General features: G+C 44.1%; 45 protein-coding genes and 1 tRNA gene (1 of these 46 running past the window's edge). 9 read left to right on the forward strand and 37 right to left on the reverse strand.

The features are described 5' to 3' along the window. Positions 1-46 precede the first annotated feature (46 nt). A complete protein-coding gene (locus AC1DP6_RS10325; protein WP_477054724.1) occupies positions 47-1,621 on the reverse strand; it encodes a glycerol-3-phosphate dehydrogenase/oxidase in 1,575 nt (524 codons plus the stop codon). A gap of 202 nt (positions 1,622-1,823) precedes the next feature. Between AC1DP6_RS10325 and AC1DP6_RS10330 the strand changes: the two genes are divergently transcribed. Continuing rightward, positions 1,824-4,337 carry a mechanosensitive ion channel family protein gene (locus AC1DP6_RS10330; protein ID WP_477054725.1) on the forward strand — a complete coding sequence of 838 codons (2,514 nt, stop codon included), beginning with the start codon at positions 1,824-1,826 and terminating at the stop codon, positions 4,335-4,337. Positions 4,338-4,462: 125 nt separating this feature from the next. Continuing rightward, positions 4,463-4,536 (forward strand) — tRNA-Met (locus AC1DP6_RS10335). Between the two features lie 104 nt (positions 4,537-4,640). On the opposite strand, the gene AC1DP6_RS10340 is transcribed toward AC1DP6_RS10335, so the two are convergent. Beyond that, positions 4,641-5,537, reverse strand: coding sequence for a terpene synthase family protein (locus AC1DP6_RS10340; protein WP_477054726.1), 897 nt, complete (start codon positions 5,535-5,537; stop codon positions 4,641-4,643). Between the two features lie 744 nt (positions 5,538-6,281). Next, on the reverse strand, positions 6,282-6,431 hold the full coding sequence (locus tag AC1DP6_RS10345; protein ID WP_477054891.1) for a helix-turn-helix domain-containing protein: 150 nt from the start codon (positions 6,429-6,431) through the stop codon (positions 6,282-6,284). Between the two features lie 241 nt (positions 6,432-6,672). Here AC1DP6_RS10345 and AC1DP6_RS10350 point away from each other — a divergent pair, with 241 nt between their 5' ends. After that, positions 6,673-7,416, forward strand: a complete 744-nt coding sequence (locus AC1DP6_RS10350) for a hypothetical protein (protein ID WP_477054727.1) — start codon at positions 6,673-6,675, stop codon at positions 7,414-7,416. A gap of 307 nt (positions 7,417-7,723) precedes the next feature. Here the strand turns inward: AC1DP6_RS10350 and AC1DP6_RS10355 are convergent, their stop codons facing one another. Next, a complete protein-coding gene (locus AC1DP6_RS10355) occupies positions 7,724-7,945 on the reverse strand; it encodes a helix-turn-helix transcriptional regulator (protein WP_477054728.1) in 222 nt (73 codons plus the stop codon). A gap of 314 nt (positions 7,946-8,259) precedes the next feature. On the opposite strand from AC1DP6_RS10355, the gene AC1DP6_RS10360 reads away from it, so the two are divergent. Continuing rightward, positions 8,260-8,574 carry a hypothetical protein gene (locus AC1DP6_RS10360; protein WP_477054729.1) on the forward strand — a complete coding sequence of 105 codons (315 nt, stop codon included), beginning with the start codon at positions 8,260-8,262 and terminating at the stop codon, positions 8,572-8,574. 257 nt (positions 8,575-8,831) lie between these two features. On the opposite strand, the gene AC1DP6_RS10365 is transcribed toward AC1DP6_RS10360, so the two are convergent. The 9 genes from AC1DP6_RS10365 to AC1DP6_RS10405 form a co-directional block, all read right to left on the reverse strand. Then, a complete protein-coding gene (locus tag AC1DP6_RS10365; RefSeq protein WP_477054730.1) occupies positions 8,832-9,701 on the reverse strand; it encodes a hypothetical protein in 870 nt (289 codons plus the stop codon). A 43-nt stretch (positions 9,702-9,744) separates the two neighbouring features. Beyond that, the gene (locus AC1DP6_RS10370; RefSeq protein ID WP_477054731.1) at positions 9,745-11,220 is read right to left on the reverse strand and encodes a hypothetical protein; all 1,476 of its coding nucleotides are present in this window, start codon (positions 11,218-11,220) and stop codon (positions 9,745-9,747) included. Positions 11,221-11,260: 40 nt separating this feature from the next. Further along, a complete protein-coding gene (locus AC1DP6_RS10375; protein ID WP_477054732.1) occupies positions 11,261-12,130 on the reverse strand; it encodes a hypothetical protein in 870 nt (289 codons plus the stop codon). Positions 12,131-12,144: 14 nt separating this feature from the next. Further along, positions 12,145-13,887 carry a type VI secretion system Vgr family protein gene (locus AC1DP6_RS10380; protein ID WP_477054733.1) on the reverse strand — a complete coding sequence of 581 codons (1,743 nt, stop codon included), beginning with the start codon at positions 13,885-13,887 and terminating at the stop codon, positions 12,145-12,147. Between the two features lie 378 nt (positions 13,888-14,265). Beyond that, positions 14,266-15,603 carry a hypothetical protein gene (locus AC1DP6_RS10385; protein WP_477054734.1) on the reverse strand — a complete coding sequence of 446 codons (1,338 nt, stop codon included), beginning with the start codon at positions 15,601-15,603 and terminating at the stop codon, positions 14,266-14,268. Positions 15,604-15,610: 7 nt separating this feature from the next. Beyond that, complete coding sequence (locus AC1DP6_RS10390) at positions 15,611-16,819, reverse strand: DUF4998 domain-containing protein (RefSeq protein WP_477054735.1); 1,209 nt, start codon at positions 16,817-16,819, stop codon at positions 15,611-15,613. 28 nt (positions 16,820-16,847) lie between these two features. Further along, complete coding sequence (locus AC1DP6_RS10395) at positions 16,848-18,017, reverse strand: DUF5000 domain-containing lipoprotein (protein ID WP_477054736.1); 1,170 nt, start codon at positions 18,015-18,017, stop codon at positions 16,848-16,850. A gap of 48 nt (positions 18,018-18,065) precedes the next feature. Then, positions 18,066-19,967 carry a RagB/SusD family nutrient uptake outer membrane protein gene (locus AC1DP6_RS10400; protein WP_477054737.1) on the reverse strand — a complete coding sequence of 634 codons (1,902 nt, stop codon included), beginning with the start codon at positions 19,965-19,967 and terminating at the stop codon, positions 18,066-18,068. A 61-nt stretch (positions 19,968-20,028) separates the two neighbouring features. Then, positions 20,029-23,172 (reverse strand): SusC/RagA family TonB-linked outer membrane protein, encoded by a 3,144-nt coding sequence (locus AC1DP6_RS10405; RefSeq protein WP_477054738.1) that lies wholly within the window; start codon positions 23,170-23,172, stop codon positions 20,029-20,031. A 272-nt stretch (positions 23,173-23,444) separates the two neighbouring features. On the opposite strand from AC1DP6_RS10405, the gene AC1DP6_RS10410 reads away from it, so the two are divergent. Next, positions 23,445-24,179 carry a GntR family transcriptional regulator gene (locus tag AC1DP6_RS10410; RefSeq protein WP_477054739.1) on the forward strand — a complete coding sequence of 245 codons (735 nt, stop codon included), beginning with the start codon at positions 23,445-23,447 and terminating at the stop codon, positions 24,177-24,179. Positions 24,180-24,279: 100 nt separating this feature from the next. Here AC1DP6_RS10410 and AC1DP6_RS10415 read toward each other — a convergent pair whose 3' ends face one another. From AC1DP6_RS10415 to AC1DP6_RS10430, 4 genes are all read right to left on the reverse strand, one after another. After that, complete coding sequence (locus AC1DP6_RS10415; protein WP_477054740.1) at positions 24,280-24,618, reverse strand: hypothetical protein; 339 nt, start codon at positions 24,616-24,618, stop codon at positions 24,280-24,282. 237 nt (positions 24,619-24,855) lie between these two features. Next, positions 24,856-25,671: an alpha/beta fold hydrolase gene (locus tag AC1DP6_RS10420; RefSeq protein WP_477054741.1), complete on the reverse strand. Its 816-nt coding sequence runs from the start codon at positions 25,669-25,671 to the stop codon at positions 24,856-24,858. A 69-nt stretch (positions 25,672-25,740) separates the two neighbouring features. Then, complete coding sequence (locus tag AC1DP6_RS10425) at positions 25,741-26,352, reverse strand: Crp/Fnr family transcriptional regulator (protein ID WP_477054742.1); 612 nt, start codon at positions 26,350-26,352, stop codon at positions 25,741-25,743. 64 nt (positions 26,353-26,416) lie between these two features. After that, entirely contained in the window at positions 26,417-27,067 is a 651-nt protein-coding gene (locus AC1DP6_RS10430) for a hypothetical protein (RefSeq protein WP_477054743.1), read from the reverse strand. Positions 27,068-27,702: 635 nt separating this feature from the next. Here AC1DP6_RS10430 and AC1DP6_RS10435 point away from each other — a divergent pair. Further along, positions 27,703-28,668, forward strand: a complete 966-nt coding sequence (locus AC1DP6_RS10435) for a TraB/GumN family protein (RefSeq protein WP_477054744.1) — start codon at positions 27,703-27,705, stop codon at positions 28,666-28,668. A 20-nt stretch (positions 28,669-28,688) separates the two neighbouring features. Here the strand turns inward: AC1DP6_RS10435 and AC1DP6_RS10440 are convergent, their stop codons facing one another. From AC1DP6_RS10440 to AC1DP6_RS10495, 12 genes are all read right to left on the reverse strand, one after another. Continuing rightward, entirely contained in the window at positions 28,689-30,005 is a 1,317-nt protein-coding gene (locus tag AC1DP6_RS10440) for a sensor histidine kinase (RefSeq protein WP_477054745.1), read from the reverse strand. 2 nt (positions 30,006-30,007) lie between these two features. Further along, the gene (locus AC1DP6_RS10445; protein WP_477054746.1) at positions 30,008-30,682 is read right to left on the reverse strand and encodes a response regulator transcription factor; all 675 of its coding nucleotides are present in this window, start codon (positions 30,680-30,682) and stop codon (positions 30,008-30,010) included. A 4-nt stretch (positions 30,683-30,686) separates the two neighbouring features. After that, on the reverse strand, positions 30,687-31,547 hold the full coding sequence (locus AC1DP6_RS10450) for a hypothetical protein (RefSeq protein ID WP_477054747.1): 861 nt from the start codon (positions 31,545-31,547) through the stop codon (positions 30,687-30,689). 19 nt (positions 31,548-31,566) lie between these two features. Continuing rightward, a complete protein-coding gene (locus tag AC1DP6_RS10455) occupies positions 31,567-31,857 on the reverse strand; it encodes a hypothetical protein (RefSeq protein ID WP_477054748.1) in 291 nt (96 codons plus the stop codon). A 59-nt stretch (positions 31,858-31,916) separates the two neighbouring features. After that, the gene (locus AC1DP6_RS10460) at positions 31,917-32,402 is read right to left on the reverse strand and encodes a hypothetical protein (protein WP_477054749.1); all 486 of its coding nucleotides are present in this window, start codon (positions 32,400-32,402) and stop codon (positions 31,917-31,919) included. A 240-nt stretch (positions 32,403-32,642) separates the two neighbouring features. Beyond that, positions 32,643-34,076 (reverse strand): TlpA family protein disulfide reductase, encoded by a 1,434-nt coding sequence (locus AC1DP6_RS10465; RefSeq protein WP_477054750.1) that lies wholly within the window; start codon positions 34,074-34,076, stop codon positions 32,643-32,645. 32 nt (positions 34,077-34,108) lie between these two features. Further along, entirely contained in the window at positions 34,109-35,560 is a 1,452-nt protein-coding gene (locus AC1DP6_RS10470) for a RagB/SusD family nutrient uptake outer membrane protein (RefSeq protein WP_477054751.1), read from the reverse strand. Between the two features lie 17 nt (positions 35,561-35,577). Next, positions 35,578-39,108: a SusC/RagA family TonB-linked outer membrane protein gene (locus AC1DP6_RS10475; RefSeq protein WP_477054752.1), complete on the reverse strand. Its 3,531-nt coding sequence runs from the start codon at positions 39,106-39,108 to the stop codon at positions 35,578-35,580. Positions 39,109-39,469: 361 nt separating this feature from the next. After that, positions 39,470-40,660 carry a FecR family protein gene (locus AC1DP6_RS10480; protein WP_477054753.1) on the reverse strand — a complete coding sequence of 397 codons (1,191 nt, stop codon included), beginning with the start codon at positions 40,658-40,660 and terminating at the stop codon, positions 39,470-39,472. Between the two features lie 79 nt (positions 40,661-40,739). Beyond that, entirely contained in the window at positions 40,740-41,345 is a 606-nt protein-coding gene (locus AC1DP6_RS10485; RefSeq protein WP_477021438.1) for an RNA polymerase sigma factor, read from the reverse strand. A gap of 252 nt (positions 41,346-41,597) precedes the next feature. Continuing rightward, positions 41,598-42,110 (reverse strand): CHRD domain-containing protein, encoded by a 513-nt coding sequence (locus AC1DP6_RS10490; protein WP_477021437.1) that lies wholly within the window; start codon positions 42,108-42,110, stop codon positions 41,598-41,600. Positions 42,111-42,221: 111 nt separating this feature from the next. Continuing rightward, positions 42,222-43,031, reverse strand: a complete 810-nt coding sequence (locus AC1DP6_RS10495) for an AraC family transcriptional regulator (RefSeq protein WP_477021436.1) — start codon at positions 43,029-43,031, stop codon at positions 42,222-42,224. Between the two features lie 65 nt (positions 43,032-43,096). Here AC1DP6_RS10495 and AC1DP6_RS10500 point away from each other — a divergent pair, with 65 nt between their 5' ends. Then, positions 43,097-43,459, forward strand: coding sequence for a nuclear transport factor 2 family protein (locus tag AC1DP6_RS10500; protein ID WP_477021435.1), 363 nt, complete (start codon positions 43,097-43,099; stop codon positions 43,457-43,459). A gap of 76 nt (positions 43,460-43,535) precedes the next feature. Here the strand turns inward: AC1DP6_RS10500 and AC1DP6_RS10505 are convergent, their stop codons facing one another. The 4 genes from AC1DP6_RS10505 to AC1DP6_RS10520 form a co-directional block, all read right to left on the reverse strand. Next, a complete protein-coding gene (locus AC1DP6_RS10505; protein ID WP_477054754.1) occupies positions 43,536-45,887 on the reverse strand; it encodes a TonB-dependent siderophore receptor in 2,352 nt (783 codons plus the stop codon). A gap of 267 nt (positions 45,888-46,154) precedes the next feature. Beyond that, complete coding sequence (locus AC1DP6_RS10510) at positions 46,155-46,715, reverse strand: RNA polymerase sigma factor (RefSeq protein ID WP_477021433.1); 561 nt, start codon at positions 46,713-46,715, stop codon at positions 46,155-46,157. 385 nt (positions 46,716-47,100) lie between these two features. Next, on the reverse strand, positions 47,101-47,445 hold the full coding sequence (locus AC1DP6_RS10515) for a DHCW motif cupin fold protein (protein WP_477021432.1): 345 nt from the start codon (positions 47,443-47,445) through the stop codon (positions 47,101-47,103). Positions 47,446-47,456: 11 nt separating this feature from the next. Then, positions 47,457-47,933, reverse strand: a complete 477-nt coding sequence (locus AC1DP6_RS10520) for a hypothetical protein (RefSeq protein WP_477021431.1) — start codon at positions 47,931-47,933, stop codon at positions 47,457-47,459. A 246-nt stretch (positions 47,934-48,179) separates the two neighbouring features. Between AC1DP6_RS10520 and AC1DP6_RS10525 the strand changes: the two genes are divergently transcribed. Further along, positions 48,180-49,454: an erythromycin esterase family protein gene (locus AC1DP6_RS10525; protein WP_477054755.1), complete on the forward strand. Its 1,275-nt coding sequence runs from the start codon at positions 48,180-48,182 to the stop codon at positions 49,452-49,454. A gap of 106 nt (positions 49,455-49,560) precedes the next feature. Here the strand turns inward: AC1DP6_RS10525 and AC1DP6_RS10530 are convergent, their stop codons facing one another. Next, positions 49,561-49,716, reverse strand: a complete 156-nt coding sequence (locus AC1DP6_RS10530; protein ID WP_477054756.1) for a hypothetical protein — start codon at positions 49,714-49,716, stop codon at positions 49,561-49,563. Between the two features lie 550 nt (positions 49,717-50,266). Between AC1DP6_RS10530 and AC1DP6_RS10535 the strand changes: the two genes are divergently transcribed. After that, the gene (locus tag AC1DP6_RS10535; RefSeq protein WP_477054757.1) at positions 50,267-50,500 is read left to right on the forward strand and encodes a helix-turn-helix domain-containing protein; all 234 of its coding nucleotides are present in this window, start codon (positions 50,267-50,269) and stop codon (positions 50,498-50,500) included. Between the two features lie 51 nt (positions 50,501-50,551). Here AC1DP6_RS10535 and AC1DP6_RS10540 read toward each other — a convergent pair whose 3' ends face one another. The 3 genes in view from AC1DP6_RS10540 to AC1DP6_RS10550 are tightly spaced (at most 33 nt apart) and all read right to left on the reverse strand, a layout consistent with a single transcriptional unit that may run on beyond the window. Further along, complete coding sequence (locus tag AC1DP6_RS10540) at positions 50,552-54,625, reverse strand: carbohydrate-binding protein (protein ID WP_477054758.1); 4,074 nt, start codon at positions 54,623-54,625, stop codon at positions 50,552-50,554. Between the two features lie 33 nt (positions 54,626-54,658). Continuing rightward, entirely contained in the window at positions 54,659-56,104 is a 1,446-nt protein-coding gene (locus AC1DP6_RS10545) for a RagB/SusD family nutrient uptake outer membrane protein (protein ID WP_477054759.1), read from the reverse strand. Between the two features lie 21 nt (positions 56,105-56,125). Continuing rightward, positions 56,126-57,671, reverse strand: the end of a protein-coding gene (locus AC1DP6_RS10550; RefSeq protein ID WP_477054760.1) for a TonB-dependent receptor. Its footprint extends 1,730 nt past the window's final position; only the last 1,546 of its 3,276 coding nucleotides appear in the window; its start codon lies beyond the right edge, outside the window; the stop codon is at positions 56,126-56,128.

Below are 57,671 nucleotides of genomic sequence, written 5' to 3' on the forward strand. Positions count from 1 at the left end.
TCATACGCTTCTATAGCTTTATGCTTTATGCTTTATGCCTTCAGCTTTACGCTTCCGCTAATAGATAGCCTCTTGCCTCCGCTTCGAAGCTGCTTATCTGTGTGGCCACCCAGTGTTCATCTTTATGTAATTCTGCTGCCATAATCCTGGCTACGGCAGGGGCTATACGTAGTGCCTCCTTTGCATCGAGGAAAAGAAGCCGGGTACGGCGGGCCAGAAAATCTTCAATATTACGGGCCATTTCTTCTTTCACAGCCCATACTACCTGTGCTTTAATGATGTGATAGTCCCGGCTCAGTTCTTCCTGCAGATCCGGCTGACGGGCTACCATCTGATGAATATGTAATACATCACTGCCGTAAAAATACCAGGGATCATCCCAGTTCACATTATCTGTAGCGCCATGGATTTTGAGATGAGGTGTAGCGGTGGCCGTTTCTTTCCAGCGCAATACTTCTTCCAGCTTATGCACTACATCTTCCGCCATGCGACGGTAGGTAGTCCATTTGCCACCGATAATAGTGATGAGTCCTGATTTAGCGACAATAATTTTATGGCTGCGGGAAATTTCCTTGGTTTTATGTCCTTCTGCTTTAGCAGCCGCCAGTGGGCGAAGACCGGCCCATACACTGCGTACATCGGAGCGCTGAGGTGGCCGGGAAAGATACTGCCCGGCAGTACTGAGGATAAAGGCAATTTCATTTTCCAGCGCTCTTGGCTCCAGGCTGATATGATTAACTGGTGTATCCGTAGTGCCTACCACTACTTTATTATGCCAGGGCACTACGAACAATACTCTGCCATCGCTGGTAGCAGGAATCATCAGGGCGTTATGACCGGGAAGAAACTCACTGTCGAGCACCAGGTGCACGCCCTGACTGGCCGCAATAGACTTAGGTGCCTGCGGGTTATCCATCTCCAGAATATCATCCGCAAAAACACCTGTAGCATTAATCACCGCCCTTGTATTAATATAGATCTCATCTCCACCATCCAGTGTATCCTTTACCGTTAGACCGCTGATATTTCCTTCAGAATCCTTACTCAGGCTGGTCACCCGCATGTAATTCAATACAGTACCTCCTTTATCGGCAATGGTTTGCGCCAGGTTGATCGCCAGGCGGCTATCGTCAAACTGGCCATCGTGATACAGTACGCCGCCAGCAAGTTTATCCTGCTTGAGGGTAGATAAGCGCTTCAACGTTTCTGACCTGGAAATATGTACCGACTTACCCAGACTGAGTCGTCCTGCCAGCCAATCGTACATTTTGAGGCCGATGGTATATTTTAAATTCTCCCAGAAATTAAAAGTAGGAATTACAAATGCCAGGTTACGTACCAGGTGGGGAGCATTAGCCGCCAGCAATCCACGTTCCACGCTGGCTTCCCTTACCAGGGACACATCTCCCTGTGCCAGGTAACGCACCCCTCCATGCACCAATTTGGTGCTTTTACTGGATGTCGATTTTGCGAAATCCACCTGCTCCAGCAGCAAGGTCCTGTAGCCTCTTGTTACCGCTTCCAGAGCGGCTCCCAACCCCGTGGCTCCACCACCAATCACGACTATGTCCCAGGGTTCGAGATCCTTTCTAAGTGCAGTAACGAGCATTTCTCTGTTCATAAGCGAGTTTTCATTGGTCTGGCAATTACTTACAAAATACAGCGGAATTATATACCGAGCAAAAGTTAAACAGCCGATTCCAGAAAACTTAACGGTCTAGCCGGTTAAAAGTTTTAAATTCAGGAACATTTAGGCTTGAAAAAATGTTCCTCCAAAAGGATTACCCATTTCTGCCGGCGCAGGAAATTATATGCAGTTGCTTATGTTCATGAAGGTTAAACCATTTTTGCTACAAATCATATTGCTGGTGGCTATTATCAGCAGCAGCTTCTCCACAGCTGCGCAGAAAAAAGTTCCGGACACCATTCACATGGTGCCCATAGACAGCGCCACTATCCGGAAAAACATTGCTGCCCTGGCTAAAGATACCAACCGGATAAAAAAATCCGATACGGCTGTAGCCATCCTGATTAATCGTATTGAAAACTATACCCTGATGCTGAATGACCTGATGAGTTCACTCAGACGTGGGTTTGATACCGCCAGCATCAGCGCTGGTCTTCCGCTGACAGATACCTCTATTGCCCTCGTTAAATACAACATTGCCAGTCTGGGGCGCACCCCCAACATCAACGATATTTATACCAACAAAGTAATGCTGGAACAGTTGCAGCGCAGACTCACCTCCTGGCAAAACAGCCTTTTCTCTTACAATGATAAACTGGTCAATATCAACGACACTATTCATTCCCTCCGGAATGATACCGCCATGCGAAATATACCTGCAGAAGATGAACTGTACGGCTTTTACCTGGGGCAGATGACCAACCTCATACTTAAGTTCCGCGCAGTAGACAGTGCAGATAAGTACAACCTGATTAAAATAGGACTATTGCAAAATAGAGTCGCCAACCGGTACATAGATGTTTCCAATTTATACGAGGACATGGACTACCGGCTGCAACAATATTCTGCCAACATGTTTACCCGCGATTACCGCTACCTCTGGAAGCCGCACCGGGACAGTATTAATCCACTTGAATTTTTCCCGGTACTAAAAGACTCCCTGCGCAAAAGCACTAAAGTACTGGGGATATTTTTCTCTATCCAATGGCCGGTATTTTTTGTGTGGCTACTACTGGCGGTATTGCTTTCCTGGTGGATTTATAACAACATCAGAAGAATCCGGCAAAACCATACAGAACAGGAAGGAGAAACGATATTGCAGCATGCCAAATACGTATATCGCTTTCCGGTAGCCAGCATCGTTGTATTTATTACTACGTTGTCGTCAGTACTATCCGTGCGCTATCCTATTCTGTTTACAGAAATCACCTGGGGATTGGCCGTGATTGCGCTGACCATTATTTTCCGTTCTCATTTCCCTAAAACATTATTCAAAAACTGGCTGCTGCTGATAGGCTTATTATTCATTTATAGCCTCAATAACCTACTAATAGAAGTCACCTATGCAGAGCAATGGGGCCTGCTGATTGGCGCCATCCTGTCTATCGTACTTGCCAACAGGTTATTAAAAGAATCGTCACTCACCACGTTTGCACAACCTAAATATACCCGGCCGGTGCTGCAACTATTTTTGATTACCAGCGCGTTTTCCCTGTTGCTCGTTATTTTCGCCAGAGTGGGCACCGCCAAAATAGTGGGTTCCAGCGCGGTGGTCAACACCGTGATGGCGCTTAGTCTGTTTGCTCTCGTGAAAATATTGATGGAAGCAGTATACCTGCAGGTAGAAGCGAATAAAGATTCCAGCACCTTCATCTCCTTCATGGACTACCAGGATGTACAGCGAAAACTGAAAACATTCCTCAGCATACTTGCCGGCGTAGGCTGGCTGGTCATCGTTACCCGCAACGTTTATCTATACGATGCGATCTATGACGCCATCACCGGCTTTCTTTCTTCGCGGCATACCATCGGCAACTCCGACTTTACTTTCAGCAGTATTATCATCTTCATACTGGTGATATGGGTGGCCACCGTTGCTTCCCAGCTCATCGCCTATATGTTTGGTAATACCGGCCAAAGCGCTAACCCCTCCAAGAAAACAAAGTTTGGTTCCGCCCTGCTGCTGCTTCGTCTTGCTGTACTCGCCGGCGGCGTACTGCTGGCCTTTGCTGCCTCCGGCATTCCCATGGACAAGCTCACCATCGTGATCGGTGCATTGGGAGTAGGTATCGGCTTCGGCTTGCAGAATGTTGTCAACAACCTGGTATCCGGTATCATCCTCGCTTTTGAGAAGCCCCTCGAAGTAGGCGATGTGATAGAACTCGGCACCCGCTCCGGCGTAGTGAAGGAAATCGGCATCCGCTCCAGCAAAATCAGCGCCTACGACGGATCAGAAATCATTGTCCCCAATGGCGACCTCATCTCCCAGCAACTGATTAACTGGACAAGAACCAACCGGATCCGCCGCGTGACCTTCACCCTCGGCGTAGGATACGGCAGCGATGTAAAACAGGTAACCGACATTATACAATCCGCTTTTACAGACCGGAAAGGCATACTTACCGCCCCCTCCCCAGTGGTACAGCTATATGAATTTGGCGCCAGCTCCATCAATTTCCGGGTATATTTCTGGGTCGCCGACCTGGATGTTGCCGGCACCCAGCAAAGCGATGTCCTCACATTTATCTATGACGCACTCAACAAAGCAGGTATCGAATTACCTTATCCACAGCAGGATCTGCACGTTAGATCTATTGATGACGCCTTGCTGAAAAAGTGGGATAAACCCGCGCCTGACGGTACTGTTTAAAAAAAATTATAAAAAAACGTTGGATACATTTTGAATTTTCATTTTTAAGCCGTTATCTTTGCACTCCCGTTTTGGAGCAGCAGGCGCTACTGATAGTAGTTACAGCGGTCAAAGTGGAGATAAAAGGCGAGGTAGCTCAGGTGGTTAGAGCGTTGGATTCATAACCCAAAGGTCTCGGGTTCAACTCCCGATCTCGCTACAAATAACAAGCCGCAAACACTTACTAAAAAGGGTTTGCGGCTTTTTCATTTGAGCACGGTGGTGCAATATGAATGCTTATTTCTTAGCCTTTTAAGAAACATCTCAGCGAGGACTCTTCTCTTCAGGCCAGGCAAACCCTACTCCTCCATGCAGGTATCTCTCCGTTTCTTGTAAATAAAATGTATTTACTCCCTGAAGCCCGACTCCAGCATAGTAAAAAAACTTATCTACATGTTCCTGGTATTCACCAAACTCGCGATAGTCCCTATGTAAGGCAATCACTTCTTCCAAATCCGCATTATGAATACGGAGAGCCTCTGTACAAGCTTCTTCCAGCGATAGATGATATTCCCGTTGCAGCACAAAGATCAGGTTAAACACTTCTGTTCCCTTTGCCATTTCCTTTGGCAGAGAATGAATATCGTTTTGCCATGCAACAACTCTGACAATCAGAGATATGATCTTTAGTATGATGGGATGCTCAATGATATGGTTCGGCAGAACAAGGCCTGATTCAATCTCACCAAAGATCAGATACGGACGCATAAGAACGGAAAACTCACGAATGACTTGGAAAAGGCTAAGAGAAGGAGGCAGATTGGTTACTTTAAAAGAATATTCTAATTCAATCCCATATCTGAAGGATTGATAAAAATAGTAGATGAAACGCTCCATCCATATTTCAGGCATGAAAGCACGGAATTCGTTTCTGAGGATCGCCAGATGTTGATAAAGTGCATTTTCATCTGGTCCTGGTTCATCACCTTTAAGAATAGCTGTACAACGGATCCGCTGTTGTTGGATTTCCTGAAGTGAGGAATCTTCCAATTGATCGTCGAGAACAACATATTGGAGCATGAACCTATTGCAGGGAATAGCTTGCTCATACGTCAGGTCGGGCCACATACAGGCTGTACAGGCATGCAATCGCATCTTCTTGTATTTCACCTTTTGTTCGTCCGTCAGAAAGGTGTAATCATTATCGATCCAGGAATCCATATCCCTCCCCATTTGCGCTATATGCGAATTCACAAGATTGGGCCATGGATAATAATTTAAAGGAAGATAGTTACTGGATTTGAATTCTTCAGGTCGCATATTATAGTTTATGTTTAGCGATAAATGTTCTGTCTTATACCTGGGCGCTACTTTTGAAAATGATTAATCAAAAGCTTGTGGAAGAAGCAGATTTCCATCCGTTTAATGTCATGCTGAAATAGTGCGCCATGTTTCAAAATCTGGCAAAAAATGTTGAATACCTTTTACTACTTTATAATAAATGGCGTCTGTTGCCTATAATGACTGTACATCATTGAAGCATATCATCATGCTGTATTTTTCCTTAATATTTATTTAGGACGTTGCTTCAAAAATAGAGAGGCATGCTGCAGTAAACATACAGTTGGTTCATTTATAATACATTAAAAATCACTGTCGATTATTCCCCTGCATTTCAGACAAAACGAAGTCACGGGTTCCCAGTGCCTCCTGTTGCCCCTACGAAATTAGAAAAGGCTTTCAGCAATGCTGGAAGCCTTTTCTATATTACTTTCATTGCTACTTTACTTATGAAAGAACCTAAAGGAAGATATGTTACTAGGGATGCCATTTCTTTTCTTTCCAAGGAGTTCAATTATCGTAATGAAGATTGGATGCAGGATTGGGAATACATCGTTGGTGACTACAAAGATCTCAACCGGTTTAAAAACAATCTGACTAGCGTCAATGATTCTGAAGTTTGAATCATGCTTGCTTCTCCTCTTTTTTGGAATCGATCAGTAATTCGCAAATACTTACGTCCAACGCTATAGCAATCTCTCTTAACAGCTTTAGCGTTGGTTGAAAATCATTATTACATATCCTCCTAATAGCGCTAGGCGCTTTTCCCACCATCGCCACCAAATCTAGGCATTACGACAAATTATATGTCGCAATTAGCTTGATTACGACACATATTTGGTATTTCCCGACCATACATTTCGGGATTTTATTGGTGAAAATACAGGTAGAGAAATCGAACTATCTTTGAATGTTATACAATACGCAATACACTCCCATTAGCTAATGCTCCAATCTCTCCCGGAAACACGTTCCCCGAATTATGTTATATTTATAGTAATCAAAATAATCTTCTATGGCAAAACAAATGTCTATCCTTCCCTTTACGGGAAAACTCGGTCCTCTCATTGGGTATAAGCGCAATGGCAACTACTTCCTGCGCTCCATGCCTGAAAGCGTGCAGCAAACGGCTGCTACCCGCCGCGCATCCCGGCGCTTTGGCATCGCCAGCAGGAAAGGCGCTTTTATCCGTCATGCTTTCTACCCCCACCTGGATATCCATTGTGATGGCGGCCACATCAATAGGCTAAACAAGCTACTCATTGCTGCCGGCGATAATTATGCGGCACTAACAGGCTTCCGCTTCAATCAGCCTACCGGAGTAGATCGTTTCTTTCCAGTGGCTCCCCGGCTTCTCCCTAACGGAGTATTAAATATTCCCGCACAAACCATCGCCGGGTATGAAGGTATTGCTGCGCTGGAAATAAAAGTGATCGCAACGCGCATTGATTTTAAATCACGTCAGGTGGTGGGTAGCGAAACGGTTACGCTAATGATAGCCCCCGATACCACTTTCCAGGAAACAAATGTTTCGCTGGAGGTACCCGGTCAGGGCTCACTGGTAGTAGTTTTCCAGGTAAGAGCCATGTACAAAGACGGCCCATCGGGCAGCAGAAAATATATGGTGGCAGATATTATTGCCGTGGCAGCGCCACAGGTACCCAAATATGCTAATAAGCGTACTTACCCAAAGCGGACGATATTGCTTCCCAAACTTACCTATACATACACATATCCAGCTGTCATTCAACTGGAATAAAGCGATCTTGCCGCCGGAGATATTTTGATAAATAAACCTTTTATGCCTGCTTCCTTTGAATAGTATATCTCTTTTCCGCAGCTACAGCCTGGTACTGAAGCAGCCCTGCTATGGCCGGTTCTGCCCTACATTCATCTGTTGATTCAATTTCATCCCGGTTATACATCCGAACCTCATCCCCGCATCAAGTCCACCTCTACTGCATGGCTACTATAGGTACTAAGCGAGTGCTAAGCATAGCTTACCCATCTTCTGAGCGGAGTTGAGCCTACCTGCTTGTCCTCGCCTCTTTAATGCATAGCCATGATTATTTCCTCTCCTTCCTCGGATCAATCAACAACTCACACATACTAACGTCAAGGGCAATGGCAATATCACGCAGCACTTTTAATGTGGGTTGAAAATTATTATTACACATACGCGTAACGGCACTGGGGGTTTTGCCTATCATCTCAGCGAGGTCTTTTTGCTTAATATCCTTATCAGCTAGTACTGCCTTTATTCTATTAATTTTTAATTTCCCTTCCATAAAAATGATAATTATCCTCTCAAATCTAACCCAAATAAGAGAAGAAAAAACTACAACTTGTTATCAATCAATACGTACTAGTTACATAAATTGATTTTTACGTACTATTTATTACTAATTAAGTAATTATTAATACTTTTTACTTATCTTCATTTAGTAAAAATAATTTTCAAAAAATGCCAGGACAATTCACACATGATACTTCCTAAAAGCAATTGTAATTTGAGCGTGTTTGCTCTACTCTTGACACCGAAAACTATAGCCTTTCAAGCCCCCCTTCTTCTTTCGTTTCTTCTTAACCCTACAATTATTAAATGATGCAAAAAGATATTGTAATTCCAGTTTCGACAAACAATTCAAATGCAGCGTTAGCGCTTCATACCCTATTCAGCCAATTACCAGTAATATTCAGGGAGCATGTATGTGAAGAATGTAATTGGAGCACCCCAACATTCTATAGAAAAATAAGAATAAAAGATGTTGTAAATCCCAAAAACCCGAAGCAGGTAATATCCGCTATCAGCAAGGCAGAGAAAGAAAAGATTATAGAAATAGCAGGGAAACTGTTTGAACAAATGGGATTACATATTAGCAGATATGATCTCAAAAAAACTATCAATAATAATTAACCGTTTTAAAACTATTCTTCATGACTGACAAGGAATTTCTTACAAAAGCCTGCGCAGACATAGAGACAAGAAACCTTTTTCTGAAAAAGGAAATTTCCAAAACTGAAAAGGAAATAAAAAAGCTGCGAAAAGAAGTAGCTCACCTGAAAAAAACAGGCGGGTTAAAATGCTCTTTATAATTGGCTCGATTTAAATATAGGTATTTCAATTTGGCCATAACCATATCTAAACAACAAGTTATGGCCAAATTGAATCCGCTATCCCGGGAATTCTTCCTTCAATTTTTTCAAAATCTCCTCAAACAATTTAATGTTATTGAATGCAATTGGCTGCTCAGGCAATTTATTCACAGGCAGCTGCATTAACGCGTGAGTAAAGCTTTCCGGGTTTTTTATTCCTGCTTTCTCCCTGACCGATAACCAGGCAAGTATTTCGTAGGTAAAAACAAATTCTTTTACGAAGCTGAATTCCAGGGGAGTTTCTTCACTAAAATCAGCCTGACTCAAATGGTAATCACACATTTCGGATACTATTTTATCCACTTCAGCCAAATCGGTCGTGTTCCATTTATCTAATGCCTGTTGATAAACGCCAAGTGTGCTGGGATACTTATAACTGCTATAGTCTGCTGTTATATTGAATGCCTTATTGGCGATTTCTGTAATAAACCAGGCGGCCTTCGCGTAGTTCAATCCTCCTTTAAGAAATTTAGTACTAAGACCTTTGTTGATAATATCGATTATTTCATGGCTTTTATCATACCATTTTGCCTGCAGACAATTGGCAAGAAACATGGCCAGATCAGTAAACAACAATTTGGGTGGGTTACCTGGATACCCCAGGGCAAAGATATCTGCAATGACACTTACATAATAACTGCTGGCAAAGAAAACAGGTTCGGTGGAAAGATCATTTTCTGACAATGCCCGGTAAACAAATTTATTGCCGTACCAGTTGTTCAATGTTTTTAAATCAACCATGACGGCTTTTTGCACTTTCGATTCTTTCAGTATCGTTTCAATCTGATTAGATGGTTCTTTAAAATGGAAATCTTCTGCATTTGGTTTACTGAACCATTCTTTTAATTCGCTGACAACCTCTTGTACCTTTTGTTCTGTTAATGCCATATAATGATATTTTGAAATTATTTTTTCTCAAAAATGATACTAATTATTCTTCCGGTTCTGGTGTCGGTGCATCCCATGGGGAAACTTCCGGCTCTCCTACTACGCCGGTAGTTCTGTCTACTGGCACGCGATGCACTTCGTAATCAACATTAGGTGCATTTTCTATCCATCTCTGTGCCTGCCTTGCCTGCTGTGGCAGTTCAGGTGGATTAGGAGGAACCCCATAGCCACGTTCACCGTTGGCAGCCCTTCTAAGCCTGTCTTCCACATATACTTCACCACCTTGTTGCTGTGCTTCACTTAATCGGGAAGTATTCGCTTTTACTTCAATGGCTTTAACATGCCCATTCGTTGGATTTCTTCCAATGATATCTACACCATGACCGGAATTATTTTGTACCTGTAATATTTCAGTGTAGCCGTCGGCAATCAATCTGTCCACTACTGCTGCTTCCCCTATATCTCCTATTGCTGAATTTCTGAGTGGTGCAGGATCTTCAAATGCTTCTCCATCAGGACGGGCAGTTGCTTCATTTTCAGGTGGGGGCCCATCATTTACAGGTGTTTCTCCCTCATTGTTTCGTCCGCTTTGCTCTTCATTTCCGCCTTTATTACCCTTTTTGGCTTCCTCCGCAGATTTATGCGCAGGTGTAAACCACATCGCAATACCAATATAGTCCATGGCAGTACCCTGTCCGGTAAATATTCTTTTGGCCGATTCGGCAGTACCGGTTTCCATACCTACTACTCCTTTGCCGAAATCGCCAACGCCGGCTGATCCGGTTTCGCCGTAGGTTTGTGCTACCTGTTGTACGCCTGTAGTGGCTCTTAAACCAGCGCCTAGTCCGGTGGTCCATGAACTTACGAAATTTTTCAACAAGTTACCCGGCAACGATTTGACCAACTGTAAAGCACTGCGCCCCAATCCGCCGATGCCTCCTTCCGCCAGTGCAGCCATGCCACCTTCCATAAAGGCTACACCACCTCCTACTGCGGCGCCTACCATTGCACCTTCCAGTACGCCGCCAATAAAATTAGCTGCACCCAGCGATATCGCCTGCCACCAGCTTTTGACATTGGGTGCATACGAAATCTGTTCACCAAAAATATTACAAACCATTTTATGCTCTCCAGTAACAGTAGGTGTTTCAAGGATTTTGAAATCCGCCTTTTCACCTATCCAGATACGCGCCATAGCGGCTCTTTGTCCGCAGATAAGACTGCCCACCACTGCTCCAAGTACAGCACCGGCAGCACCGGCCAAAGCACCGATGGCAATCAGCGCAGCACCTCCTGTGGCTACTACCGCCACCACTACGATGGCGGCTATCAGGGCCATCAGCCACATCATTTTTTTACAGGCAAAATCAACAAAGCTTTGTGTGCTTTTATCATTTATGGTGATATATTTATTGCCATCTTTTTTCTTGGTTACCAGCTGAGTACTCTGCATAGGCGCAGGCATCAGGCCCCCACTGCATTGCCAGAACTCTTTTTCTGTAGTTATTTTTGCCCCCATCGCAATAGGTTTAGATATGGATGATTGATCTAAGTTTATATTAATTGGCAGCCTTCATGGTATATTCCATTTTTGAGAAAATAAACTGTGGGTGAGCTATTTCCTCTTTCAACAGATAAGCTTCTTTTAGCCTGCCCGTTTGCGGGTCAATATTATATTTACCCAGTTCCGTAAGATGTGGCTTAATATGGCTGGTATCAACATTCTGAAAAGCGCTGTATGCTTTCTTTATCCAGTTGTTGTCCAGGCGTGTAACGGGATAGCCTGTTACATCTATTATTACAGAAGACAGGTTGGTCATTGCCGGTAGCGTAACATTAGACTTGATGTTATAACTCCAGTCTACCTGGGCCTGCTGAAAATGATTCCACCTGGTTTCTACGGGCGTATCACCGGGCAGTTTCCGGCCATATACATGATGAAAGTAGATGCTGAAAAATTCATTGTTTTGAACGGCTGTCACTATCTTTTCCGAAGAAGTAAAGATCTCGTCATTGAGTATAATGATACCCTTTACAGCCTCTACCTGGTTTTCTATTGCCTGCATTTCTGCTTTGGTAGAAGCCCATTTGCGCTTAATCAGTTCTTCATTCAATACCTTTTTTACTCGTCCGCTTCTATCTATCAGTACATGTATTTCATTGTACATCCTGGCAAAAGCCTGGTTCATGCGTGCGAGATCTTTCAGTGCAGGGTTATTGGTTGCCAGCAGTTCATTATCCAGTGTTATCAGCTCTATTTCGATCAGATCTTCCTCTACTTTTATTACCTGTAGATTCCACCTGATTTCAGTAGTGGTTTTAATAGGCATGGAACCTGCCAATACATCTGCTTTGATCGTAAGTGTGTATTTCTCAGAAAATGGCTTTCTAAAGAAAAGTTGTTTCTCCGGGTTGTTATTACCAAACATGGGCTGGACTTATATTAGTTGATGAAAACGTTTCCTCCGTCCAGTTTACTTTCACCCTGGATATGGTTGTTTTGTCCGTTCACCTTATTAGAGGTGCCGGTGATAGTATTGTCTTTTCCATGAATACTATTTGTATCGCTTTTGATATCGATCTTGTTGCCTGATGTGTCAATCACTACATGCGTAGGATCGGCGCCTGTACCAATTTTAATAGAGTTGGAGCCGTTAATGACAATATCTTTTGAGTTAATGACCAGTTTCTCCGGGGCATTAATCGTCACGTGCTTATTGCCATGCATAATCACCTGGTTACCGCTGGGATCATTAATGGTAACGCTACCGGCGGCATCGTTCATTAAGAAGGAAATACCGCTTCTGGTTTTCAGCGCTTTTACATCATTGCCGGCATTGCCGAAGCTACTTTTGGCTTTGCCGTTATAGGTCGTTCCCATTACCATAGGTAGTTCCGGGTTACCTCCTTCAAAATCCACTATCACTTCTTCCCCTTTTTCCGGGACCATGTAAAAGCCTTTATCTCCACCGCCGTGGGGAGAAATGATCTGCAACCAGGGTGTGCTACCCTGTTGCTGCCATTTGAATTTTACTTTTATGCGACCGAGTCCTTTCGGATCGTGGTTATCTACCACTGTAGCACTTTGAGCTTCACAATGAGGAAAATTTTCAATATCAACGGACGGAGCGGCTACTTCTGCCGGGATGCCGGTAAATTCATTATGATATTGTCCATTGCCATTGCAATAATGTGTGATGGCTGTAATGAAAAATTCGCCGTGATCTTCTTCATTATATACATTTTCTTTTACAGAAACGGTATCGCCTATACGTATCGCAGTATTTTTACTATTGCCTTTCAGGTGTACCATATCTGCCAGCCGTCCTTTTTTCTGCCGTGTGAGTAACTTGTCCAGCTCTGCTTTGGCATTCGTAGTGAACGCATAGGTCATTTTAAAAAGAGAAGGCTTATTATATAGTTTTTCACTGAGTGATTGTACCTGCTGGGTATATGCATCCATATTTCCGGAGGCCTGTTCCTGCGTAGTTTTTTGCACTACCTGGTGTTCGCGGTAGTCGTAGCCGTTGAAGAGCTGGTTATTTGATTTCACCTTTAGTTGCAATTCAAATTCCAGCAGGTCTACCATATGTACCAGGTTTATTTTTTTTCCTGTGTACTGGCCAAATACGATTTGTTGTCCATTGTAAAAGAACCATTCTCCAAAACGCTGTGAGAGGCGGTGCAGAAAGTCAAAATTTGATTCTTTATACTGCACTATATATTTGAGATTAGTAGTTGTTTCAGGCGCCACTTTGGGAGAAGCCGTATACGGCAAACAGGGCTTCAGTGCGGTTTGAGCAATGGCAGACAGCGATTGTGCTTCAAAACATTGTATGTGGGGATCATTGTCCAGGAGGACCGATGGGCCTGATCCGCGAATGATGCAAAATCCGTGGGTACCATCATAATCTTTGCCGGCACTGATAGACATTACAATACCATTGAAGATCATCGCTTCCATCTCAGTACCCTGCTGAACCGCATTGATAACGATGTTGACTTCTTTGCCAAGAAAGGCTTTGCTGGCGGAGAGAATATTCTTGCCTATTTTTAATAACCAGTCATAACCTATTTTCAATTCAAAGTCATGATGACTATCGAGTGTTTGCTCAAGGCGAAGCGATATGAACTGCTGAAACTGCTGGCCAGCAATAGAGACGGTAGTTAACGTATGGAGTGACATTATCCTGGGTTTTTAATAAAGAATGGCAATTTACTTCCGGGTAACAGGAAAATCAATAAGGCTAATTTAATATATTCTTCAATACAAAAATCCATTAATATCCGGTAAAAATATACTTATGTGGGTATAACCGGAACGCCTATACATAGTAATTAAAATAAATACATTTCAATTTTCATTCCTTTATTCCTGCATTCCAGATAATAATGAAATCACCAATTCCAAATGCTTCCAGATCTTCCTGCACAAGGGCTGAAATAAGACAAAAAAAATCCCATAGAATATAACTTTCTATGGGATTTTCCTACCTGTTTCCAGGTATAATTCTGCAGTACATAATAATATAATAATATAGCCGGCAGTCCTCACTAAAATCCGCTACTTCATTTTTCCTGCCCAGGCTTTGAGACGATTAATCGCATCATACAACACGCCGGCTTCTCCTCTGAAATCGCCGGAGCCGGATGCTTTTCCGGTACGCACATCGTACCATTCATTAAATCCTTTGTTACTGATCACACGGTCCAGCATCGGGCTCATTTCCGCATAGGCCTCCAGCGGCATACCATTGATGGTCAATGCGGAGATCATACGTCCACCGAACCAGGTCCAGTCGCCCGCATTCTGATAAACATAGGCGGCCATGTTAGGGAATACTTCTACCGGGTACGGCGGATATACTGTCATACCTATAGTAGCGAACGGCTCTTTTTCCGCTGCGGCCAGGAACTGCTGGTTGATCTCCCGGATCTCTTTCTTATCATGTAATCCGGCCAGGATAGCGCAGGCGGTGCCACCGGTATAAAGTATACGGCGCTCGTTGAAGTCGGGTGCAAACGGGCTGCCATTCAAATAAATATGCGGGATATATTTTCCGGCTCCGGCATCCCATAAATGTTTGCGGATATTTTTTCTGAGAGAAGCAGCCACATTCTTCCAATTGTCCTTTGCACTATAAGACGCAGGTTTTATCGCCAGGAAATCGTTGACAGCCGATAGGAACATGGCATTGTCGTAGATATCGATACTCCATTTGGTTTTATCATTCAATGCAACGCCCCATCCACTCTCCGGTTGTACATCGCCCCAATCTATGGTGGTAGCACCTTTAACAAGACCATATTCCTTGGACCAACGTTCTGTCATTACAAAATGCAACGCAGCCTCCATTCTTTGCAGCACCGTTTGATTGCCTATCTTTTCCTGGAGAATACTTTTATCTCCCGTCACATCGATATACTGTTTAACTGCTTGTATCAGGGATGATTCCTGATCCGTTTCTACGGTGTTCTTGTGGCTGGCCCAGCCAGGAGCCAGTTCAGAATAAGCATACTTATAACCGATGTTGGCTTGTTTCTCATTGATAGCGCCATCAGGAATATTACCATCTGCACCCTGTAACTTGAAGAAGAGAAGCAGTGCCTCTTTTACATCCTGACTGCTGCGCACTTTCAGAGATCCTTTGATAAAGGTGTTGAAGTCTCTGATCCATATCTCGCCATAACCGGTACCTGCATTGAAGCCGGTCAGTACTTTTAACGCCCACGCCTGTACGGTATCCAAACGGTGGTCGGCCAATATCTGTTTAGCTAATGTAGCATTACTGATCTGTGCTGTTTCCACCCGGCCGGGATAGGATAGCAACTTCAATTCTCCTTTCTGCGCGTGTGCTGCCATGGCCAATATGAGGCATGGTAGTATAAATAGTCGTTTCATTTGTGGTTTACTTGTCGTGTGTATAAAAAGTAAATTCTTCCATAGTCATAAACACATTCTTGCCCCAGTTTGTTAGTAATTTAAACCGGTAATACCGGAATGAGGCTGTACCGGAAGGTACAGGGAACACTTCTCCCGCTTTAGCATAAGTTACGTCATCATCCGAATTTTGCCCTACAGGTAACCCGGATGGTTTGATGGACTCATAAGCATCGATTTTTGTCCAGCTACCCCAGCTACCATCTGCTGCAGGCTGATTGCTACCGTATAATTCAAAGGTCTTCACGCTTTCCTTTTCATATAGACGATCATTGGCCTGCCATACTTTAAAGCGACTGAGTGCTGTCGTTTTACCGCAATCAATGGTGAACCAACAGGGGATGATTGACTGTGAGGCAAAACCAGGTGGGTTGTAATTTTCATCCCACAGGTAATTGATTAACCAACCATAGCCGCCGTCCTTTACATCAGTGGGCAATTCAAGTACTTTAAAACCTGCTTTGGGCAGCTCCCTTTCAAATGCCGGCAAAGTGATGGTACCTGCTTTGGGATAAAAATATTCAAATGCGGTGGAGTCAGGCTTGTATCTTGAATTGTAGGTCAGTGGAGTGCTTTCTTTATAATCCGGGAGTACGGTACGTATTTCTGTGGAAGGCACTGTTATTTTACGGGCTGTTCCATCGGCACCGGTATAGCTCACCTCAATACCTTGTTCTCCCGCAGCCGGTGCGCCCCAGTTTAGTATCACCTGGTTACCATCAGCAGATTGGGTCAGGGACTGCAAGGTCCGGTTCGTGAGCGTGCCAACATAGTTCTGGCCTATGGCTACCCCGAAAGCATTCACCATCACCGACCGGTGGTTTTCCTTGTCATAAGTGTAAATGATAAAATTATAATCGCCCTCCTTCAGACCAGGCACCACTACATCAATTGTGTCGATCCCGGTTGTTCGTTTTACAGCACGTTCCAGGGAGTCGCTGTTATTGTTCCAGAAAACTTTTAGTTGTGTCACTAACGGATCATTACCCAGTATAACAGACAACTGGATCCGGTTGAGGCCCGAGCGTACCAACACGGAATCTGCCCTACCCGGATAAGTGATCTCACCGCCTTTCATATAGTCTCTGTAGGCATCGCTCCTGGTTTTGGTGCAGGATACTATAAAGCCAGTGATGGCGAGTATCCATAAAAAAGTGAAAAGTTTAATATCCTTCATGTTGTTTATTTCTTGGTTGACAGATAATTTATTTTGTATCTCCCCACATCATGACCTCATAAAAATTCACGTATGTACCGTTAGACCAGTTCTTCAGCGTTTTAAACCGGATATAACGCACTTTGGGCGAATTCAGCGGGAATGTGACGGTCCACCCGGCTAACGCGGCATCTATATCCGCCTGTGAAAGCTGCCCTTCCGGTAAGCCGGATGGCTTCACCTGGGTGGTGGTGGCCAGTAGTGTCCAGCTGGCATCAAAACTTCCGTTAGGGTTAGGTTTATTGGATCCCCATATTTCCACCACCCGCGGGTTATGCAGCGTGTAATAAAATCCGGGGCGCATGAACCATACCAGCCGGCTCAGTTTAGCGGTTACGCCCATATCATAGGTAAACCACTGCGGCATCCTGGCTGCGTCTCCGGAATGATAATAACCACTGGTAGTGTTGCCATCAAAAAGACCTGCTACATTGCCGCCATAACCTAAAGGCGCATCACCAGGCAATGTCACGTCTTTCATTTTTGTCCGGTCCAGTAGTTCTTCAAATAACGGTGTCAGTTTCACCTGCAGGGTATCGGATAAATTACCCCACCGGTCCCGGATGTATACGCCGAATTGCGTTTGTACATCCTTCATATTCCGGGTAGAGAAATTTCCTTCTTTGAGGTTAGTATACTGAGTAGTCACCGGAGAGAACTGGCCAAGAGAGTCATTCGCCAGCACCACCAGTGCCAGGTCATCTTCCCCTCCATTGGTATATTTTACATTTACACCGCCAAAATCAGGCACTATTGTCAATGATCTCCTCACTATCCAGATGGGTGGTTCCAGCGGGTGTACAGTCACTTCAACGGCGGAGGAAACGTTTTCACTTTTATCCACCACATACAACAATACTTTGTAGGTACTGGTATCTCCAAACCCTTCCACCAATAAGCTGTTGTTGTAGCGGCTTACTTTAGTTTCGTGTTTTGTCCCCTTTGTGGTCTGGTACTGGGCTTTTACACACAACAGATCCGCGTCGCCCGGTAAGGTATAGCTGATCTTCGCTGCGCCGTTGAGATTCGTTACGGTTACATTACCAACGATTCCCGGAGGTGTGCTGTCTTGTTGAACAGACCTGGGCTCCTCTTTTTTACAGGAGCAGATGGCCAGCAGGGATATTAATATGCTATTGAAATAAGTTCGTTTGTTCATATCAGTGCATTTACGCAGGTACAAATATTTTAACAGAATGAAGCGCTATTACCAACCGGGGTTTTGCACGAGGTTGGGGTTTATTTGCAGATTGTCTTCCTTGATCGGCCAGAAATAATCGCGGGGCGCCACAAACTGCATATTGAACAAGAACACCTTGCGATTATAATCTTCATAAGTTGATTGCAGGATATTCCATCCATAGATAGGACTGTTCAGTACTTGCGGTGCTGTTTTCCACCTGCGCAGATCCCAGAAACGACTGCCTTCAAATGCCATTTCTATACTGCGCTCCTGCCGGATAATGTCGCGGAGTCCGGGTACGGACGCATACTTCGATGGATTGTTGGAATAAGTAGTCCATGACGTTTCTATCGACTGTAGCCCTGCTCTTTCACGGATCTGGTTCAGATAAGTCAGTGCTTCAGCAGAACCTCCGGTTTCATTCAGTGCTTCGGCATACAGGAGATAAAGGTCTGACAAGCGCATAACAGGCCAGGGGTATGCTTCCGTTTCTAATGAAGTATTAGTAAAGACCAGGTTCCAGCTCACGATTTTTTTGGTATAGTAGCCGGTGATAGAATACAACCGGCTTTGTTTTTTCCCGGAATATTGTTCCAGCTTACTTTGAATATTGTAGTTGTTGTTTTTCATGAACCATTTGGAACCATCAAATGCCATATCGGCGTAGAACCGTGGTTCTCTTTCAAAATGTAGTCCCACTGTTCTGTATCCTTCCTGCATCCCGGTATCCTTTGCGGCCACAGTACGCAGCTTAAAGCGGTTCGCATAGTCCCACGTTTTATCTTCCTCGATCGGTACACCATGCTGTGTATAAAACATTTCGGCTATTTTCAAAGGTGGCGCCAGTTTTCCTTTCAGGGTAAGGTTAATTGCATTGGGATCTAATTGCGGACAGGCATATGTTTGCAGCCAGTAGGTAGGGTTACCGTCTGTTGTCAGTCCCCATATCAGTTCGCTGTTCCATTTCTCACACACAGCATTGCGAATATTCATTTCTATTTGTGTAGCATGATCTACCTCGAAGATGGAAGGATTGAAGTGATATAATTTCACGCCTGCTGCCTGTGCAAGATCGATGGCTTTTTTACAGGCCTCCCGTGCCCTCGTCCATTTGGAGGCATCATATTGCGGGTTAAAAAGCACCTGCCCATTTTTATTTTTCATGCCCGAAAAATCATTATTACCATTGAACAGCGGGCTGGCAGCTGTTACCAGTACCCTGGCTTTGATGGCCAGCGCAGCAACTTTCGTGATACGTCCGAGTTCTGTAGTGGCGCTGGTAATAGACAATGGCAGCCCGGTATTTTCACCCGCAGCTGCTTCATCCAACAGGCCGGCGATATAATTCACCACAGAATCAACCGGTTGACGAAACACCCGCACTTCTTCCGGAGATGCCGTAATGGGCAGGTTTTTATCCACCACCGGAATAGGGCCGTACATCCTGAATAAATACCAATGGAAATATGCCTTCAGGAATTTCGCTTCGGCAGTCCATCGGTCTCTTTCATAAGGTTGCAGGTCTATTACTTTACTGACATTTTCCAGGAAAATATTACAGGTTCTGATACCCTGCCACAGCGACTTTCCATCAAAATTATCCCAATAGTTCAGGTATGGATTGGCGCTGTTCTGATTACCTCGGGCAATGTTATAAGGATCGAGGTAAAAATAATCCTCGCTCATGGGCCAGTAGGTCCATGCCTCGTCACAACCGCTGAACGCGGGATTCCTATCCGGGTCGCCTTCTCTTGGCAGATAAGCATAACAGGTAAATAAATATTTCTCCGCTTCCACACGGTTGGCAAAAGCATGCTCAATCGTTGGTACGTTATCGGGTACGATATCAAGAAATCCTTTTTTACACGAAGTAAAAAGCATCACCAAAGCGCTCAGCGCTCCCACAACGATACGTTGGCTCCGCATACATTTCACTGATGTTAAACAAGTATATAATAATTGCATAGTTGTAGATTTTATCCGGATACTATAACTGAATGTTGATGCCTATATTAAACACACGTTGAACGGGATAGCCCAATGCGTTGCCACCTTGCTCCGGATCCCACAATTTAAATGCGCTGATCAGGAACAGGTTGGTACCGTTGGCATAGATTCTCAGCCCGGATATGTGATATCTTTTCATTCCTTTCTCGCCGATATTAAAGCCGATTTCTGCACTCTTCATCCGGAGAAAAGCGCCATTCCGCAGCCACCAATTGGAGGGTTGGTTGTTGTTTTCATTTTGCGTAAGCCCCAGTCTCGGCCAGAAGGCATACAGGTTACGGTTGTCTTCTGACCAGTGATTCTGGGCAATAACATTGAGCAGTCCATGTTGATTACCACCGTCCACAACAAAAGGAGAGATAGCAGCAGGATCTATAAAAAAGGAAGATCTGGCGGAGCCTTGAAAAAAGGTACTGATATCAAAATTTTTATACCCAAAAGAGAATCCGAATCCATAGATGATCTCCGGCGTAGTAGGGTATCCCAGTGCATTCACCATGTCCAGTTTGGAGATTTGTCCATCGCCATTCAGGTCTCGGTATTTGATGTCTCCGCCCTTTACTTCTCCGAAATTTTGACGGGGTGAGTTCTTTACATCTTCTTCATCGACAAACAATCTTTCTGCAACAAGTCCATATACCTGGCCCAGCGAATGACCTACGCGGGAAAGATATTGCATGTTATCGGCGTATTGTGGTTCTTCGTTCACCAACAGTTTGCTGGCGGCGTAGGTGAATGTTCCGCGTACCTGTAACCAGGTTTTTCCGAAGTTCTTGTTGTAGTCCATGGATAAATCTATACCGCGGCCTTCTGCTACGCCTACATTGGCGCTGATGGGCGCGGTAAGCCCCATGGTAGATGGAATATAAGCCCGCGACATCAGGATATTGCTGCGGCGTTCTTTATAGGCATCTACGGTCACCGTCAGCGCATTCCACAACCCGAGGTCCAGACCGATGTTAGTCTTTTGGGATTTCTCCCAGGTGATGTTATTATTCGGATACCTGGAAATAGAAACGCCCGATTTTACATATCCATAGTTTTCGCCAAAGAAGGAGCTGAAGTTGCCGTCATTCAGGTCCACGTTAGACAGGTAGAAGAAACGGTCGTTGGCATTCCCGATCTGGTCATTACCTACGAGGCCATAGGTAGCACGGAATTTCAGCTGCGATATTACATCGGTTAATCCTGCCAGGAACTTTTCATTACCTGCATTCCAGGCTACACCGATAGAGGGGAAAAAGCCGTAACGGTTATTACTTGCAAAACGTTCCGATCCGTTGTATCCGAAGTTTCCTTCCAACAGGTAGCGGTTATCATAGCCATAGGTGAATCTTCCGGAAACACCCTGGTTGCGGAAGGGAAGCGACAGTTGCAGATCACCTGCATTTCCGTTCAGATAATTCCGGCGGATACCAATCAATAAGCCACCGATGTTATGTACACGGTTAAACGTACGGTTGTAGTTCACCRCCGCTTCCATGTAGGTGGTAGTATTCACGATCTTATCGCCGGGTGTATAATTGAGATATTCCGTAGCAGTTTTTTCATTTAACAGCGACAGCGAATATTTATCCGGATCCTTTACCGTAGGACTGGCAGCGTAGAAGAACGGATTATACTGCCGGATCAGATTAAAGTAGGAATAGCGTTTGGTATACGCCATGACCCTGGCGGAAAGGCCTTGGGTAATAGCGCTCAGGTCTTGTTTTACTTCCAGTTGTACATTCAATGTAGAGGTGTTGTATTGTTGAAACCCTGACACCATAGATGCGTAAGGATTACTGTACACCTCACCATTGGAACCGCGGGAAGTATTTCCGAACAAAGGATGTTTTACACTGGGTAGATCACTTGCCGGAAAGGTAGCCGGAAACAACACCGGGTTGGCATTCAATGCACTTTTGAAGATAGCAGCGCCGCCGCCAACAGGGCCATTGTAGTCATCAAAATTTCCGGTAGTTCTGATGATGGCTTCTGTGCTGGATGTTAACTTTAGATTCACGTTAGAGCGAATCTCATAACTCCTTAACTTGATATTGTTATTGAAGTTATTATCACTTTGTGTTCTCAGGATACCATTATCCTGGTTCATGGTAGCACCTACATAGTACTGTGCTTTCTGTCCGCCACCGGAGAGGTTGAGGTTTAGGCGCTGGTTATTCGTAAATTTTTTGATCAGCGTTCCAAGCCAGTCGTTACTGGGATACAGGTAAGGATTGTCACCTGCTTTGGTATGATCAATCTTGTTCTGGCTGTAGGGCAGTGGCGCCAGTCTGTTTCGCGTGATGGCTGCTTCGTTGGCCAGTTCCATGTAAGAGATATTATCCGCCAGCTCAATGTTCCGGGTGTTGGAGGAGAAAGAGTTTTCAAGGCGAATATTCATTTTCGTTACGCCGGATTTACCTGTTTTGGTAACAACCAGTATGACGCCATTGGCTCCCCGTGCACCGTACAGAGATGCAGCCGCGGCATCTTTCAGGACGGAGAAGCCGGCGATATCATCCGGCTGCAAACGCGCCAGTTCAGTGGAGGTGGATTCCATTCCATCGATTAGTATTAAGGGGTCCAGTTTACCTGAGCCAAAAGAGGTGATACCACGGATAAAGAAGGAAGCATTATCTGCTCCCGGTTCACCACTCCGTTGGTACGATACCAATCCGGATATACGTCCTGCGAGCATAGTGGTCAGATTGCTGGTAGGCCCTTTAATCTCTTTGGGATTTATGGCAGTGATAGAACTGACCATGCTTTGTTTCTTTTGCTGGCCGTAGGCGACCACTACTACGTCGTTCAGGTCGTTCCGGTTATCCAGTAATGTTACGAGGATGGTGCGCCGTCCGTTCACCGGGATCTCCTGCGGCTGGTATCCCAGAGAGGAGAATGTCAATGTATCCGAAGCGGTTGTTAGTTTGATGGAATACTCTCCGGAGGAGGTGGTGACGGTGCCGGCAAGCCGATGTTTCACCTTTACGGTTACTCCTGGTATGGCTTGTCCTTTTGTGTCCAGCACTTTACCTGTTACGGTGAATAGTGTCTGACCAAATGAGGCATTTCCTGTAAACAGGAACAATAGAAAGCACAGATATTTCTGTCGCAGGATAGTTGGGACGCGTGTTTTCATAACAGTGCAGACAAATGAGTAATTAGATTTCGGTTTGTATATACATAAGTACATATTAAAATGATAGCGTCAAACTTTTTTGAAATAAAAATTTCCGGGTCATCTGTCTTAATTAACAACAAATGATTTATATATTATTTTATTAAAATATTTATTTGTATTTCCTTTAAATACCCATTGCTCTTATCAAGTGAAGTTGCCTTGTGGACATCAAAAGTCTTCAAAAAATGCTGCTATTTACTAACTTGCAGGGCTTCTATGTTACTACATATATGAATTTAGCAATCGATCATCAAAGCGGGACGCCACTACACATACAGGTGGAAAATCTTTTACGGGAACTGATAAAACAGCCGGAATACCAGGCTGGCAAGCTGTTACCCAATGAAATGGAACTGGCCAGGAAGCTGGCTATTTCGCGTCCTACGTTACGCCAGGCCATCAATAAGCTGGTGTATGAAGAATTACTGGTGCGGAAAAAAAGAGTGGGTACCAAAGTTGCCCATCAGAAAATGAGCTCCAAATCCATGAACTGGATGAGCTTTACGCAGGAAATGCAAGCCAGGGGAGTCACTATAAAGAATTACGAATTGCATATCAGCTGGGTGTATCCCGATGAGCAGGTCGCGAATTTCTTCGATATCAAAACAGATAAAAAGGTGATGAAGCTGGAGCGTTTGCGGGGCAATCCCCATGAGCCATTTGTTTACTTCGTTTCCTATTTTCACCCCAGGGTCGGCCTCACCGGCGACGAAGATTTTAAGCAACCCCTGTATGAAATGCTGCAGCAGGACCATTATGTGGTGGCCACTTTGTCAAAGGAGGAGATCAGCGCCAGGACTGCCGATAAATTCATTGCTGCTAAACTGGAGATTAATGCGGACAGCCCGATCCTGTTCAGGAAAAGGTATGTATTTGATCAGGCAGAGCGGTCCATTGAGTACAATCTGGGCTATTACAAAGCAGAGAGCTTCGTCTACACTGTTGAGAGCAGGCGCACCCCTTGATTATTTTTCCATTTCACTATTTAAGGAACAAAACCTGTCTTTTTATATACATTTATTATGTATATACATACTAACATAAAAATTGAACTCAGCGAGGCAATTAACAAGGTAATTTCACAGGGGTTAGTAACCAGGATATTCCATCCTCAAGTTGCTTAACATGCCAAATGGTTACGCCAACGGTGAATTCTTCCGTCTTCTCTCCTTCGAACATAAAAGGAGGTATCCACATCAGCTCTATTTCCCCGTCTCCGTCCCAACCTGCCTCCAGGAACATTTCATTTGCAATTTTCGTATAGTCCTCTGCGTTCGTCAAACACTCTTCAGGCCTGATTGTAAAATTCAGGTTGTCAATCCATTCATACATCACTACGTTAAAGGTTCTTAATTCTTCCGGTGGATAGTTAATAATCTTCTTTTTATCTCTTCCAAAACTCATGTGCTGTCGTATTTTATTTCTTACAACTTTTTTAGGGTTCTTAAAGTGCGTATGGTATCAGGTGGTTAAAAGGTAACGCATTTTTAAATCCCTGTCTATCGAATTTCTGTATTTGTATCGAGTATTTCTTTACTAAGCAGATCAGTTTCGGTGATGATAAATTCAATTGGCCACAAACATATCTAAACAATAAGTTATGGCCAGGTTGAATGAATAAGCGGAAGGTTTGTTCTTGGCTTACAAGGCCTGCTCTTTGTTGGCATAATCATTAAGAAAAGCGGGAATCATGGTCATTAATAAATCTGTTCTTCTCGTCAATGCGGTATGCATGGTTCCTGGCAATATCGCCAGTTGTGATTCCGGCATAGATAACTCACCGACACCACCGCCACCCAGTAACTTATACAATTCCACAACATGTTCCGGTTGAACAATATCTGCATCACCGGCGATAATCAACGCAGGCGCCTGAATGTTTCGAATATCATCTGCTGACCAGTCCTGAACTTTTTGATTGAACGTTGTCACTTTAGCCAGGTGTTTAGGCCAGTCCTGCGGCCTTGGGGCGGTGCTGAAATATTCAGCTTCATAGACAGTACCTTCCATGGCTTCCGCAGTAAGCAGCTTTTCCAGTTCTGCGAGAACAGGATGGCGCCCGCTGCTGTTATAGATAACCGAAGCCAGTATTAACTTGCCAACAAGGGTAGGTTGGCGCATGGCTACCAGCAGTGCTACACCTGCTCCGGTGCTGTATCCAAAAATATCCGTTTGTTCTATATTTAAAACTTTCAGTAACTCAATAATGTCATCTGCAAATTGTTCATAAGAAAGCGGACGTTCCGGAATATCAGCGGTATGTCCGTAGCCCTGAAATTCAACGGCTATGACCTGATGGTCTGCTGCCAGCAAAGGAATTAAGTCCCCGAATGCAGTACTGACTCCAGACACCGCTCCAGGCAGGAGTAGCAGCGGCTTTCCGATTCCATGCACTTCATAGTACATCTTCAGTCCGTTGACATTCGCATAGTTTCCGTTGATTGCTGTAGTGATCATGGGTTTTATTGTTTGCGTTGATGCGAAGTTCGCAAGCTGTAGGCAAACAATTCTTGGTGTACACCAACATCAGAATTTCACATGGTTAAATAACTTGCTAAAGTTCGTTGGGTCTATACCTAAATAAGAAGCAATGTATTTGTGGGGCACCAGGTGCAGCAACTGCGGGCTTTTCCGGCAAAATGCCTTATATCGTTCTTCTATGGTCATGGCGCGCAGATCAATGTGAAGGTCGATCATGCCAGCTAACATGGATTCGCTCATCCGCCTGAAGAGTCGTTCTATTTGCTGGGATTGATCCACTAGTTTTTGCAGATCCTCATAGCTGAGGGACTCCAACTCACTGTCAGTTAAACAGGTTAAATGGTATTTAGAAGGTACCTGGAATGAAAAGGATTCAGCGATGGCGCATAAGTTGGGAAAGTAGTTAAAGGCAATGACGTAGGCTTTGTCGGTCGTATCTAAGTAAGCCATCTGAACACCGCTTTTTACAAAGTAAAGCTCTCTTTGGATCTGGCCGGGTACGATAATGAACTCTCCTTTCTTAAACGAACGGGGTTTAAGGTTTTCCGTCAGCAAACGATAGTCTGCCATGCTGATATCGTGAAATTGTTTGAAGTATTGGTAGCGCTCCATAAGATCAAAGCAAGGTCCAAATATAGACAAAGTTCTGTCGGTCATGGCTGCAGCCGGATCAGCGTTTCGAAGCCTGCACCAACTTACCATGTAAAAAATCCACTTTTTATCAGCGGTAAGTCAACCACTCTACCCCTAGCATTCCCCTATGTTTCTCCACGTGGAAAGTATCTCCGTTTTCAAACCGGGCATAGTCCGGTTCCGTCATAATTTTAGCATAAAAGGGACCATTGGTTTTCAGCAATAGAAAATAATATGGAGGGCGACCTGCTGATTTTCCTTTCTTATCCAATATTATAAATACAGTACTGTCCAGGGTAATTCTTTTGTATTTCCAGCTATGCTGATAACTATTATACATCTTCTGATTGACTTCTATCCACTGTGCAGGTGCAGACACACTATCTACATGAATAAGATCAAAATAGTAAGCATCTCCCCCGGGGCCTCCATCTTCGGCCAGGGTGGTTACAGCATACTTCTTTGCCAAAAAATACTTCTCCACCACAGGCTTCGAAAGGTCAAATACATAATTTAATGTGACCAGAAAAAACAATACATAACAAGTCAACCCACTCCAAAAAATCCCTTTACTCATCACTGTAATACCATCTCCGGCAAATAAAAAAGTATACACGATGGCGGGCAAAAAAATGCTGACGGCAAGCGACAAAAGAGAAGAATCATAGATGGATAAAACATGAAACAATATGAATCCGTACAGGCACGGCGTGAACAGGTCCAGCCAGAAATTGTACATATTATCCGGTATTGGCTTACTGAAATAAAAAAGAAGATGCCTTGCAACGGAAATAAGGAAAAAAAATATAAGGAGAAATCCGAACCGGGATGACAACGGATCTGTATATAACAAACATACGCCCAATAGAATTCTTACTATCGCTAGCAGGATGCTGCCATTCGCGCTTACGCCAGTTGGGTTTACAAATTCTCTATTTTTCCAGTTACTCATATCAGGTAGGTTTCCTTGCAATCTTTTTATCAATTGCAGGAAGTAGCGGTTACATTAATAATATTATCCTTTCGTAATACAATTTACCATTTTTGTCTGATTACGGAATTACAAAATGCGGATAGGCCGTTATCCGGGTTATGGCAAAAGAACCCAGATAGGACATTAATAGCATTATTCTGGACATATGCGTATAAGTTAAAGTAGTTGCTACATCAAAAAAGCATCATTCTTTTACAACCTCCCCAGGCAGAAAATATGATTTGAAGATGATGAAATATTCGAGGATGATAAAAGAGTGCAGCCACTTTGCAGTGCTTGAAAAGATTGAACACAATATGCTGTTTCGAATATAATCATCTACCAAAAAAATTTGTAGTATTTTCAGTTACCATTCTAACCTCATTTAAAAACTCCAACGTATGAAATTAACCCTCCTCAACTTCCATAACACATTGACATCATTGCTATTCTGCTCCTTAATACTGCTAACAAGTAGCATTACAAAAGCCCAAAAACAAAATAACCGGCATATACAATCTGTATACTGGAAAATAGAAGCACCCCATTCCGGTAAAGTTTCCTACCTGCTTGGAAGCTGCCACCCATTTCGCAAAAGTTGGGTAGATAGTCACCCGGAATTTTATCAGCATATTGAACTTGCTAACATATTCATCTGTGAATCCATCTCAGATAGCACACTTGCAAATCAAATGGATAGCATCAATGCGAATAAATCCAGGAAAACGGCTGAACAGATATTTGGGAGGGCGACAAGCTTTGTCGACAAGCATTTTCTGGACATGGGTTGGAAAGAAAAACCTTCAGACTTAATGAATAAAATGAATACTGCCAACGAACAAAACCTGATGATTATGCGCATGTCATCACAACTGTCATTTCAACTGATGAATACAATAGGAATAGCATCAGAAAAGGTCGGTATGGACAAGGCATTGCTAAACCGTGCTGTTGAAAACAAAAAAAAGGTAGTTGCACTTGATTATGCAGCTATATTATCAGATATCCACTTTACAGAAGGTAATAGTTCCATTAGTAATCAAATAATACGGTCAGTATATTGGCTGGATACACCTGTTCTCAGTCCGGAAGATAGTAGGGCTAAGTTAGAGGATCTTGCCACTCTCAACCTGTATAAATCCGGACTGAAAGATTATGAGAAACAAAGAACTTACCGCGATAATGATCCCCATCAAGTGATAACCAGAAATGCCGCGTGGATCCCACAATTGGTTTCCCTGTTAGAGCAGGACAATTGCTTTATAGCTGTAGGCGCCGGGCATTTCTTTGTCGACAAAAACAAAGGCATCATCGAAGTCTTACGTAAAAAAGGGTTTACTATAACGCCTGTTACACTCGGGCAATAAACGTATACAAATAGCGGTAATCAGATAAGTGGAAAGTTGATAGTAAAAGTGGTTCCAACATTAACAGTAGAAGACACTGCAATTTTTATATTATGATACTGGGCAATAGTGCTTGCAATAGAGAGCCCCAGTCCATAACCTTCCCCTTCCGTTCTTGCTACTTTCTTAAACCGGTGGAAGATGGTGCCTATTTCCTGTTCGCTGATGCCTATACCGGTATCACTAATGATAAGCTGATAGGATTCACCAGGAATCATTTGATCGTTCACCACAATTTTCCCACCGGATGTATTATACTTTATGGCATTATTCAACAGGTTATACAGTAGTTGAAATATCAGGTCATGATTCAGGTGATGCAGTACAACTATATGGGAGATATTGTTGGTGAATGATAATTGCTTTTCTTCTAACCGGTGCTCCAGCTCCTCCATCACTTCTGTTATCAGCGAAGCAGGCGTCAGCTGATCATTTTTTGGAAACTGGTCATTCTCAATCCGGGAGATGAGTAGCAATGAATGAACTATTTTCTTCAGCCGGTTCAATGTTTTCATCATGCCGATGATCTTTTTCTGCAGCTCTTCATCGGGAGAATCTTCCACCATCAGGTTCTCCATTTTATTTTGGAGTATGGTGATAGGTGTCATCAGCTCATGGGAAGCATTGGCTGTAAACTCCCGTTCTTTTTCAAAGGCTTCGTTGATTTTTCCCATCAGTTCAATCAATGAATCGTCGAGGTACCTGAAATCTTTGGTAGTGGTATGAATGGGAGGAATATGCTCTTTAAACGGAAATTTTCTGTTCACTAATTTCGTCCTGATGATTACACCAAGCGGGCGAAGTAATAGCCTGGTAAATATAAGATCTACCAGGGTGGTGAGTACTATCAGCCCGAACAATACATACAGGGCCACCTTTTGCAGGGGACGGTTATACTGGCTGATGGTAGCTGTCTTCTTTCCCACTTCCAGCATATACCTTTTATGTTGGTAGTCAAAAACATGGCTTAACACGCGATAAGTGAGTGTATCACTTTCCACTACTCGTTGTAAGGTAGCGATGGTATCGGGTAGCGAATCTTTACCGGCAGGTTCCATCGAAATATATTCTTCTTTCAGCATGGTATAGCTACCATAGCTTTCTTCCCCCTGCAAATAAGCTTCAATTCCATTTTTCCATACTACCTCTAAGACCTTTTTCTTTTGTTCTTTCAGGTAATAGTCGTTGTACCTGAAAGCGATATCTTCTACCAGGACTGGCAGCAGCAGTACGAACAGAATAGCTATGGCCATCTTCGACAGCGTGATAAAAAGTGTAAGTTTGGTAAACAGTTTCACGCTCAGAGCTTTATTTTATAACCTACATGTCTGATAGTCTGGAGCCATTCAACGGATGCAAAGGCCGATAATTTTTTCCGTATATTTTTGATATGCACATCTATATAATTGGAGTCGTAGTCGTCATCTGCCAAATCTCCCCAGATATGCTCGCTCAGCTGCATTCTTGTGAGGGGTCTGTTTTTATGTAACAGCATGTAACTAAGCAGGTCAAATTCTCGTCTCGATAAAGAGATTTCCTGTTTTTCAAAAAAGATGCTTCGTTTTTGCAGGTCTACTGTAAAATCTTCGAGGAGTATTTCATTATCCGTTAGCCCGAACTTACGTCTCGAAATGGCTTGCATTCTGGCCAGTAACTCCAGCAGGGAAAAGGGTTTGGGCAGATAATCATCTGCTCCAGCCTGCAGCCCTTTTATGCGGTCTTCCAACTGTCCGCGTGCAGTGAGAATAATATAAGATGTCTGTGGATAGTCTTTCCGCGCCTCCTGCAGCAATACCAGTCCATCTTTATCAGGAAGCCCAAGATCCAGCAGGATGAAATCATACTGATACTCTTCCATTTTTTCCAGTCCCAACCTGGCGGTATGAGCCAGGTCACAACGGTAGTGTGCTTTTTCCAGGAACACCTGCATTTCTGTGGCCATGGCCTTTTCATCTTCTATGATCAGTACTTTCATTTGACTAAAACTGGTAATAGAAACTACAATTGAAAAAAGAGTTGGTATTGCCCGCGCCGCTGAGTGCTTTGTCACTCAACACTGACAGCTGATAAGCCACTTCTATCATATAATGCGCCCTGTTATAGGCCAGTGGTACCCGCATACCGTAAGAAAGGAGATCAAACCGGGAGGCTTCTTCTGTCACCATTTCAGAAGTACCCGGAATGCCGGGCAATACGGGCAGCGGCAACCCCAGGAACTTTCTTTCTTTGACATACGTCTGATAAAAATGCTGGGAGCCCCCTACCGCTTCCACAGAAGGCGTCAGGGTGATCAGATCTTTCCCTTTGGAAAAGCTACCCAATTGGATTTGTTTCTCTGTACTCAGCGTTACAAAAAGGTCCTGCTGTTTTCCGAATGCATAATCTACGTTCAGGCCGGAAGTCATCCAGTAGTGGTACTTCAGTGCGGCGGTGGCATTATCCGTATTTGCCGCCTGGAGAAACGGGGAGTTGGCGGGAAAGAAAGTATGGCTATAACTGATATCTCCTGTTAACTTCTTTCCCATCTTAAATCCCCAACCAACACCGGCACTGGTGGCGGAAACAATGCTTCCTGAATCATTCAGTAAACGGTATCCCACTCCTGAAAAATAGATCCCGGAACGGAACTGTAAAGTGGCGCTGGCCGCAGCGTAAGGCATCGGTTTGATCGCCGTCTGCCCATAATAATTAGCATTATTGGAATATAGTAAACCCATTGTCAGCGTTACCTTCTTGCTTACAGCTGTGGTATCAGCGGGTATATGCGTGGTGTCTGTCTGCGCCTGCGCTGCAGTGGCATAGCATAGCCATACAACCGATAATATCAGTATATATTTCATATGGTCATCTTTAGCCCGGTCAGAATATTTTTCCCGGGATGATTTTCGGCTTAATGATCCGGATTGGCTTAATGGGCAATGGAGAGGGAATAGCCATCGGTTTAATTAAACGCCTCGATTTTGGCACTTCTTTTATCTCTGGTAAATGCTCCTGCAATTTTTCAACTGGCTTTTCAATTGGTTTATCGGACGTAGTCCTGACAGGTTGCAGTGTATCAGCAGTAGGTATATTCCCATAACCGGCATGTGGTTTAGCCAGCAGCAGTGCCGGCACAACAACGAGCGCAGATAAAAGGAATTTAATCATCATGATAAAAGTAGCAGATTTTTGCTTCAAATAGTAGCAAAAATCTGCTTTTTCAGTTAAATCTACAAGATGCCCAGGGCGGCACCTCCTCCTATACGGGTATTAATACGGATGGGTGCAGATTGTATATTCAGGGTATGGTTCAATGTGCTATTAATGCCGGTGGCGGGTTTAATAGTATTACTCACCTTGTTTTCCAACTTCAAACCTGCGGTTCCGGCAGTCTGCAAGGTATTCCCCACGGTATTTTCTACCGCTATAGCAGCACCGGTAGCCTGATGCGCAGTAATATTTCCGGCACTTTCTACACTTGTTATACTAGCGCTACCAGCGGAACTGATCTGCGCGTCATTGCTGCCCGCAGTAGTGTTGTTGCCGGAATTCACTATAACTGCAGAAGAGCTGCTAGTTGTACTACCGGCGCCCAGACTGGTATTTCCTGCGCTGGCCTGACTATTTACATTTGTAGTAGTTTTCACTGATGCCTGCTGTGCAAAGGCAGCACCTGAGAATAATAAGGCGATGGCCATTAATCCATTTGCTTTCATGATCCTGGTTTTAGGTTGTTCAATATTTTAATGTCAGAACAAAACTAATATGGGAAGATGAAGCGAAAATGAAGAACGGCGAAAAAGAATCAGGAGGGGTGACTGGTTAGCTATTCCATATGCTCCACCCGAGGTTAGTCTGAATTCTGGTATTGAGGTGAGACTTTTTTAAAGTAAAAAACCGGGGCACGATATGCAGTGCCCCGGTTTATAATAATACAGTAGTCGTCATTTAGCAAGCTAAGAAGCCTTTAACGCGTCTTTTATCCTTTCTTCTGTTTTACTTTCACTTGGCCGGGGCGCATCATTATCAAATACCTTTCCTTCTTTATCGATGATCATATAATGCGGAACACCTTTGATATTAAACAGTTGCGCCAGGCGCCCTTTCGCACCATTATCAGAAAGCAGGTGAATTCCGATTATTTTATCATCATCAATAGCTTTTTTCCAGGCATTGGTATTTTCATCTATGCTGATATAAAGAAATACCACGTCTTTGTTGTCTTCAAACTTCTTATGTAATGCAGGAGCCGCTTCCTTCATCTCCGCTCGGCAGGGTGTACACCAGCTGGCCCAGAAATCAATATATATCACCTTGCCTTTAAAATCGGTCAATGACACATCTTTCCCATCTACGTCCTTTAGGGTGAAAGGCGGTGGTACTTTGCCTACACCAACAGCTGCCAGTCTCCCATAGAGTGCTTTCAGCTCATCCCGTTCTTTATCATTCTTACAGTAGTTTTCCAGGTAATCGTCCAGCAATTCTTTTCTCTTTGTAACATCAGGGGAATTCTGGAGCACATTTGCGATGGCAGATGGCAATGTTTTGGCCATAACCTCCGGATACTTTTTATACTTCTCCTTTTGGATTTCGTATATGCTTAGCAGCTTGTCGCTTCTTTCCAGTGGCTCATCATAGATCCCTTTATCCATGCGGGTTTTATCCAGTAATAAAGCGGGATAGGAATAATTAAGCAGTTTAATATAATTAGGATTAATCAACCACTTGTTATCCAGTTTAACTAAATTAATATATGACCAGTAGTCAGCCGGCAGCCAATCAGATTTCTTTTTTTGTTTGACCATTTGCAAAAGGCCCGGCACACTAATTAACCCGGAAAGTTTATATGCATAAATATTTGCTGCTGCATAAGTATAAAAATAAGGGGGCAACACCTTCTTGTTTTTTTGTAAAACAATCAGTTGTTTGGCGTATACATTCTTATAGAATGCAGCAAAAGTATTGCCCGTAGTGGTGCTATCCAGCTTATTCCAATCAGTTGCATAAATATTGTTCAACTGATTTAATATGGTAGAACTTTTTGCACCTCCTCCGCTGAATGTCAATGTAGAATCCGGATTTACGGCATCATAGCTCAACTCCAGTACGTCTCCCGGTTCCATAAAAACCGCCGCTCTTGTATGCGTGGTATAGAACAACAGTTCCTGAGGATTATTCAGCTGAAACTCGAACCTGACCATATGATCACTGCCAGGCTTTGCTGTTTGTGATATTTCAACAGCTGGATATACCGTTTGATCAAATCCCCGGATGCCCCATGCGGCGGTATCTTTTTCCAGACCGTTCACTTTTGCAACGATCACCGTGTTTTTTTGTGCCTGCAATCCTATTGTAATAGCACAAAGGAGGCATATAAAAAATAGTCTCATTTTATTCTTGGTTTATTATTTAAAAAATAGGGTTATGGATTTTGTGTCATATCCGGGTTACTGTTAGATATGTATAGCGGAATCCGAAGCGTTAATCGCTCTGGTCGCAGGCTATAAGTGTCTGTCACTGTTCCGTTCATATCATATATTGTGTGCGTAGTACCCACTGTCGATTTATAAACAGGATCCACCGAAAGGCGGCGCATGTCAAACCATCGGTATCCCTGCACAGGGAATTCGCGGATCCTTTCGTTCAGGATGAATTTTGTCAGCGCGACCTTATCAGTGGCTACAGTAAACGGTATCGCCACTTCTGATTCAGGCATTCTCTTCTCCCGGAAAGCTTCCATATCTGCCACCGCACCAGGCAGGTCGTTCCCGCGTGATTTACATTCTGCTCTCAACAAACAGATGTCGGGAATAGTGATACCAATATTGGTGAAGGCCCCGTTACCCCAGGCTCTGAGCATACCATCAGGATATACATTTGTAAAATCGCCAAATGGGTTGGGGGTTAAAAAACCCCGTCTGTAATCACCGGGCAGATACAAATTAACAGCCCGGGAACTCAGCACAATAGAAGAAAATACGAACCCGAAGTAGTTATATGTTTGCCGCAGATAAAGTACTTCCTGGTCGATATTAAGATTCCCCCTGGAAGGCCCTGTAACCGGGCTTACGGGGGTAAAAGCGCCGCCGGGTGCAAACTCTTTCTGGTAATCATACAACCCAACAGGAATACTGGCGCCGGGCAAATCATTTATCGCCGCATTAAGCTGAATCAGGGCTTTATCAAATTGCCCCATGAATACATATACTTTACCTAGTAATCCTTCTGCGGCCGGCCGGGACATTCTGATGCGGTTGGTGAGCCCGGTTGGTAAATTCGGCAGGGCGTTAGAGAGATCACTGATAATGAGCTCATAGATTTCCTTTACCGTAGCACGTGTAAATTTTGTTTGTGTTACATCAGCGGCCAGCAGTTTGGGGATAGCCAGATCCGTAGCCGCTGTCGCTTCGTTATATGGCTTACCATAAAAATTCACCATCATAAAGTTACACCAGGCACGGCATGCAAGGGCTTCTGCGCGGATAGACTGCTTTTGTGCATCGCTTCCTCCTTTGGAATCCATCACTTCATTTATCACCTTATTGTATTGATACATCAGGCGCATTAACATCGTCCATTCGGTCTGAGAAGCATCCGGAAGATAAACGTCATCTTCCCACTTGAAAGACTTCTGGAACTCCGGTGTCATTTCTCCGGCAACATAAGGTGCAATGCCCACCAATTCATCGCCCGATACTAATTGAGGTTGTAAGATGACTGAGATATTCGAGTTCAGCAACTGATCATAGTCGGATGTTTTTTCAGCAATCAGCACTCCCTTTGGATTTATTTCCAGGAAATCTTTTTTACACCCGCCCCCTATTGCAATAACCAGTAAAACTATAAAAGGATAAATGATTTTTTTATTCAGCATCAGCATTTCCTTATTTTTTAGAATGTTAAATGAGCGCCAATAGTGATGGCACCTTGATTCACCGGCATACCACTACGAACGCCAAATCTTGCATCCTGAAATTCCGGATCAATATTATCGTGATTGGCTTTCCACAACATCAGGTTGGATACCTGTACACGAAACGTCAGTTGTTCTGCGTGGATCTTTTTGACAACGACAGGTGGTAGGGAATATGACAGTGAAATATCGCGAATCTTAGCATAGGAAGCATCTACCACGTTGAGATCACCAAGTACGTAATAATCAGTATTGCGCCTGGTAGTGTTTTCTGCTGTGGTTATAAAAGATGGAATATTGGTATGGGCCTCATCGCCTGGTTGTTTCCAGCGATTGGCAAAATCTGCATGCAGATTACCGGAGGAGAAGTCCTGGTTATTGATGAAGCTATAACCGGTATAGGTACGGTTTACATTCCTGAACATTTTGTGCCCTACATTATAGATAATATTTACGTTCAGCATAAAAGATTTATAGCTGAAAAGGTTGGACACGCCACCACTCCAGGGTTGCTGATAAACGCCCATATAAACCACATCATCTGCTTTCACCGCGGTAGGATTTTTTGTGACTGTTTTATCTGTCAGTTTTACCAGCGGATCTCCCATATTATCCAACCCAGCAAAATTATATGCCCAGAGAGCGAAGGCGGGATATCCTTCGAGGTAATTTGCGCTGTTGATCACCTGGCCACCAGTCGTATAAGGGAATTGCTGTACTAATTTATCTATCTTATTCTTATTGTATGACATAGTCAGCATGGTGATCCACCTGAAATTTTTGGTCATGATATTACCAGAAGAAAGTGTAAGCTCAATTCCTTTATTAGTAAGATCTCCGGTATTCCCAAATATGCTGGTATATCCAGTGAGTGGATTTACCGGCATGCTACCGAGCAGGTTAGTCGTTTTTTTCCGGTATACATCCACCGATCCTGTAAGGCGTTGACCGAAAAATGCAAAGTCAACCCCAATATTAAAGGTTTTGGTGCTCTCCCATGTCAAATTAGGATTGGCCGGGGATGACACATACAGGCTTTTCCCACCAGGAGCATTGGGAGCATTAGCAGCAGACAAAATATCATAGGAAGAAGCACTGCCAGGAGTTGGGGAAATGCCTGTAATACCATAAGTAGCTCTTAATGCCAGGTTGTTAACTCCTTTTACCGCATCAAAGAATGGTTCATTACAAATATCCCATTTGAGCCCTACACTCCATACTGGTTTACTTTGGGCAGATTTATTTTTCCCAAACAAGTTACTCTGATCCTTGCGCCAGGCGGTATTCAACGAATATTTGCGGTTGAAAGTATATGCAGCATTCAGATACCAGGAAGTAAAGCGAGACACCGTTTCTGACTGGGAGAAAATCGTATCTGCTAAAAAAGAACCATTGGAGGAATTTGCCATTACCGGATTTTTAACCCCGGTAGCCGCTAATGCCTGGTAATTAACCAGTGCATATGTTTGCAGCCGCTCATCGTAACCATATTGCCGGTTGTTATTAGAAATAACTTTCTGTTCCTGTGCTTCCTGCCCCGCCAGCGCTGTCAACTGATGACGGCTGTTTTTCCAGCTACGGTCAAACACCAGCTGATTCCTGATTATCCAGTTGTCCTGATTAGTGCCGACTACATTATACTGTCCACCGGTTGTAGGCAGATTATATACAGGAATAGCGGCAGCAGTTGGTGCTACCGTAAAGTTAACCACCTTCACCCGTTGCTGATAGTTGGTATTATCATCATAAACAACAGTCCGGTTATTCCCCTTTATATAACCATACATGCCCTCAAACCGAAAACCATGTGTCAGATTAATGGTAATACCTGTATTGATCCGTGCGAGCAATGCATTCCCTTTTGTATAACCGGTGCTGACATTATCGACCGGATTAAAGTCGAGATTAATCCTGCTTCTGACTTCCATATCCGCCCTGGATTCATTGCTCAGGTACCCCATGTATGGCATGGAAATACTTTTACCGGAAGCATCGGTGAATAACTGGTAAGGCAAAAAGCGGGCGTCCGGAGATATAGCACGCCGGGCAGCAACTACCTGGTTGGTAATATCTGTCAGCAGGAAAACCTTCAGGTTTTTATTAAAGTTAAAGTCCTGACGGGCATTTAATTTATAGGTATTGTTGCTATTACCAGGGGTATTGTCTGTTGTACCAGTGTAGGCCATAGATCCGTAAAACGTGTACTTCTCTGAGCCCCCTGATACGGATACGGTATGATTCGTTAGCCTGGCCGGCCGGTACCAGATATCCTTTATCTGATCGAGGTTATTGATACCGGATAAACTATCCAGCCTGGCATTACCCTGTGCCGCAGAAAGCACTCCCCTATACATATCATACAGTATTTGCCTGTCTGGAGAAAGCCCTGTATGATTTCCTGCACCAGGAGTGTATGTACTGGCAATACTATATGGCTGATTAACCGGATCAAAAGTTTCCTTAGCAGCCTGTATGTATTGCTGACTATTTAATACAGGGAAATAACTGAAATCCGGTTTTCCCTGAAAGCTCACAAAGCCATCATATGCCACACTTAATTTGTTGCGTGCATATCCTTTTTTAGTGGTGATCACAACAACGCCATTAGATGCCCTGGCACCCCAGATCGAAGCAGCCGTAGCATCTTTCAACACACTGATATCCGCTACATCCTGCGGATTAATGAAAGTTACATTGTTCACCGGCATACCATCCACTACGTACAATGGATTCTTATCTGCTTTGATGGTGCTGAGTCCACGTATCTGGAATGTGGTACCGTCAGTAGCAGCGCTGGGGGAGTTATTGACCACGAAACCAGGCACAAGTCCTTCTATCCTTTGCAGGATATTCATACTGGTGCTGCGATCTCTCACCACACTCATTTCCGGGTTTGAAAAAGCGCCTGCACTTCTTTCTTTTGAAATCTGCTGATAGCCGGTATTCACCGTAATTGTTTCCAATTGTGTAGGATCTGGTTCCAGCCGGATCACAGGACCATCAGCCGTATTGAGCAGCACCAGCGCTGCGTTTACCTGCTTATCAGCTGCGATAAGGGAGAGTGCTCCTAAAGCGTTTACCTTAAAAAACAGACCGGTAAATCCCACGTAAGAGATCATCAGTATATCATTTTCCTTCACGGTGATGGTGAATTGACCATTTACATCCGTTATGGCACCCTTGTTAGACCCCTGTACGCGAACAGATACTCCAGAAAGTGCAATACCATCGGGACCGCGGATGGTTCCTTTAATGGGCGGTACGGAAAGCGAAGATGGCAACACATTCACCTGTTCAGGAGGTATGTTTTTTCTACTGATGATAATGGAGGTATTCTTTATGGTAAACCCCAGCGCCTGATCCTTAAAGATTTCTTTCAGGAATACTTCTAAAGATTGGTTGTTGGCTGAAATGGTTACGGAATGGGCAGTTTTCAATGCCTCTTCATCATAAAAGGCAACGAAGCCTGTTTGCCGCTCTACCGCTTCCAATACTCTTTCCAATTTCATTTTATTCCCTGTAAAAGTTATCTTCTGAGAAAAACTCCTGGCTGAAATATGCAGGCAAAAGACAAGGGAAATAAATGCGGTCAATTTCATAACTCGCAAAGTTTGGTTGATTAACCGGCAGTTTGTGAACACAAAGCTTCCCCGGTTACAAAAAGCATTTAATTGCATACTTTTGCATCAGTTTGTTGGTTGATAATAAGGCAATCCTGTATTGAAGTGCAAGTTGTTTTTGAAATCAGCCAGCGTTTTATACCGGGAGTGCTAGTAACACTTCCGGTTTTTTTTCTGCTGTTTTTCAGATGTCATTTCATCTAATCATAGTCAGATCATTTAATAGTGATTTACTTATCTTAATGGTGGTTTATTCTATTGTTAATACTTTTCCGGTTAATTGATACCGGATATTGAATTGTGAAAGCACATCCAGTATCTGTGACAACTGCAGGTCTCTTCCTAATTTTCCATGAAATTTTCTTTCAGGTACCGGGCCGTTATATACTATTTCCAGGTCATACCACCTCGATAGCTGCCTCATAAACGTGGYGGTCCCTTCTCCTTCCATATCGAAGATGCCTTTTTTCCAGGCAACGACTTTCTCTATATCCGCCGGTTGTATACTAATAGTTGTATTGGAGGCATTGATCGTGTGCACTGCCGCTTCTTCTCCCGGTTTCAGTATGCTTGCCCTGTTCCCTCTGACTATTTTCACGCTCCCTGCCAGCAGTGTGGTTTTAATAACCGGTTCATCCCCATAGGCATTAATGTTAAAATCTGTTCCCAATACCTGTATTTCGGTTTCCCGGTTGATACCTACGTAAAAGGGGGCCTGTGCATTTTCAGCCACTTCAAAGTAGGCTTCCCCGGTAACGGTCACTCTTCTTTCCCGGCCACCAAAAGCAGTAGGATACCTAACAGAGGAAGCAGCATTTAACCAAACCTTTGTACCATCCGGCAAAACTACTTTGAACTGCCGGCCCCGTGGAGTAGATATCATATTCAAAGTGGCTTCTCCCGTTTTTCGTCCACTGGAAGCATAAGTCAATGCATCTTGCTGCAACATTATCTTTGCGCCGTTCTGATTGGCCACCAGCCCATCTTTCACACTATCCAGCACTATAGCGGATCCATCTGAAAGTGTTAGTATCGCTCCATTTCTTCCCGGCGCAATGTCGGATGGCCTGGCAACAGGTGGCAAGGCAACCAGGTGCTTCTGCCGGCCAGCAGGTATCAGGAAATATATTCCGGCGGCCAGTACCAGCAGCACTACCGCAGCCGCCCATATCCGCTTATACAGTGGACGTATCAATGGCACAGCAGGCAATTCTTTATTCAATACCTCTAATTTTTGCTGCAAAGCCAATAGGCTTTTCTCTCTGCGGTTCACATCTTCCTGGCCGATCAGGGATTGTGCTTCGGCTTTTTCTGCTATAACCCTTTCCAGTATGTCATAATTAGCCTTGTCTTCCAGCATAATTATAAAAGCCTCTTCCTCCCGGGGAGTCAAAGCATCAGTCAGCCAGGCATCAATCAGTTCAATAAATGGCGTGTTCATGAACATACTTCTTTTATGGATCGGACACATATGTGTAGATGTAAGACGTAAAATGGAAATGATACTCCCGAAAAAACAGCTATTTTTTTAAAAAAAGCAGGCTTATAGCCCCCAATAAGACTTCCAGAAGATATCCTTTTCGATGAAGATAATCCCGGATATGGTTCAACGCAAGCGTAATGAGGTTAGCCACTGTTTTTTTTGAAAGCTGCATTTGTGTTGCAATCTGGTCGTGCGTAAGCCCGTTTGTCCGGCTCAGGGAAAAGACAGTTTGTTGTTTTACCGGTAAACTACTCAGCGCTTCCTGTATCAGGGTAGCTGCTTCCTTACCACGCAATAATTCTTCCTGGGGAGAAGATTGGGTTATTTCGATTTCGGAGTTGATATTCCGGATCAGCATATGGCGCTTTCCCTGGCGCAATGTATTGATGATTTCATTACGCACCATCGCCATAAAATAAGCCCTGAAATCCTTCCATTCAGTAATACTTTCTTTTTTAAGCCATAGCTTCACAAATACTTCCTGTATGGTATCTTCTGCCAGAGCAGGAGATTTCAGGAACGCCAGCGCAAGTGAGTACACTTCATTCCAGTAATGCCTGTATAATTGCGCATAAGCTACGTCATCACCCTCCGCAATAGCATTCAGGAACTCCTTCTCGTTATATGAAGAAATATCCGGCAAGTAAAAATTATTTTAGTAATGATAAGACCTATGCATGTCCTCAGCCCGGCAAAACCGGAACAATCAATTGATTGATTTTGGTCCGCAATATAATAATATCGTTCCCATAAAGCTAATAGGGTAAGTCCTATCTGTTTGTTCTATGCAAAAAAACAGGCGCCGGATGCCTGTTTTCAATTTGGCCATAAATATGCCAGGATGGCCCATGTATGGCCAAATGAACGCTGCGTTTCTGCGCATTTTGTATGGATACTATTTTTTCATGCTGCTGATCTGTCCTCTTATTTCTCCGTCAGGATAAGCGGCAGTATGAATATTAACATAGTATTTCCCGGCTATCAAATCAGCGCCCTGACTTTGCGTAATCACCGCAGAACCGGAAACACTACCATAAGTGGTTGCAGTAAAGCCCGTAATCCCTACTACTACCGCAGCACTTTGCCCTGCCACTGCCGGGCCATGCAAGTGCATGCCACCAGGTGCACCACTGATACCTGTCCATGTAACGGTGTAATTCACCTGGTACGAAGAAGGGTCATAAGTCCCTGTAAGTGTTCCAGAACCGGTAGTTGAATTAGGAGGGGTTTCCTGTGCGCTATTAAGGGTTGCACTAAGGGTGTAAGATGTTCCCGCAGGAGGTGGATTAGTACCGCCACCACCATATCCGTTACCTTTACTACAAGCGGCCAGCCATGCAGCAATTACCACTAAACTGTATGCCAGCAACCGTGTCCTGTAAAGACGGAAAAAAGATACTTTTTTCATAACAGTTGTTTATAGGTACTACGTATAATTACCTTTAATCGTTGCTTGCGGCATTAAAACACAGAGCACTCTCATCCTATACGATAAATTACTGCCCGTCTCCCACGGCGACTACGGCTTCCTGCACTCCAACGCGTACTCCTGGGGCGTTTTTCCCATAATCATCCGGAAATCTTTTATAAAATGTGCCTGATCGAAGTATCCAAGATCGATTGCCAGCTGGGCCCAGTTCACTTCACTACTGCCGGCAATACGTTCTACGATATCATGAAACCTGAAAATTTTAATCACCCATTTAGGATTGATACCGGCATACTTACTGAATAGTCGTTCCAACGTACGGATGGTCAGGTGGAAATGTGCCGCCAGCCGGGTAGTAGAAATCATCGTTCTATCGGCTAATGCAGTAGCGGCGATCTGTTGTACCAGTACCATTTTTTCTTCTTTTTTCGGGAGAAGGGAATGCAGCAGGGCTTCTATTGCTTCAAGCACAGGCCCGTGTTCACCGGACACAGGAACGTGTATAGGTGGCGTTGTAATACCCAGTAAAGCATATGCGTCGATTTCGTGATGTGCAATCGTTAATACTGACTTTTTGAGAAAAGGATAAAAGCCGCCCGGTTTAAACTTCACGCCTGCTACCCTGCCTGTTCCGGAGATGTGCTGGATAAATCGTTGCTTTTTAACGCCGTGTACAATGGCTTCATTGAGCTGAAACGCCAGCTGTACAGACAAGGTGGGCAGTACCTCCTGCACATGGGTATATCCTGCCGGCAATGACCACTCCACTATCCAGTAGTGCTCTACAAAGTCGGCCAGCCATGCCGTAGGGAAATACCTGTTTAACTGAAAGAAAGGGGTTCCTTTCTCCCGGTTCAGGATTCCTGTGGCAACGTCTTGCTTCTTTTCAAATGCAGGCATCCTGCATATTGTCGCCTTTTTACAATACARCCAAACTTTAATGGAGGAAATTTGGTAAAAAAAGTATGGAAGACTTCAAAGCAAGGGTAGCAGGGTTTCACCACCTGGTTGGGCAAGGTAAATTTATGGAAGCGCTGGAACAGTATTATGATGAAAACATAAGTTCGGCGGATAATGACGGTCCGGCTATCAATGGCCTGGAAGCATTGCGCAAGGCGGCTGCCGGTTTTTTAGGCAATACCACTGATATGAAAATGGTGCTGGAAAACAGTATCGTCATCGATAATTACTCCGTAGCGCAATGGCATTACCAGTTTACCAATAGTAAAATAGGTGCAGTCGATTACCGGCAGATTTCAGTAGCTCACTGGAAAGCGGGAAAGATCATTAAAGAGCAGCATTTACATAACGTAGTATACCAGGGATAAAAGCCTGTTACAAAAAAGGGAAGCACCGGAAAACGCCGGGTGCTTCCCTTTTGCTATTATGCAGGGTCTACTTATGCTAAAATTTCACGGTAATATTTCCGGTCACCCTTGTGGTGTTCTGCGCCGCCAGGCGGTTAGACCAGTATTTTTCGTTAGTGAGATTATCCACTTTTACCCCAATCCTATATTTTTTCCGGTCGTAGAATACGGATGCATCCATAACGGTATAAGAAGGTATGGTGAATGCAAAGGTGCTGGTATTGGTCTGGAAAGACTGGCTGCCATAGTTTCCACCAAAGGCAAGCCCCAGGCCTTTTACAGCGCCTTTCACCAATCGGTAACTAATCCACAGGTTAGCCATGGTAGCTGGTCCCGCAGCGCTGGGACGTAATCCCTGTAATTTAGGCGATGCCTTATCCATCTTACTTTCGTTGTAGGTATATCCGGCGATGATGTTAAGCCCGGCTAAAGGATTGACAATTACTTCCGCTTCAAATCCTTTGCTCACCTGGGTTCCATCCTGAAGTTGATAACCGCCATGTGCCGGATCATCATAGGTGGAGTTGGTTACGGAGATATTATAATAACTAAAAGTAGCGTTCAGCTTTTCATTGAAAAGATCCAGTTTGGCGCCCCCTTCGATCTGGTTGGCCTGCTGTGGTTTGAAAGTATTGCCATTAAAATCGGTACCACTCTGGTTTTGAAACCCATTCATATAGTTGGCAAATAAAGACAAGCGGCTTTTGATGATCTGGTATACTGCACCAAACTTGGGCGACAGGGCCGTTTGGTTGAATGCTCCAGCCGTAGAATCCTTGCCAGGATAATAAGCACCCAGGTTATGGTAATCATCTAACCGTAAGCTGGCCATTACCAGCAGTTGCTCTGTAATATTGATCACATCAGAAAAATAAGCACTGTAGGTATTTTCCCGGTTACTGTCGAAAATGGCAAACGGTACTTTATTGAACAGCGGCCCTACTTTATCGCGGTTAAAGCCGTTATAGCCAGGAGGCGGCGTTCTGAAATTCACTGCAGGCATATTGATGGTCGCATCATTGCGGGAGGCTCTCAGGCGGTAAAAATCCGCACCAACTACCAACCGGTTACGCATGTTACCGATAGGAAAGTCGCCTATAAAGTTTTGTTGAATGTCTAGCCCATGGTAGGGATAGGTTTGTGAAGTAACTGCCTGGCTGAGGGTACTATCGCTCACTACGTTCAACTGGGTAGTATAGCCTTCTGAAGAAGAGCGTGTCCAGGAAGCAACGGTTTGTGAAGTCCATTTATCAGACAGTTTATATTTTATCTGGGCAAATATGTTCAACTGCTGACTGGTGTAATAGATAGAGTTATCCGCAAAAGACATATTGTAAGGCACGCCCATGTCTTCCACACTGTGTGCTTTCCCTTTGGCGTAGGTGTTCATTCTGACCGGGGAGGTGGCTTTATAGCCGCTCATTTCCGCATCGAGCAGGAAGGTAAGGCGGTCGTTTGCCTTATAGGAAAAGCTGGGCGCCAGCAAAAAGTTTTTACTGAAGCCGGCGTCCTGGAAGCTACGTTCTGTATGTGCAGCGCCATTAAAGCGGAATAAGGCCGTTTTCTTCTCATTCAAAGGAGTATTCACATCCAGCGTTAGGCGGTTCAGATCCCTGCTGCCGCCTGAATAGGATACTTCTCCTTTAAAACTTTCAAAGGGCTTTTTAGTGACCCGGTTAAATAATCCACCGTAAGAGGATAAAGTACTGCCGAATAAGGTGGCAGAGGGGCCTTTGATCACTTCAATCCGTTCCAGGTTGGCCGGATCTACGTTGGTATACACAAAACTACCTACCCCATTACGTACCAGGTTAGCGGTGGTGAATCCCCTGGAGATGGCCGAGCTTCTGCCCTGGTTGTATACAATGGGGATACCGGCTCCGGGAATATTCTTAAAAGCACTGTTATAGTCGGTGATCACCTGTTCTTTCATCAGCTCTTTTCCTACTACGCTGTACACCTGGGGATTCTCCAGGTTTTTCAGGGGGAGTTTGGATACGTCCTCACTTTCCTTTTTGGCAAAACGGTTGCCGCCGCTGGTAATCACTACTTCTTCCAGTTTTTGGGAAGAAGTTTGCAGAACGATCTGTAGCACTACATTTTTACCGTTTTCCACGGTAACGGGTTGCCGGATCGTTTCGAATCCTACCATAGAAACTTCCAGCTGATAATGTCCATTGGCAACGTTCTTAAAAAGGAATTCTCCGCTTTGATTGGTAACGGTTCCTTTCGAAATTCCTTTCAGCAGCACCGTTACATTACTGGCCGGATGGCCGTCTGATGTAGTAATTACGCCCTGTACGCTATTGTTAGTCCCTTCGTCAGGGATACCACCATAGGTAAAAAAGGGAAGTATAAAGAAGGCAAGAAGAAGATATACCCTTATCATTTTTGGTCTTTGTTTAGCATTTTCGCAGGTGCAAAGAGAGGCTATAAAAGGCAAAAGCAGCTACGCAATCGGGAAAACAATTTACGCAATAAGGAATTATTTATTTATCTACAAAGGCAACCATTTTGACCATTCGCTAAAAGGGCAGTCATGGCTATTTAAAGCCATGACTATCAACACATTAACATGCCAATCCCTGTACCTATTAAAGGCGGTGCGCAACAAGGTATAAGCGTTTAACAAATGCTATGAGAGGTTTACCTGGATTTACAGGTGGGCAGGACTAAAATGACCACGTAAAATTTTTACAGCGGTTCCGATCTGGTTTTTAACCGTTTGAATACTGGTATTCATTTCTTCGGCTATTTCCTTATGACTCTTCTGGTCATAATGCCTCAGGCGGAAAGCGGTGGATGATTTAGGCGGTACTTTCTTTTTCAGGGCAGTATTTACCTGGAAATAAATTTCTTTGCTTTCCAGTGGATCACTTGGCAGAAAGGCCTCGTCCGGAATGATGCTGGTAAATTTCTTCTCCCGCGTAATTTTATTGAGACAGCGATTACGCACGCTGGCATACAGGTAACACTTCATGATAGAAGCCCTGTCGCGGTTCTGATAATTAGCGTCAATTTTCAGAAACAATTTCTTCTGCCAGAAATCGATGAAAAACTCCTGAATAAGATCTTCTGCCTTATCTTCGTCTTTGAGCATGTCTACGGCGAGCATCATCAGAATACGGTGATACTTAGTGTACACTGTCGTAAAAGCTTCGGCACTACCATCTTTTAGCAGTTCCAGGAGGACTGCATCTTGGTTGTTTTGTTGCATTCTCATTTCCTTTTTGAGAGACTGGTTTAGGAAAAAATTACATGATTTTTTAAGCTGTCCGGTTTTAGAAAATTACTTTTCTACTGGTTTAACACGGTGGTTGAAAGTGGTTTATTTCACATCCCTTTTTTAAAACTTAACTTAAAAGTAATGCTATAAAATGAGCCAACTGGTTAAGCAGTTGTTAAGCACGAATGTTTAAAAAATGGTAAGAATCACGCCCATGGCCGATCAGGGAAAGAATGCATTTGTTAACAAACCGAACACACGTAACCAAATGGTTACATTAAAAACACTCCTTAAAAAGCAGTAAAATCCTTTAAATAAAAAAACGGAGATAAGTAGTATACCTACCTATCTCCGTTTTTATTTTATAAATTAAAACTTATGGTTTTAAAAAATCTCCATCTACTATTAACAGCTTCACGCCTTCATCAGCAACCGAACGATGAGAACTTAATTCATCTGATACCACATAACTCATACCTGCTGACAACTCAAAACATTCTCCATTCTCCATCTCACTGATGAACGCTCCCTGTAAACAGTGAACAATATGTCCTTTCCGGCACCAGTGATCTGCCAGGTAACCAGGCGAATACTCTACGATCCTTATCCTCAGCCCCGGCAGCTGCAATGTTTGCCACCACGAGGTGCCCGTTTCTCCCGGATGAATTGTTTTTTCGATGGCAGACCAGTCTATTGTCTGGAAAGGAATATTTGCACTCATATAAATCAGGTTTAACGTAAACGGGTATACGCTTCTACAATTTCGTGATTTACATTCAGGCTATCAATTTTTTCTATGCCTCGTTGTATCAGTGTATCATTTTGCAAAGTGACGGTGAAAGAAAAGTGTTTATCTTCCCAACCACGGTAACTGCAATACTGCAGATGTTCTTCATACTTATCTCCCGTTAAGGTATAAGTGCCCGCACCCGAACTAAAGGCCGCCGTAGCGCTGTCACTTCCTTTCGACAGGTCGTGTGAAAAAAAGGAGAAATGACTTCCGTTAAACATTTTAATCATTTCGTTTGGCTTACCTGGTACAGGATAAGTGGTGCTGGTGTCACCATTTTTTATCATCTTGCTATAGGCTAATTTCCAGGTACCTGTGAGTGGCAGTGCTTCAGCAACTGTTACAGGGGCTTTTTTTTCTCCGCAGGAAGCAAGAGCAAATGCAATAATACCAATGGCAACTGGTAATCGTAGATTCATAACAGTTAGTATTTAAGTGAAAAGGTGATTATATCAAGGGCACAACCGGGATTTCATCCCGCTGGAATACAAGGTTAATCAAAACATTTTATATTTAAAATACAGGGGCAAAACAAAGGGAACAACATCCGGCTGAATGTTGTTCCCTCCGGTAAATACCACCCATCACATTTAACCAACAAAAGAGCACTGCCATTGAAATATTTTGCCAACGAACCCTTATGTTTACAACCTCAAAATTATACTATGTCCCCTGTCTGTATAAGCCGGCTACTCACCGGTCTCCTGTTGCTCGCATTACCCTGCAGCAGCCAGCAACAAATCCCTGCAAAAAATATTTCGGCCGTCAGATCTATTGATCCTGCTGATACTGATTTCTCCGACCTGCAAAGCATCAAAGAGGCCATAGGCAATTCCCGGATTGTGCTGCTGGGAGAGCAAACACATGGCGAAGGATCAACTTATCTAGCAAAAACGAGAATCATAAAATATCTGCATGAAAAGCTGGGTTTCAATGTACTCGCATTTGAAAGTGGCTTTTATGATGTAGCCCGCATCTGGGAAAATACACTCAACAATGGCAGCTTTAAAAAAGAAATTCCCGGTAGCTTATTCTACATGTATGCCGGCAGCAAACAAATGATTCCTTTATTCGATTACATCCAGTCAAAAGTGCATCAACCCGATCAATTGACGGTAACAGGATTTGAAAGTCAGCACTCCGGCGAAAAAGCAAAGACGCTGCTGTTTCCTGATTTCGAAAAATTCCTGCAAAACAAATACCCTTTCCTGCTCGGCCCTGACTGGGAAGTATTCAAAAAACTTTCCGTAGCGACTATGGCTTCCCGGGCCTACCGTCCCTCCGAAGAAGAGAAGAAAACATTTTTCAGCAAACTGGCGGAACTGAAAAAGACATTATCACCTGATGATGTGACACCTGAAAATCACTTCATTGCCTCCGGCGGATTCTGGTATCGCGTAGTGTGCAGCATTGAATCCGAAGCCACCCGCTATTGGGAAATGGTGCAAGGCAATGAAATGAGTGTACGTGATCTGCAAATGGCGGAAAACATAATATGGCTGGCGGAAAAAGTATATCCCGGCCAAAAGATCATTGTATGGGCGCATAACCTGCACGTATCTAAAGGCACCAGCGACCTTAAAGCGGAGAATCCCGGGCTGACCGGTTTCTACGCATCCTATGTGCCACTGGGTGTTGCTGTCCATCAGCATTTTGGCAAGCAAGCCTATACGATTGGTTTTACCGGGGCTGCAGGTACCTTTATAGATTTCAATGATGGCAAACTGCAAACCATTCCTACGGTAACGCCGGAAAGTATAGAAGGCCAGCTTTCAAAAACCGGCTACAAGTATAGCTTCACTAATTATCAAACGATGAAAGGTAAGGTAGGTAATCCAACAACTGGTATGATCATGGATTATATACCGAGTACTGGTATGTGGCCCAATGTATTTGATGGGTTGTTTTTTATTAAAAATCCTACACCGGTGGATAGGTAATAAATGTTACTGAAAACCGTCTTCTTCGGTTAATGATATTCGATATAAAGGCCACTCTTCACGCGCGGCCTTTATATTTAAATCTTGAAAACTTTTCAGTTTATATCTATGAGCATATAAGCCCACCCGTCTTTTTCAACAAATAAACTTCTTCATTCAGACTTCTAATTTCTCTGGCCAATTTTGGAATTTCCTGTTTCAGGAATAGACATTTACTTTCCAAATCAGCAATTGCCAATATCAGTAGTTCTTTTTCAGTCATAAAAAACCGGTTTAATGAGGTTACTTATTATTACTTATTTCCTGAACTGCGTATGGCTCTAAACGTTGCTCAAGCAACGCATGTAGCTTCTTAATTATTTTTTTTATGGTTTCTTTTTCCGCATTACTGATGGCAGATATTACCCGCTTTTTGTTCCCCGGATCTACAGTATCCTTCGTCCTTATTTTTCGGTAAAAGGTAGGAGTACTCCAATTGCACTCCTCACATACACACTCTCTGAATATTATTGGTAGCGCACTAAGGAACGTATGCATACCCAATACCGTATTTGATTGACTGGTAAGTATGCTCTCCTGAATGTTTTTTTCCATGATAATAGTATTAAAGGGGTTAAAAGAAATGTAATGAAAGAAGCGTACGCAGTAATACGCCATGATCTATTAAGCCGGCCACTCACGTTATATAATACGTAGTGAAGGATTAATTTAATTCTTCGTAAAAATAAGTAAAATATCGCCATGCTTACTAATTAGTAAGCGGTATTTTTGAATTTTCTTTGATGCTTTGCGTTAATCAACATGCTGCATCAATGATTAATGAAAACGATAAGAAGATTATCAGGAGGTTTGGTGAGCACCTGGCTAAATTAAGAAATGAGAAAGATTTAAGCCAGCGGCAATTATCACACAGGTGCAGGGTAGATTACAGTAAGATAAGTGCAATGGAAATGGGGAAAGTGAATGTTACTTTAATTACACTAACAGAATTGGCGAAGGGGTTAGAAGTCGACCTTTCTGTATTATTGAATTTTGATGTTGAATAATTGCTCAGAAACATAAAAAAAGGCTGACCCTCTCAGGTCAGCCTTTTTCAATTATAACTTAATCACCTTTATCACTTCACTCTTCCCTCTTCCTTCCAACGTTAGCAGATACATCCCTCTCCTCAGATTCCCTAGATTTTTATTCATCCTGAACGTCCCTGGCGCTATCTTCCATTGTTGTATCACCTTGCCTGTTATATCTACCAAAGTGGCAGTGTGATAAGCCTCCTGGAACTCAATGGTGAGTTGCGTAGCAAAAGGATTTGGATAAACCCGTGTTTTTGATACAGTAATTGTTTTCATAGTTGCTGCCACAGCCGATGACATACCAGATAATGGTTGTATCGGTGTACAATTATCAATGATAAACCAATTGTATTTAAACGTGCCGGCTCTCACGAGAATACCGGTGTAGGTCAATGCTGGCAATGTAACGGTGTCGCTGATGGTTTGCCAGGTCCCCCCGGTATTAGGCAGATTAACTACACCGAAAACCACGCCTCCATTACCAATACCAACTTGTGCAGGTGCAGTGGTGGATACACGAATACGCAAGGTATACCTACCGGCGGTTGGCACAATCAGGTTGTTATACGCAAACCAATCGCTCACTTTTAAACTTGTAAAATTCTGTCCGCCGCCAACATCAGTACTGGTTTCCAGTACAGGTCCGGAGATGCGGGCAGACGCACTTTCTGCTTCGTATTTATTATTCACCGAACAGTTGTATTGTGCAATATGGATAGTGGCGGTTTTGCTGATGTTCCCCACGGCAACGGTTACTGTATAAGTGCCTATTATAGTATCTGCCGTAAACAATCCACCTGCACTGATAACATTACCCGTTCCGGTTACGGACCAAACTGGTGCAGCTAATGTTACTTCGTTGCTGTCTGCATCATATCCTTTGGCGGTGAACTGCTGCGCTGATCCGGCTGGCAACGATACATCACCCGGTGTCAGCTCAATCCTGGCCAATGGCGGAGGTGGCGGTGCTACACAATCATCAATACTGAACCAGTTGAATTTAAAGGTACCTGATACTACATGAATACCGGTATAAGATAATGCCGGCAGTGTGATGGTATCTTTAATTGTTTTCCAAACACCACCGGTAGAAGGAATGTTGATGGTGCCAAACGTCTGACCACCATGGCCTACCGATGCCTGCGATGGCGCAGTGGACAATACTCTCAGGCTAATATTATACCTGCGGGCTACCGGCACATTCAGCGTACTGTAGGCAAACCAATGCCCTACATAAAGGTTTTTATAATTCTGACCGCCGCCCTCATCTGTACAAGCCTCCAATACCGGACCGGAAGAAATAGAAGATGCGGATTCTGCTTCATACTTACCATTCACCGTGCAACCGTATACCAGTGATATGTTGGCGGTATCTCTTATGGAACCGGCGGCTAATGTTACCTGGTAATTACCAGGCGTGTCACCTGCCGTTAAAATGCCGTTGGCATTAATACTATTACCAGTACCGGTTACTGCCCATATTTTGGAAGATGGCAACGGCATGATGCTATCTGTCTGATCATATCCTTTAGCGGTGAATGTATAACTGGCAGCCACGGGAATGGTAACGGTATCAGGGGATATCCTGATACGCGTGAGTACAGGCAGTGGCAATACCTTCACCGTTGCAGTGCCTGTAACACCACAGTCCCTGACCTGAATGGTGAAGTATCCGCTGGTATCTGCGGCGGTAAATAAACCAGTCTGGCTGATCATCGTAAAACTATTATTCACTTTCCATTCTGGCGTAATAGCCATCTTATCTCCAAACTGATCAAGTCCGTTGGCCGCAAACTGCTTTGTGGCGAGTGCCGTTACAGATACAGAATCCGGTGCAACGGTAATGGAGTTAAGTGCCACTGCATTTGCAGGAATGAACTTCAGCCAGTTGAAATTCCAGCCGGAAGTATTGGCGTAGATCCGGATCGTTTGCCGTCCTTTTTTTAGTTTGAAGGCGGGAGAAGAGATGGTACTCCAATTCTGCCAGCCACCGGATACAGGCAGGTTCATGGTCACCAGGCTGGTGGTATCCAGTTGAACAGATATGTTCGATACTGTACTAACAGCCACCCTAAACTGGATCCGGTACATGGCGCTATCCGGTACATCAATATCATATTCCATCCAGGTGCCTTTTCCAATATAACTCACGTTTACCACGCCACTGGTATCTCCTACCGGTTCTGTACAACAGGTATTGCTGTTATCAAAAGCTTCCGCTTCTATCCTGGCCGGTATTGGTTTATAGTTGGTGGGACGGATATTAGCGTAGGTAGTAGTAAACCTGGTAACGCTATCTACAGTAGCCGTTGCCGTTATAGTGCCGGAAGACTGGAAGGTCGCCAGGCCACCAGTGGTGATAGTATTGCCGGTACCAGTGATAGTCCATACAGGGCTGATGGTTATCGGACGGCCATTCTGATCATTGGCGGTAGCGGTGTACTGAATGGACTTGCCTGGAAGCAATACCTGGTTGGCAGGAGCCACCAGGATAGTATCCAATACCGGTGTACCCAACCCTTTCTGGTAAATTCTTACATAATCTACATTCATACTATCCGGCCAGTCGGCCTCCGTAATGTTACCGCCCATTCCCCCGCCTATCGCCAGGTTCAGGATTACATGAAATTTCTGATCAAAGGGCCAGTCTTTCCAGTCTGTTTGCGGATTCGCATATGCATACACGCGGCTGCTGTCATAAGTGAAGATCAATGAATCCGCTGACCACTCCATCGCATATACGTGGTAGGCAGTATTTACATCCGGGATCACACGGGAGGCGCTCAGATGTCCACCATTTGTCCAGTTATTATTTTGCGTATGCACCGTGGATAATACGGTACGAAGATTATTACCTACATGTTCCATGATATCCAGTTCACCGCTGCGGGGCCATGCACCATATACACTGGCAGTAGGCATGAGCCAGATGGCTGGCCAGGAGCCTCTGGCTTTGGGCAGTTTGGCCCGCACTTCTACTTTACCATAGGTAAAATCCATCTTGCCCTGGGAAATCAATCTGCCGGAAGACCACGGCTCCGTGGTGTTTCCATTCGGAAAATCTTTTTTTCCGGTGATCACCAGGTCGCCATTCCTCACGCGGATGTTGTCGTGCGTGGTATCCGTGTATACCTGTTGTTCTCCATTAATCCATCCTTTGGGGCGTGGGTCCACTGTCCATTTGGTGCGATCAGGCAATCCACTGGTATTGAATTCATCACCGAAGATCATGGTCCACGCCGGGTTCCCTTCAAACACGGCATTTCCTTTAGCCGTATAAAAAGCGGTATTGGCAGTATCCAGCTCCGTACCTGCAACAGATAACTGCAAGGTTCTCTTGGAATAGTTAGCGGCCGAATTACCCGCCAGTACAATGTTAGCGATAGTATCATTTACCCGTTGAACACTGTCGATCGTAACGCCGGGTGGAAGATTCGCAGCATTCCAGGACCCTTTATTCAGAGTTGGCTTAAACGCAGCACCATTCAGCTTTGCAGGAATGATGGCACCGTTTTCCTGTCCCATCAGGATACGTGTATTCGTTAACGTGATCCCAACCGGATTAGGTGCCTGTACCAGGTCGAAATATAAAATGCCATTGGCTTTTTTGCCATCGATAAATTGTACAGAAATATTGTTCAGATCTGTTCTGTTCTTTACACTTTGGAAATTGAAAGTGGCTTCTTCCCACTGATTGATGTTAGTGACTTTGTACGTGAAAAATACGGCCTTCGTGTAGTCACTGCCAGGCTGCAGTTTGAACATAATTTCTTCTTTCACATTGCTGTATACCAGCATTTTGAAAGTACTGTTGGACGAAAGGTCGAAAGTGGAAGTGAGCGGACAACTGGCGCTCATGTACTCAAAACAGGAAGTGTCCTTCGTGAATTTTGCTACATAGGGACTGGGATTTACAGAGGAGGGAGCTGGATTGGCCACGTGAAATAGTACCGACCCTGTGGCTCCCGCCCCTGCGTAATACGACCATCTGCCGGAGCAGGGGCCATGGCCTTCCATGTCGTCCAGTAGCAGGTACTGGGCATGGAGGATATTGCACAGCAATACGCTGCACAATACGAGCAGTAAAGTTTTTTTCATAACGGGTATTGTTTTATCGCGGAATAAAAATCACTAGAGATTCGGATTAATAACAGCATCTACACCCGGAATAGGCATCCAGTATTTTTGTTTGGTAATTGCGCCACTCAACGGCAAGTCATTGGGATCTTTATTCGCATTGGCCGCTTCCACCTTTTCTAACCGGATAAGATCAAACCAACGATTCCATTCTCCGGCTAATTCCCAGGCTCTTTCATTAACTACCGCTTCGGCAAAATCAGGACCTGATAAACCTGCAGTGAGTTTTCCGAGACCAGCCCGCAAACGTACAGCATCAATGGCGGCATAGGCTTCTTCATTGGGTGTGCCGGCAGCACGTGCCTGTGCTTCCGCATAGGTGAGCAACACCTGCGCATAGCGTAACATGATCACCGGGTTGTTGGACATGTACGTGTCTTTCTGTCCTGTTTGGATGGTGAATTTTTTATAATAGGGATGTTTGGTAGTTACATTTTTCCAGGAAATAGTATCCCCTTTTATCACAAACTGTGTGGAGAAGGTGGCATCTTTCCGCGTACCTGCGGGGAAGTTATTAAAGAAGTTAATTTCCGGGAAGAAGTCGGACCAGCCGCCTTCGTTTTCCGGCATGGTAGACAGGCCATAGAAAGAATTATAAGTAGACCACTGCCCACGTGTAAACAGTACGAACACATCTTCCGAAGTACCTCCTGCAAAAATTTTCAGGTACCCATCCTGGTAAAGATCAAACTTATACACACCTTTATTATCGATCACTTCTTTTGCTTTTGCGGCCGCTAATGCATATTTCGATACATCTTTCAACGGCCAGCCGCCTTCGGTCAGGTATACGTCTGCCAGCAAAGCTTTCACCGAACCTTTGTTAGGTCTTCCCGGATCACGTTTGGCATTAGGCACCCAGGCTTCCGCTTTAAGCAAATCTGATTCTATCAGTTGATATACTACCGCCGGCGTGCTCTTTTTCAGGGTCAGCAAATCTGATGTGTATTTTTCAGATGGAATCACCGGTACTTCTCCCCAATATCTTGTTAACCAGTAGTAACAAAGGGCACGTAAAAAGTAAGCTTCTCCCACAATGGTTTGGATGGTGATTTCGTTGCCATCCAATACGGCGTTGTAGTTATTGATGATGTTGGTAGTAGATTGAATAGTTTTGTAACAGCCACGCCAGATAGGCACCGTGCGGCTATTGAGAGAAGAAACATTAAACCGGTCAAACTCCCGGAATTCTTCTTTGTTAGAACCCGGATGGGTAGTGAGATCATCTCCTCCCATGCACATAGCAATTTGTGACACTGTAGTAAAACCACTTTCCCAGGGCACCATCAGACTGCCATAAGCACCTGTGAGTGCGGCCTCCAAACCAGCCTGGCTGCTGAGACCTGCGTTTCCTGCTATCAAACCTTTTGGATCTTCCTCCAGCGCTTTACTACAACCTGTTAATATGATGATGAGTACGAGTGAATATATCTTTTTCATGTGGAACCGTTTGATAATGATTTAAAAACTAAGCGAAAAACCGCCCGTAATAGTTTTAGCATTAGGATAAGAGCCGTAGTCAATACCCTGGCGGAAATCTCCTGCAGAAGAATTGGCTTCCGGATCTATACCGCTATAATCTGTAATCGTCAGGAGGTTGGTGGCGCCAATGAAAACCTTGATGGCGGCAATGTTCCGGATAGCAGATTTAGGGAATTCGTAGGACACACTGATGTTCTTCAACCTTATAAAATCTGCTTTTTCCAGGAAACGGGTAGATTGTGTGAAGTTCCTGTTAGTGGTACTGAAAGCCGGAATATTAGATGTTTCATTTACACCCGGAATGTACCGGTTTTTGATCTGACGCAGGGTAGCTTCCCTGGCATCGCCGCCATAATACATAGTTGCGGCATTGTTATAGTTCAGGCGATCGAAACCAAACATGCCCTGGAAGAATATATTGAGGGAAAAATGTTTGTAAGAAACGGTGTTATTCCAACCTACAGAAGTTTTAGGGATACCGGTACCGATCACGCCATAATCATTGGCATCTATCACACCATCTGCTTTCAGGTCCAGATATCTGGAATCGCCCGGTTTAGCCCCAAATTTAGCCGCTTCTGTTGCTTCCGACGGTTTCCATGTCCCGAGGTAAGTAAGCCCCCAAATAGCCCCTAATGGCTGCCCGGGCATTACCACAAATTCAGATTGAGGCGACATACCGGAACCGATCTTACGGTTATTGGGATCAAACAGAATTGTTTTACCGGCGCCGATAGACACTACATTATTTTTAATGAAGGATACATTCACAGCGGTATTCCACTTCACAGATCTGTCATTAACTACATCTGCATCCACAGCTACTTCCCAGCCTTTATTCTGCACAGTGCCCACATTACGGGTAATCACATTTCCACCCAGGTAAATAGGCAGGGTTTCATTCAGCAACAGGTCACGGGTATTTTTTTCAAAGTAATCTGCGCTCACATTAATCCGTCCTTTTAAAAAGCCAATATCCAATCCAATGTTTTGTTGCTCAGTGGTTTCCCATTTCAGGTCAGGGTTACCGATATTGCCCAATACAATACCATTCTGGAAAGTGGAGTTGGTAAACGAGGCAATCCTGTTGGAGTAAGCGGAGAAGGTACTGTAAGGACCTACGCCTTCACTGCCCGTCAATCCCCAGCTGCCGCGCAATTTCAGGTTACTGAATAATTGCTGGTCTTTCATGAAAGGTTCTTCAGAAACGATCCAGCCTGCGGACACCGAAGGGAAATAACTGAATTTATTTTTTCCAACGAATTTAGAAGATCCATCCCTGCGAATGACAGCAGAGAGCAGGTACCTGTCTTTAAATCCATAATTGATGCGGCCCATTAAAGAAAAGATACTCCACTTGGAATAGCCGGAACCCGGACTGCTGGCTGTTCCCAATCCCAGGTTATTCCACTGAAAACTTTCATAGGTGAGATTAGACGCACCGGCAGACACATAATTATAAGTGGATTGCTGGTACTCCGCTACAGCGGTAACATCCAGGCTATGATCATTAAATATCTTCTTG

It is taken from the genome of Chitinophaga sp. 01L420 (assembly GCF_056399985.1).

Coding starts and splice junctions, on each gene's coding strand:
- AC1DP6_RS10325 (WP_477054724.1), bottom strand. CDS start 1,621: ATGAACAGAGAAATGCTCGTTACTGCACTTAGAAAGGATCTCGAACCC.
- AC1DP6_RS10330 (WP_477054725.1), top strand. CDS start 1,824: ATGTTCATGAAGGTTAAACCATTTTTGCTACAAATCATATTGCTGGTG.
- AC1DP6_RS10340 (WP_477054726.1), bottom strand. CDS start 5,537: ATGGATTCCTGGATCGATAATGATTACACCTTTCTGACGGACGAACAA.
- AC1DP6_RS10345 (WP_477054891.1), bottom strand. CDS start 6,431: ATGGTGGGAAAAGCGCCTAGCGCTATTAGGAGGATATGTAATAATGAT.
- AC1DP6_RS10350 (WP_477054727.1), top strand. CDS start 6,673: ATGGCAAAACAAATGTCTATCCTTCCCTTTACGGGAAAACTCGGTCCT.
- AC1DP6_RS10355 (WP_477054728.1), bottom strand. CDS start 7,945: ATGGAAGGGAAATTAAAAATTAATAGAATAAAGGCAGTACTAGCTGAT.
- AC1DP6_RS10360 (WP_477054729.1), top strand. CDS start 8,260: ATGATGCAAAAAGATATTGTAATTCCAGTTTCGACAAACAATTCAAAT.
- AC1DP6_RS10365 (WP_477054730.1), bottom strand. CDS start 9,701: ATGGCATTAACAGAACAAAAGGTACAAGAGGTTGTCAGCGAATTAAAA.
- AC1DP6_RS10370 (WP_477054731.1), bottom strand. CDS start 11,220: ATGGGGGCAAAAATAACTACAGAAAAAGAGTTCTGGCAATGCAGTGGG.
- AC1DP6_RS10375 (WP_477054732.1), bottom strand. CDS start 12,130: ATGTTTGGTAATAACAACCCGGAGAAACAACTTTTCTTTAGAAAGCCA.
- AC1DP6_RS10380 (WP_477054733.1), bottom strand. CDS start 13,887: ATGTCACTCCATACGTTAACTACCGTCTCTATTGCTGGCCAGCAGTTT.
- AC1DP6_RS10385 (WP_477054734.1), bottom strand. CDS start 15,603: ATGAAACGACTATTTATACTACCATGCCTCATATTGGCCATGGCAGCA.
- AC1DP6_RS10390 (WP_477054735.1), bottom strand. CDS start 16,819: ATGAAGGATATTAAACTTTTCACTTTTTTATGGATACTCGCCATCACT.
- AC1DP6_RS10395 (WP_477054736.1), bottom strand. CDS start 18,017: ATGAACAAACGAACTTATTTCAATAGCATATTAATATCCCTGCTGGCC.
- AC1DP6_RS10400 (WP_477054737.1), bottom strand. CDS start 19,967: ATGCGGAGCCAACGTATCGTTGTGGGAGCGCTGAGCGCTTTGGTGATG.
- AC1DP6_RS10410 (WP_477054739.1), top strand. CDS start 23,445: ATGAATTTAGCAATCGATCATCAAAGCGGGACGCCACTACACATACAG.
- AC1DP6_RS10415 (WP_477054740.1), bottom strand. CDS start 24,618: ATGAGTTTTGGAAGAGATAAAAAGAAGATTATTAACTATCCACCGGAA.
- AC1DP6_RS10420 (WP_477054741.1), bottom strand. CDS start 25,671: ATGATCACTACAGCAATCAACGGAAACTATGCGAATGTCAACGGACTG.
- AC1DP6_RS10425 (WP_477054742.1), bottom strand. CDS start 26,352: ATGACCGACAGAACTTTGTCTATATTTGGACCTTGCTTTGATCTTATG.
- AC1DP6_RS10430 (WP_477054743.1), bottom strand. CDS start 27,067: ATGTACAATTTCTGGCTGGACCTGTTCACGCCGTGCCTGTACGGATTC.
- AC1DP6_RS10435 (WP_477054744.1), top strand. CDS start 27,703: ATGAAATTAACCCTCCTCAACTTCCATAACACATTGACATCATTGCTA.
- AC1DP6_RS10445 (WP_477054746.1), bottom strand. CDS start 30,682: ATGAAAGTACTGATCATAGAAGATGAAAAGGCCATGGCCACAGAAATG.
- AC1DP6_RS10450 (WP_477054747.1), bottom strand. CDS start 31,547: ATGAAATATATACTGATATTATCGGTTGTATGGCTATGCTATGCCACT.
- AC1DP6_RS10455 (WP_477054748.1), bottom strand. CDS start 31,857: ATGATGATTAAATTCCTTTTATCTGCGCTCGTTGTTGTGCCGGCACTG.
- AC1DP6_RS10460 (WP_477054749.1), bottom strand. CDS start 32,402: ATGAAAGCAAATGGATTAATGGCCATCGCCTTATTATTCTCAGGTGCT.
- AC1DP6_RS10465 (WP_477054750.1), bottom strand. CDS start 34,076: ATGAGACTATTTTTTATATGCCTCCTTTGTGCTATTACAATAGGATTG.
- AC1DP6_RS10470 (WP_477054751.1), bottom strand. CDS start 35,560: ATGCTGAATAAAAAAATCATTTATCCTTTTATAGTTTTACTGGTTATT.
- AC1DP6_RS10475 (WP_477054752.1), bottom strand. CDS start 39,108: ATGAAATTGGAAAGAGTATTGGAAGCGGTAGAGCGGCAAACAGGCTTC.
- AC1DP6_RS10490 (WP_477021437.1), bottom strand. CDS start 42,110: ATGAAAAAAGTATCTTTTTTCCGTCTTTACAGGACACGGTTGCTGGCA.
- AC1DP6_RS10495 (WP_477021436.1), bottom strand. CDS start 43,031: ATGCCTGCATTTGAAAAGAAGCAAGACGTTGCCACAGGAATCCTGAAC.
- AC1DP6_RS10500 (WP_477021435.1), top strand. CDS start 43,097: ATGGAAGACTTCAAAGCAAGGGTAGCAGGGTTTCACCACCTGGTTGGG.
- AC1DP6_RS10505 (WP_477054754.1), bottom strand. CDS start 45,887: ATGATAAGGGTATATCTTCTTCTTGCCTTCTTTATACTTCCCTTTTTT.
- AC1DP6_RS10510 (WP_477021433.1), bottom strand. CDS start 46,715: ATGCAACAAAACAACCAAGATGCAGTCCTCCTGGAACTGCTAAAAGAT.
- AC1DP6_RS10515 (WP_477021432.1), bottom strand. CDS start 47,445: ATGAGTGCAAATATTCCTTTCCAGACAATAGACTGGTCTGCCATCGAA.
- AC1DP6_RS10520 (WP_477021431.1), bottom strand. CDS start 47,933: ATGAATCTACGATTACCAGTTGCCATTGGTATTATTGCATTTGCTCTT.
- AC1DP6_RS10525 (WP_477054755.1), top strand. CDS start 48,180: ATGTCCCCTGTCTGTATAAGCCGGCTACTCACCGGTCTCCTGTTGCTC.
- AC1DP6_RS10530 (WP_477054756.1), bottom strand. CDS start 49,716: ATGACTGAAAAAGAACTACTGATATTGGCAATTGCTGATTTGGAAAGT.
- AC1DP6_RS10535 (WP_477054757.1), top strand. CDS start 50,267: ATGATTAATGAAAACGATAAGAAGATTATCAGGAGGTTTGGTGAGCAC.
- AC1DP6_RS10540 (WP_477054758.1), bottom strand. CDS start 54,625: ATGAAAAAAACTTTACTGCTCGTATTGTGCAGCGTATTGCTGTGCAAT.
- AC1DP6_RS10545 (WP_477054759.1), bottom strand. CDS start 56,104: ATGAAAAAGATATATTCACTCGTACTCATCATCATATTAACAGGTTGT.